Source organism: Peptacetobacter sp. AB845 (assembly GCF_047528295.1).
Lineage (GTDB): Bacteria > Bacillota > Clostridia > Peptostreptococcales > Peptostreptococcaceae > Peptacetobacter.
In genome coordinates this window covers 1-57,671 of record NZ_CP180001.1, presented here as the reverse complement: position 1 = coordinate 57,671, position 57,671 = coordinate 1, and the positions used below count along the sequence as shown (strand labels likewise).

General features: G+C 30.2%; 48 protein-coding genes, 1 tRNA gene, 1 pseudogene and 1 other annotated feature (1 of these 51 running past the window's edge). Of the genes and pseudogenes, 45 read left to right on the top strand and 5 right to left on the bottom strand.

The features are described 5' to 3' along the window. Positions 1-72, top strand: the final stretch of a protein-coding gene (locus tag ACK2WO_RS00250) for a BMP family ABC transporter substrate-binding protein (protein WP_414698038.1). It extends 939 nt beyond the left edge of the window; 72 of the gene's 1,011 nt are visible here — the last part of the coding sequence; its start codon lies off the left edge, out of view; its stop codon occupies positions 70-72. 1,644 nt (positions 73-1,716) lie between these two features. On the opposite strand, the gene ACK2WO_RS00245 is transcribed toward ACK2WO_RS00250, so the two are convergent. Then, complete coding sequence (locus ACK2WO_RS00245; protein WP_414698037.1) at positions 1,717-3,177, bottom strand: aminoacyl-histidine dipeptidase; 1,461 nt, start codon at positions 3,175-3,177, stop codon at positions 1,717-1,719. Positions 3,178-3,477: 300 nt separating this feature from the next. On the opposite strand from ACK2WO_RS00245, the gene ACK2WO_RS00240 reads away from it, so the two are divergent. The 4 genes from ACK2WO_RS00240 to ACK2WO_RS00225 all read left to right on the top strand — a co-directional run bounded on the left by ACK2WO_RS00240 (position 3,478) and on the right by ACK2WO_RS00225 (position 9,551). Beyond that, positions 3,478-5,859 (top strand): endonuclease MutS2, encoded by a 2,382-nt coding sequence (locus tag ACK2WO_RS00240; protein ID WP_414698036.1) that lies wholly within the window; start codon positions 3,478-3,480, stop codon positions 5,857-5,859. Between the two features lie 351 nt (positions 5,860-6,210). Further along, positions 6,211-6,666: a DUF523 domain-containing protein gene (locus ACK2WO_RS00235; RefSeq protein ID WP_201416737.1), complete on the top strand. Its 456-nt coding sequence runs from the start codon at positions 6,211-6,213 to the stop codon at positions 6,664-6,666. A 181-nt stretch (positions 6,667-6,847) separates the two neighbouring features. Then, positions 6,848-8,545, top strand: a complete 1,698-nt coding sequence (gene argS, locus ACK2WO_RS00230; RefSeq protein ID WP_414698035.1) for an arginine--tRNA ligase — start codon at positions 6,848-6,850, stop codon at positions 8,543-8,545. A 79-nt stretch (positions 8,546-8,624) separates the two neighbouring features. Further along, complete coding sequence (locus ACK2WO_RS00225; protein ID WP_414698034.1) at positions 8,625-9,551, top strand: hypothetical protein; 927 nt, start codon at positions 8,625-8,627, stop codon at positions 9,549-9,551. 6 nt (positions 9,552-9,557) lie between these two features. Here the strand turns inward: ACK2WO_RS00225 and ACK2WO_RS00220 are convergent, their stop codons facing one another. Beyond that, positions 9,558-9,761 (bottom strand): hypothetical protein, encoded by a 204-nt coding sequence (locus ACK2WO_RS00220; protein ID WP_178412176.1) that lies wholly within the window; start codon positions 9,759-9,761, stop codon positions 9,558-9,560. A gap of 173 nt (positions 9,762-9,934) precedes the next feature. Here ACK2WO_RS00220 and ACK2WO_RS00215 point away from each other — a divergent pair, with 173 nt between their 5' ends. From ACK2WO_RS00215 to hisJ, 20 genes are all read left to right on the top strand, one after another. After that, on the top strand, positions 9,935-11,689 hold the full coding sequence (locus ACK2WO_RS00215) for a B12-binding domain-containing radical SAM protein (RefSeq protein ID WP_414698033.1): 1,755 nt from the start codon (positions 9,935-9,937) through the stop codon (positions 11,687-11,689). Between the two features lie 35 nt (positions 11,690-11,724). After that, positions 11,725-12,870 carry a tetratricopeptide repeat protein gene (locus ACK2WO_RS00210; RefSeq protein WP_178412174.1) on the top strand — a complete coding sequence of 382 codons (1,146 nt, stop codon included), beginning with the start codon at positions 11,725-11,727 and terminating at the stop codon, positions 12,868-12,870. A 362-nt stretch (positions 12,871-13,232) separates the two neighbouring features. Continuing rightward, positions 13,233-13,907 carry a YczE/YyaS/YitT family protein gene (locus tag ACK2WO_RS00205; RefSeq protein ID WP_414698032.1) on the top strand — a complete coding sequence of 225 codons (675 nt, stop codon included), beginning with the start codon at positions 13,233-13,235 and terminating at the stop codon, positions 13,905-13,907. Between the two features lie 47 nt (positions 13,908-13,954). Beyond that, positions 13,955-14,860 carry a bifunctional enoyl-CoA hydratase/phosphate acetyltransferase gene (locus ACK2WO_RS00200; protein ID WP_414698031.1) on the top strand — a complete coding sequence of 302 codons (906 nt, stop codon included), beginning with the start codon at positions 13,955-13,957 and terminating at the stop codon, positions 14,858-14,860. Positions 14,861-15,019: 159 nt separating this feature from the next. After that, entirely contained in the window at positions 15,020-16,696 is a 1,677-nt protein-coding gene (locus tag ACK2WO_RS00195) for a formate--tetrahydrofolate ligase (RefSeq protein ID WP_414698030.1), read from the top strand. Between the two features lie 105 nt (positions 16,697-16,801). Next, positions 16,802-17,317 (top strand): YcxB family protein, encoded by a 516-nt coding sequence (locus ACK2WO_RS00190; protein ID WP_414698029.1) that lies wholly within the window; start codon positions 16,802-16,804, stop codon positions 17,315-17,317. 15 nt (positions 17,318-17,332) lie between these two features. Beyond that, complete coding sequence (locus ACK2WO_RS00185) at positions 17,333-17,851, top strand: hypothetical protein (protein ID WP_414698028.1); 519 nt, start codon at positions 17,333-17,335, stop codon at positions 17,849-17,851. A 65-nt stretch (positions 17,852-17,916) separates the two neighbouring features. Then, positions 17,917-19,191 carry a transposase gene (locus ACK2WO_RS00180; RefSeq protein WP_414697469.1) on the top strand — a complete coding sequence of 425 codons (1,275 nt, stop codon included), beginning with the start codon at positions 17,917-17,919 and terminating at the stop codon, positions 19,189-19,191. 90 nt (positions 19,192-19,281) lie between these two features. Continuing rightward, positions 19,282-19,509 (top strand): hypothetical protein, encoded by a 228-nt coding sequence (locus tag ACK2WO_RS00175; RefSeq protein WP_414697468.1) that lies wholly within the window; start codon positions 19,282-19,284, stop codon positions 19,507-19,509. Between the two features lie 259 nt (positions 19,510-19,768). Then, positions 19,769-20,506: a hypothetical protein gene (locus tag ACK2WO_RS00170; RefSeq protein ID WP_414698027.1), complete on the top strand. Its 738-nt coding sequence runs from the start codon at positions 19,769-19,771 to the stop codon at positions 20,504-20,506. A 3-nt stretch (positions 20,507-20,509) separates the two neighbouring features. Next, the gene (ilvN, locus tag ACK2WO_RS00165) at positions 20,510-21,001 is read left to right on the top strand and encodes an acetolactate synthase small subunit (RefSeq protein ID WP_118548610.1); all 492 of its coding nucleotides are present in this window, start codon (positions 20,510-20,512) and stop codon (positions 20,999-21,001) included. A gap of 74 nt (positions 21,002-21,075) precedes the next feature. Next, positions 21,076-22,092: a ketol-acid reductoisomerase gene (gene ilvC / locus ACK2WO_RS00160; RefSeq protein WP_178411643.1), complete on the top strand. Its 1,017-nt coding sequence runs from the start codon at positions 21,076-21,078 to the stop codon at positions 22,090-22,092. A gap of 133 nt (positions 22,093-22,225) precedes the next feature. Further along, entirely contained in the window at positions 22,226-23,890 is a 1,665-nt protein-coding gene (gene ilvD, locus ACK2WO_RS00155; RefSeq protein WP_414698026.1) for a dihydroxy-acid dehydratase, read from the top strand. Between the two features lie 19 nt (positions 23,891-23,909). Beyond that, positions 23,910-25,592, top strand: coding sequence for a biosynthetic-type acetolactate synthase large subunit (ilvB, locus tag ACK2WO_RS00150; RefSeq protein ID WP_414698025.1), 1,683 nt, complete (start codon positions 23,910-23,912; stop codon positions 25,590-25,592). Between the two features lie 185 nt (positions 25,593-25,777). Further along, positions 25,778-26,476, top strand: a complete 699-nt coding sequence (locus ACK2WO_RS00145) for a VTT domain-containing protein (protein ID WP_178412397.1) — start codon at positions 25,778-25,780, stop codon at positions 26,474-26,476. Positions 26,477-26,673: 197 nt separating this feature from the next. Further along, complete coding sequence (locus ACK2WO_RS00140) at positions 26,674-27,306, top strand: cyclodeaminase/cyclohydrolase family protein (protein WP_414698024.1); 633 nt, start codon at positions 26,674-26,676, stop codon at positions 27,304-27,306. Position 27,307: 1 nt separating this feature from the next. Then, on the top strand, positions 27,308-28,168 hold the full coding sequence (locus ACK2WO_RS00135) for a bifunctional 5,10-methylenetetrahydrofolate dehydrogenase/5,10-methenyltetrahydrofolate cyclohydrolase (RefSeq protein WP_414698023.1): 861 nt from the start codon (positions 27,308-27,310) through the stop codon (positions 28,166-28,168). Positions 28,169-28,370: 202 nt separating this feature from the next. Further along, positions 28,371-29,045, top strand: coding sequence for a methylenetetrahydrofolate reductase C-terminal domain-containing protein (locus ACK2WO_RS00130; protein WP_414698022.1), 675 nt, complete (start codon positions 28,371-28,373; stop codon positions 29,043-29,045). Continuing rightward, positions 29,045-29,932 (top strand): methylenetetrahydrofolate reductase, encoded by an 888-nt coding sequence (locus ACK2WO_RS00125; RefSeq protein WP_414698021.1) that lies wholly within the window; start codon positions 29,045-29,047, stop codon positions 29,930-29,932. The genes ACK2WO_RS00130 and ACK2WO_RS00125 overlap by 1 nt, the downstream gene beginning before the upstream one ends. 27 nt (positions 29,933-29,959) lie before the next feature. Further along, positions 29,960-30,760, top strand: coding sequence for a histidinol-phosphatase HisJ (gene hisJ, locus ACK2WO_RS00120; protein WP_414698020.1), 801 nt, complete (start codon positions 29,960-29,962; stop codon positions 30,758-30,760). An 84-nt stretch (positions 30,761-30,844) separates the two neighbouring features. On the opposite strand, the gene ACK2WO_RS00115 is transcribed toward hisJ, so the two are convergent. Next, entirely contained in the window at positions 30,845-32,086 is a 1,242-nt protein-coding gene (locus ACK2WO_RS00115) for an amidohydrolase family protein (RefSeq protein WP_178412391.1), read from the bottom strand. A 186-nt stretch (positions 32,087-32,272) separates the two neighbouring features. Between ACK2WO_RS00115 and ACK2WO_RS00110 the strand changes: the two genes are divergently transcribed. The 7 genes from ACK2WO_RS00110 (at position 32,273) to ACK2WO_RS00080 (ending at position 39,956) form a co-directional block, all read left to right on the top strand. Beyond that, positions 32,273-32,366, top strand: a tRNA-Ser gene (locus tag ACK2WO_RS00110). A 188-nt stretch (positions 32,367-32,554) separates the two neighbouring features. Continuing rightward, positions 32,555-34,138: a ClC family H(+)/Cl(-) exchange transporter gene (locus tag ACK2WO_RS00105; RefSeq protein WP_414698019.1), complete on the top strand. Its 1,584-nt coding sequence runs from the start codon at positions 32,555-32,557 to the stop codon at positions 34,136-34,138. Between the two features lie 146 nt (positions 34,139-34,284). Further along, complete coding sequence (locus ACK2WO_RS00100; RefSeq protein ID WP_414698017.1) at positions 34,285-36,177, top strand: ATP-dependent helicase; 1,893 nt, start codon at positions 34,285-34,287, stop codon at positions 36,175-36,177. Positions 36,178-36,248: 71 nt separating this feature from the next. Then, positions 36,249-36,460: a binding site (T-box leader), on the top strand. A gap of 273 nt (positions 36,461-36,733) precedes the next feature. Beyond that, positions 36,734-37,573 (top strand): transporter substrate-binding domain-containing protein, encoded by an 840-nt coding sequence (locus ACK2WO_RS00095; RefSeq protein WP_414698016.1) that lies wholly within the window; start codon positions 36,734-36,736, stop codon positions 37,571-37,573. A gap of 81 nt (positions 37,574-37,654) precedes the next feature. After that, positions 37,655-38,476: a transporter substrate-binding domain-containing protein gene (locus tag ACK2WO_RS00090; RefSeq protein ID WP_414698015.1), complete on the top strand. Its 822-nt coding sequence runs from the start codon at positions 37,655-37,657 to the stop codon at positions 38,474-38,476. A 57-nt stretch (positions 38,477-38,533) separates the two neighbouring features. Then, complete coding sequence (locus ACK2WO_RS00085) at positions 38,534-39,205, top strand: amino acid ABC transporter permease (protein ID WP_178411521.1); 672 nt, start codon at positions 38,534-38,536, stop codon at positions 39,203-39,205. Positions 39,206-39,230: 25 nt separating this feature from the next. Next, positions 39,231-39,956, top strand: coding sequence for an amino acid ABC transporter ATP-binding protein (locus ACK2WO_RS00080; RefSeq protein WP_006440707.1), 726 nt, complete (start codon positions 39,231-39,233; stop codon positions 39,954-39,956). 261 nt (positions 39,957-40,217) lie between these two features. Here ACK2WO_RS00080 and ACK2WO_RS00075 read toward each other — a convergent pair whose 3' ends face one another. Further along, on the bottom strand, positions 40,218-41,384 hold the full coding sequence (locus ACK2WO_RS00075; RefSeq protein WP_414698014.1) for a tyrosine-type recombinase/integrase: 1,167 nt from the start codon (positions 41,382-41,384) through the stop codon (positions 40,218-40,220). Beyond that, entirely contained in the window at positions 41,377-42,195 is an 819-nt protein-coding gene (locus ACK2WO_RS00070; protein WP_414698013.1) for a helix-turn-helix domain-containing protein, read from the bottom strand. Before ACK2WO_RS00070 ends, ACK2WO_RS00075 begins: the two co-directional genes overlap by 8 nt. Positions 42,196-42,377: 182 nt before the next feature. Here ACK2WO_RS00070 and ACK2WO_RS00065 point away from each other — a divergent pair, with 182 nt between their 5' ends. The 13 genes and pseudogenes from ACK2WO_RS00065 to ACK2WO_RS00005 form a co-directional block, all read left to right on the top strand. Further along, on the top strand, positions 42,378-42,572 hold the full coding sequence (locus tag ACK2WO_RS00065) for a helix-turn-helix domain-containing protein (protein WP_414698012.1): 195 nt from the start codon (positions 42,378-42,380) through the stop codon (positions 42,570-42,572). Between the two features lie 4 nt (positions 42,573-42,576). Next, the gene (locus ACK2WO_RS00060) at positions 42,577-42,876 is read left to right on the top strand and encodes a helix-turn-helix transcriptional regulator (RefSeq protein ID WP_414698011.1); all 300 of its coding nucleotides are present in this window, start codon (positions 42,577-42,579) and stop codon (positions 42,874-42,876) included. A gap of 12 nt (positions 42,877-42,888) precedes the next feature. Further along, on the top strand, positions 42,889-43,902 hold the full coding sequence (locus tag ACK2WO_RS00055) for a hypothetical protein (RefSeq protein WP_414698010.1): 1,014 nt from the start codon (positions 42,889-42,891) through the stop codon (positions 43,900-43,902). Between the two features lie 202 nt (positions 43,903-44,104). Continuing rightward, the gene (locus tag ACK2WO_RS00050) at positions 44,105-45,406 is read left to right on the top strand and encodes a replicative DNA helicase (protein WP_414698009.1); all 1,302 of its coding nucleotides are present in this window, start codon (positions 44,105-44,107) and stop codon (positions 45,404-45,406) included. Positions 45,407-45,418: 12 nt separating this feature from the next. Continuing rightward, positions 45,419-45,718, top strand: coding sequence for a hypothetical protein (locus ACK2WO_RS00045; protein WP_414698008.1), 300 nt, complete (start codon positions 45,419-45,421; stop codon positions 45,716-45,718). A 123-nt stretch (positions 45,719-45,841) separates the two neighbouring features. Beyond that, positions 45,842-46,186, top strand: coding sequence for a hypothetical protein (locus ACK2WO_RS00040; RefSeq protein WP_414698007.1), 345 nt, complete (start codon positions 45,842-45,844; stop codon positions 46,184-46,186). A gap of 33 nt (positions 46,187-46,219) precedes the next feature. Continuing rightward, entirely contained in the window at positions 46,220-46,579 is a 360-nt protein-coding gene (locus ACK2WO_RS00035; protein ID WP_414698006.1) for a hypothetical protein, read from the top strand. Beyond that, the gene (locus tag ACK2WO_RS00030; protein ID WP_414698005.1) at positions 46,572-46,829 is read left to right on the top strand and encodes a hypothetical protein; all 258 of its coding nucleotides are present in this window, start codon (positions 46,572-46,574) and stop codon (positions 46,827-46,829) included. The genes ACK2WO_RS00035 and ACK2WO_RS00030 overlap by 8 nt, the downstream gene beginning before the upstream one ends. Positions 46,830-48,701: 1,872 nt before the next feature. After that, on the top strand, positions 48,702-49,151 hold the full coding sequence (locus ACK2WO_RS00025) for a hypothetical protein (RefSeq protein ID WP_414698004.1): 450 nt from the start codon (positions 48,702-48,704) through the stop codon (positions 49,149-49,151). A 1,278-nt stretch (positions 49,152-50,429) separates the two neighbouring features. Continuing rightward, on the top strand, positions 50,430-51,584 hold the full coding sequence (locus ACK2WO_RS00020) for a cysteine desulfurase family protein (protein ID WP_414698003.1): 1,155 nt from the start codon (positions 50,430-50,432) through the stop codon (positions 51,582-51,584). Between the two features lie 90 nt (positions 51,585-51,674). Then, the gene (gene thiI, locus ACK2WO_RS00015) at positions 51,675-52,850 is read left to right on the top strand and encodes a tRNA uracil 4-sulfurtransferase ThiI (RefSeq protein WP_414698002.1); all 1,176 of its coding nucleotides are present in this window, start codon (positions 51,675-51,677) and stop codon (positions 52,848-52,850) included. A gap of 344 nt (positions 52,851-53,194) precedes the next feature. Continuing rightward, a complete protein-coding gene (locus ACK2WO_RS00010) occupies positions 53,195-55,111 on the top strand; it encodes a DNA methyltransferase (protein WP_414698001.1) in 1,917 nt (638 codons plus the stop codon). 64 nt (positions 55,112-55,175) lie between these two features. Next, positions 55,176-55,748, top strand: a pseudogene (locus tag ACK2WO_RS00005) (DEAD/DEAH box helicase family protein); the annotation flags it as partial. Positions 55,749-57,671: the final 1,923 nt, after the last annotated feature.

Here is a 57,671-nt window from a genome sequence, read left to right as displayed (position 1 = left end):
AATACAGTTCCACCAGATGTACTTAGCTCTTTGAGTAAAGCATTAAAAGAAGAATATTCTTCTGGAAAATAGAAAAATTAAAAAATTTATACTGAAAGTTGTATTAAATGATAAAAAAATAACTTTAAAAAAGTATATATAAAAACTTTTATGTATAAAAAGGCAAGGTGTTTTATAAAAATATCTTGCCTTTTTTGTATATATGTGATAATAAAGTTTAAAAAGAAAGAATTAAAAAAAGATTCTGAAAAATAATTGACAACTTGCAAAATGGATAGTATAATCTAATTAAAGAAAAAGATAAAGACACTTTTTCAAAACAAAAGCAAATCTAATCCACAGATTAAGCTAATAAAACAATTTGGATAGAATCCAAAAATAAGAAAAAAGAAAGTGGTGAGTCCAATGAAAATGTAAGGGATATATATCAGTAAATTGAATTATAAGATACTTAAATATTAAAAAGATAAAAGTATATGAAATAAAAATAAAGAGAATCAATATACAGATATATATAAATCAGAATAAACAAAATCTATTCTCTAAACGTTAAAGCAATTAAACTTCATCCAGCAAAGTAGTAACAGAAATAAACCTCCGAGAAAAGTAGTTCAAAGTTACATTAATCGCATTATAATCTAATATAAAAATATAAACTAAAATAATTTGCAAAAGGTTGATGAAAGCTAAATATTAATTAAAATAATAATAAATAAAAAATTTATAAAGGGCAGGAAATAAAATGGTAAAGAAAAACGGTGATACATTATAGACACCATCTCTAGAAGGTCAAAGAAAGTTGACGAAGATGGTGTCTATAATTTTTTTGTCTTTTATACTAATATAACTATAGTATTATTTCAGAGCTGGATATATGCTAAACTTATTTACATGATCTATCTCTATTTGAAATAATCTATAGCTGAAAAGAGTATTATTTTTAATCTTATAAGTAAAAGTTAAATTCAAAAAATATTCTGAAAAATAGTTGACAACTTGCAAAATGGATAGTATAATTTAATTAAAGAAAAAGAAAAAACACTTTTTCATATAAATAAAGAATAAAAATTATCTTACTTAAGCTAAAGTAGCTAATATAAAAAGAAAGTGGTGAGTCCAATGAAAAGTTAAAAATTTAATAAAGATTGTATGATAGTTTAAAATAGCCATTACAAACAAAACCTCCAAGATAGTAAGTAAATTTACAGAGCAGTACAAAGTAGTTAAAACTAAAGGGTAAAGCAAGTGAATCTTAAATAGAGATTCGTTATAAACTAACAAATGTTATAAAGTATAACAGATTGATAAAATAGATAAAATCATCTAAGCAGAGATATAAATTAAACGATTTTATTAGATGATAAATAAAATAATATTACAATTAAAATTAATATAGATTGTGGAAAAGGAAAGGTAAAAATATGATAATAAAGAAAAACGGTGATATATTATAGACACCATCTCAGAAGTTAAATCAACTGAAAGAGATGGTGTCTATTTTTTATTTTTTGAGCAATTACATAATAAGATTAAAGCTATTAAAATATAAAGATGAAAAGCTATATATAATGCATATAAAATCTTATAAAAATAAAGTCCATATAAAAATATATAAAATAGTTAAATAAAAAAGAGATTGTATCATCAATAAATTGAAGAGACAATCCCTTTTAAGCTATTATTTATTCAGTTTTAAATTTGTATGTACCGTCAATTTTAGTACTGGTTCATAGATTCTAATACATCTAGAACGAATTCGTAGCAGTTTTTAGTTGATGGTATGCTTAAATGTTCTTTTTCAGAGTGAACATCGAACATATCTGGTCCTATAGATATAGCTTCTACACCTTCCATTTTGTCAAGAAGAAGACCACATTCAAGTCCTGCATGTATAGCTATTATAGCTGGAGTTTTACCAGTTATTTTAACCCAAGAATCTGTACATATTTTTTCTATAGTAGAGTGAGGTATTACTTCCCAAGCTGGGTATCCTGCTATTATTTCGAATTTGCATCCTAAATCAGCAGCTAATAATTCAGCTCTTTTAGCTAATTCTTCTTTTATAGTTTCTTTAGCACTTCTTATAGAGAAAGTAACTTTAACCTGATCTCCTGCGTTTTCAACTATAGCCATGTTTGTTGAACTTTCTGGAAGAGAAGTATCAAGAGTACCATCTTCGTTAACTGTGTAAGAATTTACACCGTGTGGTAATAATGTTAATAATGTTAATAATTTTGTTTTGAATTCATCAGTATAAACTTTTTCAACTGAAGCATCTTCAAATAATAAGTTCATGTGAGGTTCAGAAACTGCGAATTCAGCTCTCATTTTGTTGAATAATTCTTCTAATTCAGCTTTAGCAGCATCAACATCAGAAACTAATATAACTGCTTCTGCATGGTTTGGTATAGCATTGTGCATAGTACCACCAGTTAAGTCAGCTAAATCATATTCAACTGAAAGCATATTTAACATTCTTACAACTAATTTAGTTGCATTAGCTCTCTGTAACTGTATTTCCTGTCCTGAATGTCCACCAAGTAAATCAGTAACAGCGAATTTTAAAGCTTTTTTGCAGCTGCAAGCATCTTTGAATTCTCTGTCTAATGTTATAAGTGGAGTTTTACCACCAGCACATCCTATAGTGAAGCATCCTTCTTCTTCAGAGTCTATGTTTAGAAGGTATTTACCTTTTAATAAAGAAGTATCTAGAGCATAAGCACCAGTCATTCCGCTTTCCTCATTAACTGTGAAAACAGCTTCTAATGCTGGGTGTTTTAAATCATCAGATTCTAATATAGCTAAAGACATAGCAACTGCTATACCGTTGTCAGCACCTAGAGTAGTGTTGTTAGCGTATATCATATCGTCAACTATTCTCATTTCTATTGGATCAGTATCGAAGTTGTGGTTAGATCCTTTTCCTCTAACTGGAACCATGTCCATGTGTCCCTGAAGTATAACACCTGGGCAGTTTTCATATCCTGGAGTAGCTGGTTTTCTTATTATGATGTTACCAGATTTATCCTGGATAGTTTCTAATCCTAATTTTTCACCGAATTCTTTTAACCAGTTACTAACTGCTTCTTCATGATAAGAAGCTCTTGGTATCTGGTTCATTGCTTCAAAGTTAGCAAAAACTTTTTTTGGTTCTAAGTGTCCTAATACATTTGACATTTGTAAAGTCCTCCTGAATAAAATAATAATAAATAAAATTGCTTTTGTATTATACAAACTTTATATGTTTATGTATAATATTAAATAGCTACACTAACAGTATAATACAAAATAGAAAAAAAAACATTGAAAAACGTCAAAATTTATATCAAAATCTGAAAATTTTTTAAAAAAGAAAAAACGATTTTCTTAATATGTCTGTAAATTCAACGTTTCGTAAGAAATTATAAAATAAATTAAATTTAAACCATAAAAATTTTAAATTAATAAATTTAAAAAAATTTGAAAAGAGGGGATAGTATGGATAATAAATCATTCAAAGTTCTTGAGTTTGATAAGATAATAGATATTTTAAAAACCAAAGCATCATCTTCTTTAGGACTTAATAAGATTGAAAAGTTAGAACCAAGTTCTGATTTTGAAGAAGTAAAGTATAGATTACAGGAAACTACAGAAGCTCAATCTATTTTAATCAAGAGAGGGCATGTAAGTCTTGGAGGAATACATGATGTTTTAGATAAGGTAAAGAGAGCAGAAATAGGAGCATCTCTTGATCCAGGAAGTTTACTTATGGTTGCAGACACTTTAAGAGCAGCCAGAGTACTTGCGAATAGTTTATCTGGAGATGGAGAAGAAGAGGATTTCAACTACCCAATAATCCAGTCTTTAGCTACATCTCTCTATATACATAGAGAAATAGAAGATGCGGTATACAATGCTATAATAAGTGAATTAGAAATAGCAGACAGTGCATCATCTACACTAAGAGACATAAGAAGAAAAATCGTTCAAAAAAATCAGTCTATAAGATCTAAATTAAATTCAATAATATCTTCAGCTACATATCAGAAGTATTTACAAGACAGTATTATTTCTATGAGAGGGGATAGATTTGTTGTACCAGTAAAGGCAGAATATAGATCTGTTGTATCTGGTATAGTACATGACCAATCTTCTTCAGGAGCCACATTATTTATCGAACCTATGAGTATAGTTGAAATGAATAATGAACTTAGAAAATTAAAGTTAGATGAACAAGAAGAAATAGAGAGAATTTTAGCTGAGTTATCAAAAATGATAGGAGAAATAGCTAGAGAAATAATCTCAAACCAGGAGATATTAGAAAAAATAGACTTTATATTTGCAAAAGGAAAATTATCTCTTGAGATGAAAGGTATAGACCCTAAGCTAAATAAAGATAAAAACTTTGTAATAAAAAATGGACGTCATCCGCTATTAGATCCTAAAAAAGTTGTAGCAAATACAATATATTTAGGCGATGAATTCCATACATTAGTTATAACAGGGCCAAATACAGGTGGTAAGACAGTAACTATTAAAACTGTCGGTCTATTTGCACTTATGACTCAGAGTGGTCTACATATACCAGCAGATTTTGGAAGTAGTATGTGTGTATACGATAATATATTTGCAGATATAGGTGATGAACAGAGTATAGAGCAGAGTTTATCTACATTCTCGTCTCATATGACTAGAATAGTATCTATATTAGATAAGGTTACAGAAGATTCGCTAGTTATATTTGACGAACTTGGAGCAGGAACAGACCCAGTAGAAGGTGCAGCACTAGCTATTGCAATACTTGAAGATGTTAAAATGGCTGGAGCAAAATGCATAGCTACAACTCACTACAGTGAACTTAAAAACTATGCACTTACTAAAAAAGGTGTTGAAAATGCTGCTGTTGAGTTTGATGTAGAGACACTTAGCCCAACATACAAACTTCTTATAGGAGTACCTGGAAAATCAAATGCATTTGAAATATCAAGAAAGCTAGGACTTAGAGATTATATAATAGATAGAGCAAAAGAATTTATAAATACAGAAAATATAGAGCTTGAAGACCTTCTTCAGAATGTTGAAAAGAATAGAATAAAGGCAGAAGAAGATAGGGCAGAAGCTGAAAAATTAAAAACTGAAATACAGATGATAAGAGATGCAGAAGCTGAAAAGCTAGAAAAATTAACTAATCAGAGAGAAAAGATGATAGAAAAAGCTAGAAGTGAAGCATTCTCTATAACAAGACAGGCAAAAGAAGAAGTAGATGAAATAATAAAACGTCTTAAAGAATTAGAACAGGAAAGAGCTTCAAAAGAAAAGAGTAGACAGATTGAACAGCTTAGAAAAGAATTGACGGATTCAATGGGAAGTTTACAGCCTACTGTTAAGAGTATGATAGTTCCAAAAGTAGCATCAAAAGAAATTAAAAATTTAAAGGCTGGGGAAGATGTAAGAGTAATAACACTTAACCAGGAGGGTACAGTTGTTTCAGCAGATGATAAAAAGAAAGAGGCAGTTGTCCAAATTGGTATAATGAAAATGACACTTCCATATAAGTCGCTTCAGAAAATTAAGAATCAGCAACACACTACAGTTACTAAGAAAACTAGAAATGTAATAAAAGCAAAATCAGGAAGAGTTAAAGGAGAAGTAGATTTAAGAGGAATGAATCTTGAAGAAGCAACTCTTGAACTTGAAAAATATCTTGATGATGCTACAGTTGCAGGTTTAGAGCAGGTAACAGTAATACATGGTGTTGGTACAGGGGTACTAAAGACAGGACTTCAGGATGTTCTTAAAAAGAATAAGCATGTTAAGAAAAAAAGACAAGGTGGATACGGTGAAGGTGGCGTAGGTGTCACAATCGTAACATTAAAATAATATATTTAAAGAAAAAGGTGAGGTTCATCAAACGCGCCAGGCTTCGACGATTTTCTATACCTCGAACGTTGTTCGAGGATAATGTAAAAATCGTCTGTAGATTGTTGCTGTTTGATTGAACATCACCTTTTTTCTATATAATAAAATTATTTTAATGTTATTAAATTGTACCTTATAACTATATGAAATAGCTTTTAATGATTAAATAAAGAGAATATTTATTAATAAAGTTTACTTTTAAAAGGGTTTGTTAGGAAAATATTTTAGGACAAGGGCGTGCATATAAAGGTATAATTAGTATATGAGAAAGATATTTTTTATTAAGCTTAATATAGATTTGGAGGATGTTTTATGATAGTTGTATCAGCTTGTTTAGTTGGAGAAAATTGTAAGTACAGTGGTGGAAATAATAGAAATGAGGCTGTTTTAAGTTATTTAGAGGGAAAGGAATACATAACTATTTGCCCAGAGTGTACAGGAGGTCTTTCTACTCCGAGAGAGCCTGCAGAGATAATAGGTGGAGAAGGAAAAGATGTAATAGATGGAAATTGTAAGGTTATATCTAGAGTAGGAGTAGATGTTACAAAAGAGTATATGAAGGGTGCAGAGGTTAGCTTAGAAGAGGCAAAAAAATACGATGTAGAGTTGGCGATATTGAAGGAGGGAAGTCCTTCTTGTGGTGTTAATAAAATACACAATGGAGAATTTAAAGGAATAAAAAAAGAAGGAAAAGGAGTAACTGCAGCTCTATTTGAAATGAACGGAATAAAAGCGATTAGTGAGAAGGACTTAGAAGCTCAAAAGTAAATAAATAGAAAAAGAAAAAATGAATGATTAAATTCTCTAAACACCTTGAAAAATAGTTGAAATTGTTTTAACATAGAGAGATAAGTGTAAGTATGTAAAATCGGGAAATTATGATTTTTGTACGGAAAAATATAAAGAAAATTAATAATATATAAAGAAAATATTTGAGGAGGAAGAAATAATGGATTTTAAATTTGAAGTCGCTTCTGCTCTAAAAGAACAGATAGAAGACCTTACTTTAGAAGAAATACAGAGCTTTATAGAAATACCACCTAATAAAGAAATGGGAGATTATGCATTCCCTTGCTTTAAATTAGCTAAAATATTTAGAAAAGCTCCAAATATGATAGCAGAAGATATAGCTGGTAAAATAGAACCAAATGGGTCTATATCAAAAGTTGTTCAGCTAGGAGGATATGTAAACTTCTTCGTTGATAAATCAAAATTAGCTGAAACAGTTATAAATAAAGTTCTTACTGAAAAAGAAAACTACGGTAAAAGTGAATTAGGAAAAGGAAAAACTGTTGTAGTTGACTTCTCTTCTCCTAATATAGCAAAACCATTCCATATAGGGCATATAAGAACTACTGTTATAGGTAATGCACTATACAAAATATACAATTCTCAGGGATACAATATGGTTAGAATAAACCACCTTGGAGACTACGGAACACAGTTTGGTAAATTAATAGTAGCGTTCAAATTATGGGGAGATAAAGAAACAGTAGAAAGCAACCCAATACCAGAATTATTAAAATTATACGTAAGATTCCACGATGAAGCCGAAGTACATCCAGAAATGGAAGATGAAGCTAGAGCATGGTTTACAAAACTTGAAAATGGTGATGAAGAAGCTAAAGCTTTATGGCAGTGGTTCAGAGATGAAAGTTTAAAAGAATTCTCAAGAGTTTATGATCTTTTAGACATAGAATTCGATTCATACGCAGGAGAAAGTTTCTATTCAGATAAAATGGATAGAGTAATAGATTTAATAAAAGAAAAAGGATTACTAGAAGAATCTGAAGGAACAAATATAGTAAATCTTGATGAATATAATTTAACTCCAGCTCTTATAACTAAAAAAGACGGTTCAACATTATATATGACAAGAGATTTAGCAGCTGCTATATACAGAAAAGAAAATTATGATTTCGACAAATGTTTATATGTAGTTGGTTCTCAGCAGGCACTTCACTTCCAGCAGCTATTCAAAGTATTAGAACTTATGGGATACGAATGGTCTAAAGACCTTGTTCACGTTCCATTTGGGATGGTTGCACTTGAAAGTGGGACAATGTCTACTAGAAAAGGTAGAGTAGTATTCCTTGAAGATGTTTTAAAACAGGCAATAGAAAAAACTAAAGATATAATACTTACTAAAAATCCTAACGCTGAAAATGTTGATGAAATAGCTAAACAGGTAGGTGTAGGAGCTGTTGTATTCCAGGAATTATCAAATAGTAGAATAAAAGACTATACATTCTCTTGGGATAAAACACTTAGCTTTGATGGAGAAACTGGACCTTATGTTCAGTACACTCATGCTAGATGTTGTGCAGTATTAAGAAAAGCTGGTGAAGAAGTTACTTCTGATATAGATTACAGCTTACTTTCAGATGAAGGAAGTTCAGAAGTTCTAAAAGTTATAGAATCATTCAACAAATGCATACTTGCATCAATGAAGAAAAATGAGCCTCATATAGTAACAAGATTTGTACTGGATCTTGCTCAGGCATTCAACAAATTCTATCATGACAACCCAATACTTGTAGACGATGCAGAATTAAGAAAAGCAAGACTTGCTCTTGTTGAAGCTACAAGACAGTCAATAGAAAATGGTCTTGCATTATTAGGAATGCATGCACCACACAAAATGTAGTTTTTAGATTTAAAGTAGTTTAGAGTAAAGAGAGAGGTTTATTTTTATAAGCCTCTTTTTTTAAATTAGAGGTGAAATTATGGAAAATCAAATTGATAATATTATCAAAAATGCGTATATAAGTGCGTTTGACACAGATAGTGATATAATAAAAATGCTGATGATAGTAAATACAAAATGTTTGATAGATGATTTTAAGCAAAGATATTTATATATAGACAATAATAGACTTAGGGATGAGCTTAGATACTATAAATTTTATGGAGCGGAGTACAATAAAGAAAATCTTTTAAATATTTTTCTACCAGTCATACTTGGAAATAATGACGGTGAAAAATGTGATAGAGAGCTTATTGAGCTTGTAAAAAAATATGTAATGTATTTTAAGATTGATAAAAAATATAGTGAATATTTAATAGCTGCACTTATTTATAGTGAATTAGTGCACCTTTTAATAAAAAATCCAATTGTTGAATATGAAGAGATAATGGATTCTATAAAAGAAAGATTAATTTCACTAAATATAGATATGGAAAAATCGGAAGTTGTAAAGTTCCAGATGTATAGAATATCTCTTATAAAAATGATAGATGAGTACAAGGATGGAAAAAGAGATTCGAGTGATGATATATGCTCTGGATTATTGGATGCTATTTTTGATATATATGTAGAGGATAGGGATGAAAGTACAGATATAAATTCAATAAAAAAAGTCCTATTCTCACTATTAGGTCAAAGTGCTTCAACAGAAATAGAGAATATAGACTTTGTAAATTCCATGGCAGATTATACTGTAAAACTTAAAAAGTATAAAATTAATAAAAAAGAGTATAATGCTAAGGCAAATCCTCTAGAGATTATTGCATTAAATGAAGGTGATTCGATTCAAGACCCTATATTAAACAAACTTACAGTAAAATCAAAAAGTATAAATGGAAATTTATTAAAAATAAATGTAGTATCTAAATCAGGAGAGTATTGCTTTAGATTTTTAAAAAAATCATAATAAAAGTTACTCTGATAAAGATTCTATATAAGAAAGAAATTCAGACTCAGTTGTTTCAGTAAGGAAACAAAGTTCTTTTACAAGATTATTTCTAAGGTCGCCGAATACATTTAGTTTAGTATTTTCGTGAGTGTATTCAAGTGCTTTTATTATTAGAAGAAGGTCTTGAACAGATAAATCATTAAGTGAAACTTTTTCAAACTTTTCCATGTTAGCTATCCTTTCTGTCAAAATAGACGATTATAATATATTACCTACAATTATTATAATAATAAAATAAAGCGTAAAATACAAGGAAAGATGAGAATATTGCAGTATTAAAGTAAATTAGATAAAAATATTGCACAAATAAAATAAAAAATAATTTTTTGGAGGGTGATTTTTTGAAGATATTGCTTACAACCCTTAACTCTAAATTTATACACACAAATTTAGCGATAAGATATTTAAAAGAATTTGCAAAAGATGTGCAAGAAACAGAAATAAGAGAATATACGATAAATAACCAAGCTGATTATATTTTAAAAGATATATACAAAGGTGGGCACGATGCTGTGTTCTTCTCAGTGTATATCTGGAATGTTGTAGATATAATGAGCCTTTGTGAGAATTTAAAAAAAGTTATGCCGAATCTTATAATAGGTCTAGGTGGACCAGAAGTTAGTTATGATAGCGAAAACTTAATGAAAGAGCATAACTTTATAGATTATATCCTTTATGGAGAAGGTGAGGTTACATTTAGAGATGTGTGCCTAATGCTAAATGATAAAATGAATGCAGCTGATATAAAAGGTCTTGTTTGGAGAGATGGAGAAAAAGTTGTAGTAAATGAAGAAAGACCTTATCTACAGGACTTAGACTTAATACCTAGTCCATACGATAATATGGATCCTAAAGAATACGAAAATAGAATAGTTTACTATGAATCTTCGAGAGGATGTCCATTTAACTGTCAGTACTGCTTATCGTCAGCAATTAAAGGTCTTAGATACTTTAGTTTAGATAGAGTTAAAAAAGATTTAAAAAATCTTATAGATGCTAGAGTTGCCCAGATAAAGTTTATAGATAGAACATTTAATGCTAAGAAAAAAACCGCTATGGATATAATGAAATTCCTTATGGAAAATGATAACGGATTTACGACGTATCATTTTGAGGTAACGGCTCATTTAATTGACGATGAGATGTTGGAATTTTTAAAAGACTGTAAGCCAGGTTTATTCCAATTTGAAATAGGTGTTCAGTCTACAGACCAAAATGTACTTGAGGCATGTGGAAGAAAAGACGATTTTGTAAAATTATCTAAAGTTGTAAAACAGATAGAATCTTATAAAAATATACATCAGCACTTAGATTTAATAGCAGGATTACCTTATGAAGGCTATAAAGGGTTTGAGAAATCATTTAATGATGTATATAACTTAGGAATAGAGCAGCTACAGCTAGGATTCTTAAAGATGATTAAGGGAACAGGAATAAGAAAAATGGCTGATATGCATGGGTTTGAGTATAAATCATATCCACCTTACGAGGTTTTATCTAATAAATATATTTCTTATGGAGAAATATTAAAATTAAAAGATATTGAGGAGATGGTTGAAAGATACTACAACTCAGGAAACTTTAGAATGTCTATGGAATTTATTGTAAAGAGATATTACAGAGAGTCTCCATTTAAATTCTATGAAGAATTTGCCGAGTATCATGACTCAAATGGATATTTTGATGCTGGACAGGGAAAAAATCAGAACTACAAAATTTTATTAGATTTTTATGAAGAAAAAATAGGTGAGGATATAGAATTATTTAGAGATATTTTAAAATACGATTATGTATCTCTTGGAAAAACTAGCAATGTGCCAGATTTCTTTGTTAGAAATTATCCTGAGGACTTTAAAAATAGATGCCATGTATTCCTTCAGGATGACGAAAATGTTAAGAAGTATATTCCAAAGCACTTCGATACACCAGCAAAAATGATAATAAAATATGTTCAATTTGAGCCATTTAGATATGATGTAGAGGCATTAAAAGAAAATATTATGATAAATCCTGAAAAGATTGACAATATAGTGATGTTCGATTATGATATTTCAAAGATATTTGAAAAATCTCTATCGTATAGAGTGGAAATTTAGTTGAATATACAAATAAAAAGGAAAGGTGAATAAATATGAAATATAAAATAGAAAAATACCTTCTTAAAAAAACAGATGAGCTTGCTTTTATAACTCTTAAAGCAGACGGGGATTTCAAAATAAAAGGATACGATATTCCTGCAGAAGGACTTGATGTTCCAATAAAAAATGAGGTTCTTGTTAAAGGGATAAAGGATAAAACTGCACAGGAAAGTTTAAACTCTATGTCTATAGCAGATGCAATGATTTATATAATGGGTATAGATTCTACATTCAAATACAATGAAGAATATGATAAATTTATAGAAGCACTTGCTAAAGGATTAGACTTAGATTTAAAAGCATATATGGGATATATGTCTAATAAATACTTTGAAATAGGTGAGTACACTGATTCATTAATATACATGAAATCACTAGTAAATAAATACCCAGAAGATGTAAATGGGCTATATCATTATGCTATAATCTGTCAGCAGATAGCAGAACAGTACAAAAAAGATGAAGATGCAAAAGCAGTAAATGACTTTTTACTTGATGCACTTGATAAATTAGAAAGAGTAATAAATATAGATCCAAACTTTGGTCTAGCTTATTATCAGTTAGGATACCACTACTATAATCAGGACCAGTATATAAAATCTAAATTAACTTGGGAAGAAGCTTTAAAATTAGAATTAGATGACGATATAGTAGCTGAAATTCAGGATAACTTAGGTAAGATGGACTACAAAGTTCAGTATGAAGAAGGATACACTTTAGTTCTTTCAGGAAAATGTGAAGAAGGATTAGAAAAACTTCTTCCATTAGAAGATGAGTTCCCAGATTGGTGGAATTTATTATTCATGATAGCACTAGGATATAAAGGTATGGCTGATATTGAAAATGCTCAGAAATACTTTGAAAAAATACTAGTATTAAGACCAACTCAGGTTGATACTCTTGTTGAAATGGGACTTTTAGAAGCTCAGAAATACAACCTTGAAGGAGCTATAGAGTACTTTGAAAAGGCTGCTAAACTTAGAAAAGAAGATCCTGAGATATTATGTAACTTAGGTATGGCATATTTCAACAATGGAAATATGGACGATGCAGCTTATTACATAGAAAGAGCTTATGAACTTGATCCAATGGATGAGGTTACAAATGCTTGTTTAAGAGAATTAAATAAATATAGATAAAAAATTAATATTAAAAACAAAAAATAATAACTATTTTCGCCTCCAGGCTTCGATGGATGACTGAAATCCTTGAAAAATCAAGGAATTGTCATCCATCTGCAGATTGTCGTGCGATAAATAGTTATTATTTTTTTGTTTACATTATTAAACTCATCTATATTTATTGTTAATTCTCTTAAGCAAGCATTTTGTACGAGAAAAATAATAAGAGGCGTAGGAAATATCTATAAATTTTGAAAATGTTTAATCATTTTTGAGTTTTATAAATAAATCATCGTATATTTTTTCTTGTAATTTACTTATTTACGAAAAAGTTATAAACTTATATTAATAGAATTTTTTTTAGGGAGAGGGTAGTTATTTTGGAAAACGGTGGTAAAAAGGAAAAGATAAGTTTGTTTAGGTTTATTAGGCTGTTTGCTGGATTTTTTATTGGTGCGACAGGTACGGTGTTTATGATTAATGCAAATATAGGGGTTGCACCTTGGGATGTTTTACATATAGGTATTTCTCAAAAGTTAGGAATTACTATAGGTCAGGCATCTATAATAGTATCTTTAATGGTTATAATTTTAGACCAGATTTCTGGAGAGTATATCGGCTGGGGAACAGTTTTAAACATGATATTTTTTGGATTGTTTATAGATTTAATAATGTACTTGGATTTTGTTCCTCATACTAATGGATTTTTAATGAGCGTGTTTATGGTAATAATGGGACTTATACTACTTTCTATATGTATGTGGTGGTATATAGGAGCTGCAATGGGATCAGGGCCTAGAGATGGAATGATGCTTTTATTCCATAGAAGAACTGGAAAACCAATTGGATTTATAAGAAGTTGTATAGAGGTAATAGTGCTTATTATAGGTTATTTCTTAGGAGGTCCAGTAGGTATTGGAACTATTATAAGTGCATTTGGAATGGGTGTTGTTATGCGGATTGTATTTAAAATAGTTAAATTTGATGCTAAAGAAGTAAAACATAAATATATAGAATTTTTAATATCTAAGGATAAAAGAGAAAACATAGGATAAAATATTTTAATAATATTTATCATAAAAAATGCATTTGGAGGTGTAGTATGATAAAAAAATTAGACGATATTTTTAATGAGCTAAAATCGTGTAATGAAAAAGCAGTTCTTTCTGTAGCAGCTGCACATGATGAAGAAGTTTTATTAGCTGTTAAAGATGCCTGTGAGATGAATATAATAAAAGCAATTCTTATAGGTGAAGAGGATAAAATTAGAAAAATAGCTAATGAAATCAAATTCGATTTAACTGATGTAGAAGTTATAAATGAATGCGATTTAAAGCTATGTGCTGAAAAAGCAGTAAAGCTAGTATCATCAGGAAAAGCAGATTATGTTATGAAGGGACTATTAGATACGTCAATAATTTTAAAAGAGGTATTAAATAAAGAATATGGACTTAGAACTGATAGTTTGCTAAGTCATGTTATGATTTATGAAGTGCCTTCTTATCATAAGCTTTTAATACTTACTGATGGTGGAATGAATATAAATCCAGATGTATCTCAGAAAAAGAAAATAGTAGATAATGCTATAAAAGCTGCAAAATCACTAGGAATAGATACTGTAAAAGTTGCTTGCCTAGCAGCTAAAGAAAAGGTAAATCCTAAGATGCAGGCAACATTAGATGCAGACGAACTAAAAACTATGTGTAAAGATGGAATGTTCGGAAAAGGTGCTATTGTGGAAGGGCCGATAGCATTTGATTTAGCTGTGTCAGAGGAAGCTTGTAAAATAAAGGGATATGAAAGTGAAGTAGGCGGAGATGCTGATATTTTACTTGTTCCAAATATAGAAACAGGAAATGGAATAGGAAAGGTACTTACATATATGGCAAATGCTAAATCTGCAGGTATAATTATGGGTGCAAAGGCTCCAGTTGTACTTGTTTCAAGAGCTGACACACATGAGTCAAAATTATACTCTATAGCTTATGGAGCAATAGCAGCAAAATAGAACAACAATAAATGGGAGAATGATTTTAAATATAATAACAAGAATGATTTTGAAAAAATACTTGAAATTATTCGTGTTTTTGAATATAATCTAAATATAGGAAACGTAAAAAAATATTTTTATCTATAAAATCAAAATTATTAGTTGGAGGGAATTAACATGGGATTCAAATCTGATATCGAAATAGCACAGGAAGCTAAACCTTTAGACATAAGAGAGGTTGCTAAAAAAGTTGGTCTTTCAGAAGACGATATAGAACTTTACGGAAAATATAAAGCTAAAGTTGACTACAACTTATTAAAAAGAGATACAGGGAAAAAAGCTAAATTAATACTTGCAACAGCAATAAACCCTACTCCAGCAGGAGAAGGTAAAACAACTACAACAATAGGTGTTGCAGATGCATTTTCAAGATTAGGAAAAAATGCATTAGTTGCTCTTAGAGAACCATCACTAGGACCAGTTTTCGGTATAAAAGGTGGAGCTGCAGGTGGAGGATATGCACAGGTAGTTCCAATGGAAGATATAAACCTTCATTTCACAGGTGACTTCCACGCAATAGGAGCAGCAAACAACTTATTAGCTGCAATGCTTGACAACCACATACATCAGGGAAATGCTCTTAACATAGATACAAGAAGCATAACTTGGAGAAGATGTGTCGACATGAACGACAGACAGCTTAGAAATGTTGTAGACGGATTAGGAAGAAGAGTAGACGGTGTAACAAGAGAGGATGGATTCGATATAACAGTTGCTTCAGAAGTAATGGCTGCGTTCTGTTTAGCAAATGATATAGCTGACTTAAAAGAAAGATTAGGTGACATAATAGTTGCTTACAACTACGATGGACAGCCTGTAACAGCTAGAGAATTAAAAGCTAATGGAGCTATGGCTGCATTATTAAAAGACGCATTAAAACCAAACTTAGTTCAGACATTAGAAGGAACACCAGCATTTGTACACGGTGGACCATTCGCTAATATAGCTCACGGATGTAACTCTGTTATAGCTACAAAAATGGCTATGCATTTCTCAGATTACGTATTAACTGAAGCTGGATTTGGTGCTGACCTAGGTGCTGAAAAATTCATAGATATAAAATGTAGAATGGCTGACTTAAAACCAGATGCTGTTATAATAGTTGCTACAATAAGAGCATTAAAATACAACGGTGGTGTAGCTAAAGATCAGTTAAATGAAGAAAACTTAGAAGCTCTTGAAAAAGGTCTTCCAAACTTATTAAAACACGTAGAAAACATAACTAAAGTATTCGGATTACCAGCAGTTGTTGCTATAAACAGATTCCCAATGGATACAGAAGCTGAGCTTAAATTAGTTGAAGATAAATGTAAAGAATTAGGTGTAAATGTTGCATTATCTGAAGTTTGGGCAAAAGGTGGAGAAGGTGGAATCGAAGTAGCTAAAGAAGTACTAAGATTAATAGATGAAGAAGAAAATAACTTCCAGTACTGCTACGATGAAGACCTATCAATAAAAGAAAAAATAAATGCAATAGCAACTAAAATATATGGAGCTGATGGTGTAGACTTCACTAAGGAAGCTGAAAAAGAAATAGCTAAATTTGAAAGATTAGGATTCAACAAATTACCAATATGTATGGCAAAAACTCAGTACTCATTAACTGATGACCAGACTAAACTTGGTAGACCAGAAGGATTCAGAATAACAGTTAGAGATTTAACTGTATCAGCAGGTGCAGGATTCATAGTAGCACTTACTGGTGCTATAATGAAGATGCCAGGACTTCCAAAAGTTCCAGCAGCAGAAAGAATAGATGTTGATGAAAACGGAGTAATATCAGGACTATTCTAGTTTAAAATTTGATTTTTAGATTGTTTAATAGATTCCCCGGATTTTTTAAAATTCGGGGATTTTTTGTGTTATAATATACTATACTATGCAAAAAGAGGTGAAAGAATGACAATTAGAACTAGAAATGAAATAAGTGAAAAAGATATGATAGAAGTTATGAAATTTGGTATTCCAAAAATCTATTCTATAATGAGTATAGGGTTTGGAGTGCTAGGTATAGCTATGGGGTTCTATGGGTTAAATAGAGGTAAAACTATAGCAGCTGTAGCATCAATACTTCTTGCAATAGGTATACTTGTCTGGAGATTCTATTATCTACCTAGAAAAATGGGAAAAAGCCAGTATAAAGCAAAATTACAGGCTCAGGGTGGAAAAGACATGGTTCAGAATGTAAACTTTTTCAACAATCATGCAGAAATGATAACTAGCAACTCAAAAATGATAAAACTAAAATATTCAGATATGCAGATGATAAAGGAAACAGAGGACAAGCTTATTATAATTTTTGGCAAAAATGTAATTATGTTAATTAAAAAAGATGGATTTAAAGAAGGAACTTTAGAAGATTTAAAAGACTTACTTATACCAATAGTAAAAGAAAATATTAGTAAAAAAGCGTAGTTGGGGGAAATTAAATTGGCTAAATCAGAAGTAATAAAAGCTAGAAATACTAGCTACATAACAAAAGAGGATTATGTAGAATCTGTAAAACTTTCTACAAATAGAAAAATAAAAACTGTAAGTGTAGCACTTAGTTTAATATTGATAGTGGTAGGTGGTTATGGAGCATTTACAGGAGCTATTGCCTATGGACTAGCATTTGCAATATTTGGACTTGTTATGCTTGTATGGGAATTATTTATATCTTATAGTGTACTTGGTTCAAAAAGTTTTAAAAAAGTTGTAGAAGAAAATGGTACAGATGAGATAAAATTAAAAATAGATTTCTACAAAGACCATTTAGTACTAAATAATCAGAATGGATTAAAATCTGAATTAAAGTATAGAAAGATTAAAAAAATGGGAAGAGGAAAGAATGTAGTTGTTTTAGTTTTTAATAAAGATTATGCAGTTACATTTAAAAAAGACGGATTTACATATGGAGATTTTGATACTGTAGAAGATTTAATTTATACAGCAAGAGGAATGAAATAGAGGCAATAAGCCTCTATTTTTTTATTCCTAAGGAAATTATAATAATTTAAAATTGTGGAAAACTTATGTACAATAGTAATATGAATGTATTGAAGAAACAAAAAGATGAAAAAATCATTAAGAAAATATTAAAAAATCACTTTGAAGAATTCAAACTAAAATATTGGAATAAAGTTAGAAGAGAAATGAGAGATCAGATAGAAAATACTGTAATAAAGGCTTTAAATTGTGGAAATATAGAGAACGGATATATAAAACACAAATGTATAGACTGTGGAGAAGAGTATATCCAAGGGTTCACTTGTAAAAGTAAGTTTTGTACAAAGTGTGGAAGAAAATATTCTATGGAATGGGCAGAAAAACAGGTAGAAAATATGCTTGATGTTTCTCATAGACATGCAGTTTTCACAATTCCGGAGGAGTTGAGAGTTTATTTCTACAGAAAGCGAGAGCTTTTAAAAGATTTACAAGATGCTACATATGAGGTATTAGATAGTTTTCATAAAAATAAAACAAAGGGAAATTATGAATTAGGGGTAATTGCTGTAGTACACACCTTTGGTGGAGATTTAAAATGGAATCCTCATATACACGCCTTATACACCGAAGGTGGAATAGATAGAAATAATAAGTGGTTCAAAAAATTAGATTTCATACCATATACATATATGAAAAAGGTATGGCGAAAGTTGGTACTAGATATAATAAAAAACAATTTTAGCGATAGAAAAACTAAAAATTTGATAAATAAGCTATATAAGAAAGAATTCTATGTAAATGCAGAAAGACGTTTAACTAATATAAAACAGGCAACTCAATATATAGGTAGATATTTGGCTAGACCAGCTATCGCTGAATATAGAATAATTAATTACGATGGAAAAAATGTAACTTACTGGTATGAAAACAAAAAACCTAAGGAAAAAAGAGAAATAACTGTAAATGTATTAGAATTTATAGGTAAAATAACCCAACATATTCACCCGAAGGGTTTTAGAGTTGCAAGAAGATACGGTCTATATTCAAGAATAAAAAATAAATTAAGCATAGAAATATTGAAGTTATATAACTTTATGAGACACAGAAATATATCTAAGCTGATAAAAAAGAAGAATACAGTAAAGAAAAATTTTAAAGATAGATTGATAGAATCATTTGGAGTAAATCCTTATATTTGTAAAAATTGTGGAAAAGACATGATTCTATGGGAAATATGGCATTATAAATATGGATTAATATATAATGCACTAGATAAATCAAATTATAAAAGAATAATCTACGAAGAAATTATAGAAAAAGAAATTTCTTTGAATACAACAACACAAATAGAATTATTTTAAAAGTCTATTAATAAATAGGCTAGCTTTGCTATACTCAAATATAAATAATAGTGTATAATTAGTGTAATTAAAATTATTAGGAGAAATAGTATGTTAAAAGAATTAGAAGAAATGAGTAAAGGACAAAAGTTATATAATTATGAATGTAAGTCTTGTGGATTTGAAAAAGGAGTACCAGAATTTATAGTAGAAGAATTAAGACAAGATGCATTCTTTTCATCAGGAGCGATAGCTTCGCTAAATGAAAAAAATATGCCAGAATTAATTTGTCCTAATTGTGGAGCTAAATTTGAATACAAAAAAACTGACGACCGTTAGGTGTCAGTAAAGGTACTGTCACAAGAACACCTTTTAAAGGTGTTCTGTGGCAGTATTTTTTTATATTTTAATAATTTTTCCATAAATGGAAAAATATTTTTTTATCAGAAAATTTAAATTTTACAGAAAAAAGTGTTGACTAAATTTTCGGAAAAAGATATTATATAAAGCAAGAAAAAAATGCGCCATTAAAAAAAGGTTAGATATAAAATTATAAAAATAAGTATACATTATACTAAGAAAAAGGGAGGTAAAGGAAATGAAACAGCGCAAGTACAACATAATAGACATAATAAAAATAGAAAACCGTACTTGTGCGGATCATGAAATTTCAGGACTAATTATTGAGGATAATCTCATACCAAAGGAATCAATAATTAACATTGTCATACAGGAAAGAGCTTGTATAATAATAAGAATTTTTGATTCAATAATAATTTCAGGTATAGCTATAATTTACATATGTAATTCAATAGCAATACGTCAGAAAGAGATAGTTTTCAATAAAAGTAAATATGAAATTAAAAAAGCAGTAGAGAAGATTAATCTTGTGAAAACTCTATCAAACAAAAATGATGGTGTGGTAATCAATGATGATTTACCATATAGTTTTGCGAGTAAAAAAATCGATTATGCAATAGATGTATATGAGGTGCTTAATGATACATTGGGAGAGGATAAAAACAGTAAACTGATAAAAAATCTGAACTCGATGTTTATAGAAAATGCACTTGATATTTATATAAATCATACTGAATGGATGTATAGGAAATTGATGTACAGAAATTTAAAAAAAGTAGATGGAATTATTGTGGATGATTTTATTCACGTAATTACAGATAATGAGAAGTTGCTTCTACTGAATTGGCATGTATTAAATATGCTGATAGAGTGGAAGCAACTTTATTTTTTTATAAAAAAGTGGGATATACTGTATATTTTAAGATGTATACAGTATTTAAATTCAATATTCAGAATATTAAAGAAAGAAGGGTAGGATATGAGAAAACTAGTTTTATCTATACTGGCAAGGGATGATGCAGGTGTTCTTACAAGAATCAGTGGATTATTTGCACGAAGAGGATATAGTATTCTTAGCATATCGGCGGGGATAGCTGAAAATAAAGGTTTATCAAGACTTACTGTTGTTGCTCAAGGTGAGCCACAAACTCTTGAACAGATAAAAAAACAAGTAAAAAAACTAGAGGATATTTTAGAAGTAGATATTCTTGAACCTGAAAAATCTGTTTTAAGAGAACTTGTTATGATAAAGATAAAAGCAGATTGTACTAAAAGAGAGGCAGTATCTGCTGTAGCTAAAATATTTAGAGCAAAAGTGGTAGATGTATCAAAAGACTCTATGGTTGTAGAAGCTACTGGTGATAGCGTTAAAATAGATGGATTTATAGAACTTCTCAAAGAATTCGAAATTATGGAAATAGTGAGAACAGGTTTATCGGCAATCAAAAGAGGATGCGAATACCGGAATTAAAATCAATAAATAAAAATAAAATAAATAAAAATAAATAAATAAAAAACAATAAATGATAAAAAGGAGATAGGAAAATGGCAAAAATATATTATATGGAAGAATGTAATCAGAAATTATTAGAAGGAAAAACAGTAGCAATAATAGGGTATGGTTCACAAGGACATGCACATGCATTAAATCTTAGAGACAGCGGTGTAAATGTAATAGTAGGACTTTATGAAGGATCTAAATCTTGGAAAAAAGCTGAAGAACAGGGATTTGAAGTATACACTTCTGCTGAAGCAGCTAAAAAAGCAGATATAGTTATGATACTTATAAATGATGAATTACAGGCAAAACTTTATAAAAATGAAATAGAACCAAATCTTGAAAAAGGAAACATGCTTATGTTTGCTCATGGATTCAATATACATTTTGGACAGGTAGTTCCACCAGAAGGTGTAGATGTAACAATGATAGCACCAAAGGCACCAGGTCATACGGTAAGAAGTGAATATTGTGCAGGCAAAGGAACTCCTTGTCTTGTAGCTGTAGAACAGGATGCTACCGGAAATGCAAAAGAATTAGCACTTGCTTACGGAGCTGCAATAGGTGGAGCAAAAGCAGGTCTTCTTGAAACAACATTTAAAACAGAAACAGAAACAGACTTATTTGGAGAACAGGCTGTATTATGTGGTGGTGTATGTGCACTAATGCAGGCGGGATACGACACTTTAGTAGAAGCAGGATATGATCCTGAAAATGCATACTTCGAATGTGTACACGAAATGAAATTAATAGTTGACCTTATATACCAGTCAGGATTTGAGGGAATGAGATATTCAATATCTAATACAGCTGAGTATGGAGATTATGTAACTGGTCCTAAAATAATAACAGATGAAACAAAAGCTTCTATGAAAAAAATATTAAAAGATATACAGGATGGAAGTTTTGCAAGAGAATTCCTTCTTGAAATGTCAGAAGCTGGTGGACAGGCTCATTTCAAAGCAATGAGAAAACTTGCGGCAGAACATGGTTCTGAAAAAGTAGGTAAAGAAATAAGAAAATTATACAGTTGGTCAGATGAAGATAAATTAATAAACAACTAATTAATATATATTATTCAGGCAGACTAAAATGTATGTCTGCCTGAATAATAAAAATAATAAGTATCTTTTATAGGGGCAAAAGCAATGATTAAAAATCATTAGCCTTATAGATGTAAGAATATAGGAGGAAAATATGAAAAGTAATAATGTGAAAAAAGGAGTGGAAAGAGCTCCTCATAGATCTCTTTTCAACGCACTTGGTATGACTGAGGAGGAACTTAATAGACCGATAATAGGTGTAGTTAATTCATATAATGAAATAGTTCCAGGACACATGAATCTTGATAAAATAGCCGAGGCTGTTAAAAAAGGTATATATATGGCAGGTGGAACACCGGTTGAAGTTCCTGCAATAGCGGTATGTGACGGAATAGCTATGAATCACACAGGAATGAGATATTCACTTGTTACAAGAGAACTAGTATGTGATAGTACTGAGTGTCTTGCAAGAGCACATCAATTTGACGGACTTGTAATGATTCCAAACTGTGATAAAAATGTTCCTGGACTTCTTATGGCAGCAGCAAGACTAGATATACCGACAATATTTGTAAGTGGGGGTCCAATGCTTGCAGGAAGAAAACTTGATGGAAAGAAAACTTGTCTATCAACACTTTTTGAGGCTGTAGGTGAGTACAATGCAGGAAAAATGAGCATGGATAAATTAAAAGAATTTGAAGAAAAAGCTTGTCCTACATGTGGCTCTTGTTCTGGTATGTATACTGCAAACTCAATGAATTGCTTAACAGAAGCTCTTGGAATGGGACTTAAAGGAAATGGAACAATACCAGCAGTTTATAGTGAAAGAATAAGACTTGCAAAACATGCTGGTATGAAAATAATGGAGCTTGTTGAAAAAGATATAAAACCTTCAGATATAATGACAGAAAGTGCGTTTAGAAATGCAATGGCTGTTGATATGGCACTTGGATGTTCTACAAACTCAATGCTTCATCTTCCGGCAATAGCGTACGAAGCAGGGGTTAATCTTAATCTTGAAATAGCTAATGAAATAAGTCGGAAAACTCCTAATCTTTGTCATCTTGCCCCTGCTGGAGATACTTTTATGGAGGATCTTAATGAAGCTGGTGGAGTATATGCGGTAATGAATGAGCTTGATAAGCTAGGAATATTAGATAAGGAATGTATGACAGTTACAGGATTTAATGTTGGAGAAAATATAAAAGAATGCGAAAATCTTGATACGAGTGTAATAAGACCAGTTGAAAATCCATACAGTAAAACAGGAGGAATAGCTGTATTAAAAGGAAATCTTGCTCCTGATAGTTGTGTTGTGAAAAAATCAGCAGTGGCGCCAGAAATGATGAAACATAAAGGACCTGCAAAAGTATTTGACGGTGAAGAAAGTGCGATAGAAGCAATCAGAGCAGGAAAAATCAAATCTGGAGATGTAGTTGTAATAAGATATGAAGGTCCAAAAGGTGGACCAGGAATGAGAGAAATGCTTTCTCCAACATCAGAAATAGCTGGCATGGGACTTGATAAAGATGTAGCTCTTATAACTGACGGAAGATTTTCTGGAGCTACAAGAGGTGCATCTATAGGGCATGTATCACCAGAGGCAGCACTTGGTGGGACAATAGCATTTGTAAAAGACGGAGATATGATAGATATAGATATAGAAAATAATAGTATAGAGCTTCTTGTTTCAGATGAGGAACTTGAAGAAAGAAGAAATGGATTTGTACCAAAAACTCAGAATGTGAGCGGTTATCTAAAAAAATACGCTTCAATGGTTACTTCGGCAAATACTGGTGCAGTCCTTAAAGTAAAATAAAAGAGGATGGTGAAAATATATGAGGCTTAAAGGAGCAGATATGGTAATGGAATGCCTTTTAGAACAGGGAGTTGAGACAGTATTTGGTTATCCTGGAGGGGCAATACTTGAAATATACGATAGTTTATATAAATATAAGGATAAAATACAGTCAATACTTACATCTCATGAACAAGGGGCATCTCATGCAGCAGATGGATATGCTAAATCTACTGGAAAAGTAGGCGTTTGTATGGCAACAAGTGGACCTGGTGCTACAAATCTTGTAACAGGAATTGCAACTGCATTTATGGATTCAATTCCTATTGTTGCAATAACTGTAAATGTTGGACTTTCATTTCTTGGAAAAGATAGTTTTCAAGAAATAGATATTACAGGAATTACAATGCCAATAACAAAGCATAACTTCATAGTAAAAAAAATTGAAGACCTTGCTCCTGCAATAAGAAAAGCCTTTAAAATAGCTAGAGAGGGAAGACCTGGGCCTGTAGTTATAGATATAACTAAAGATGTAACAGCGGGATATGGAGAATACGAAAAAGAAGAGATAGATACAAATTCAAATAATTTACTATTATATAATGAAGAAAACTATCAAGAAAATCTTGAAGAGGCAGTTAAACTTATAGAAGAAAGTAAAAAGCCATTTATATTTGTAGGTGGAGGTATTAAAGCTTCTAATGCATCTAATGAGTTAAAAATATTTGCAGAAAAGATAGATGCGCCTGTTGCTGATTCGCTTATGGGAAAAGGTGCTTTTGATGGAAAAAGCAAAAGATATACAGGTATGCTAGGGATGCATGGAACAAAAGCTAGTAACCTTGGAGTAGCAGAATGTGACCTTCTAATAGCTATAGGAACTAGATTTAGTGATAGGGTAATTGGAAATTCAGCGGGATTTGCATCTAAAGCAAAAATAATACATATAGATATAGATGAAGCGGAAATAAATAAAAATATACTTGTAGATCTTGGAATAACAGGAGATGCAAAATATATACTTGAAAAGCTAAATCTTATGTTAAAAAAACAAGAACGTAAAGAATGGATGGAAGAAATAGAAAATCTTAAAGATAAATATCCAATGAAATATAATAAAAATGTGCTTACAGGCCCATATGTAATAGAAAAAATAGAAGAGTGCTTTGATGATAATACAATAATATGTACAGAAGTTGGGCAAAATCAGATGTGGGCTGCACAGTACTTCCATTATAAAAATCCAAGACAGTTTGTAAGTAGTGGCGGACTTGGAACAATGGGATATGGTTTAGGTGCAGCTATAGGAGCAAAATATGGAAATCCAAAATCAAGAGTTATAAATATAGCAGGAGATGGATGCTTTAGAATGAACATGAATGAGCTTGCAACAGCTTCAAGATACAATGTTCCGATGATACAGGTTATACTTAATAATAAGGTTCTTGGTATGGTTAGACAGTGGCAGACATTTTTCTATGAGGGAAGATATTCGGATACAGTTCTTGATGATCGGGTTGATTTTTGTAAGGTTGCAGAAGGACTTGGATGTAAAGCAGTAAGAGTTACAAGAATGGACGAATTAGAAAAAGCACTTTTAGAAGCAGATTCATATAATGGACCTTTTGTTATTGAATGTATGATACAAGAAGATGACAAGGTATTTCCTATGGTTGCCCCTGGAAAAAGTCTTAATGATACTTTTGATCAAGATGATTTATAAAAGTAATTAACTTTATTTCATTCTACAATTAATTTGAAAATTAATCTAAAAACATATATCATAGATAATATAAATATTACTTATATATATCATAGACAAAATGTATAAACCAAAATACAATTACTATAGTATTATTAAAGGTATAGAGCAAGATTAAAAAATTTATATGTAGAAGGGAATATATAATGACTAAAGAAAATAAGAAAAAATTAATCACAAGAGTAGGTGCGGTATTATTAGTATTTGCTATCTATTTCTTTGTAACACCTGTAAAAACATTTGTAAATCAGATGGTATTTTACTTATCTAGTTTAGATTTGGAATCAATAAAACAATACATACTATCGTTTGGAATTTGGGCTCCAATAATTTCATTCCTACTTATGCTACTTCAGTCAGTAGCGGCACCACTTCCTGCATTTTTAATAACATTTGCCAATGCAGCCTTATTTGGTTGGGTATGGGGTGCAATCCTATCTTGGTCAAGTGCTATGGCAGGGGCAGCGCTATGTTTCTTTATAGCTAAGTTTTTAGGTAGAGATGTTGTTGAAAAACTTACAAGTAAAATGGCTATAAGCAGTATAGACGAATTCTTTGATAAATATGGTAAATACACTATATTAGTTTGTAGATTACTTCCATTTATGTCATTTGATATAGTTAGTTATGCAGCAGGTCTTACATCAATGAAATTTATGCCTTTCTTTATAGCGACAGGTATAGGACAGCTACCAGCTACAATAGTTTACTCTTATGTTGGTGGAATGCTTACTGGTGGAGCAAAATTATTTGTAACAGGATTAATGATATTATTTGCACTTACAGTTGCAATATATATGTTCAAGAAGATATACAACGATAAAAAGAATAAAGCTAAGGCTTAATGGTTAAAGAAAATATTATGAAAATAACACCGAGTTATAGATTTTAGCTCGGTGTTTTACTTTTTTGAAAAAAATAGTACTAAAATGAAAAGATTATAAATTTATATAAAAAATATTTAAGTATAGTGTTTAAATTGATATAATAGAATACAAGATTAAAAAGTTAGAAAATTAAAAAAGAGAAGAGGTGCTGATTATTGAATATAGTAGATAAAAGTTGTGTAGAATTCATCGAAGTTCTTTCTTCAAGAGAGCCAGTTCCTGGTGGAGGTGGTGCTGCTGCTTTTGTCGGAGCGATAGGTGTGGCACTTGGAAATATGGTGGCTAATCTTACAATAGGTAAGAAAAAATACGCAGAATATGAAGATGAGATTAAAGAATTATTAAGAGAAGCTAAGGAAATAGAAGCAGAACTATTATCTATGGTTGATAGAGATGCAGAGTGCTTTATGCCTTTATCTCAAACTTATGGGCTACCAACATCGACAGAAGAAGAAAGAGAATATAAAACAAAAAGAATGGAAGTAGTATTAAAGCAAGCTTGCGAAATACCATATAAAGCAGCTAAAGTTTGCTTTAGGGCTATAAAAATACATGAGGATATAGTGGATAAATCGTCAAAAATAGTTATAAGTGATATAGGAGTAGGTGTTCAGTGTTTAAGAGCATGCCTACTTGGCTCAAAACTTAATGTAAAGATTAACACAAAATCTATGAAAGATAGAGAGTATGCCGACAAGATTTCTAAAGAGGTAAATGAAATAGTAGAAGATGGAATAGCTATATGCGATCAAGTCTTTGAAAGAGTAATAGAAATTATGGAGGAATAATATGGATACAAAGATAATAAAAGGTAAGCCAGTTGCAGATAGAATAACAGAAAATTTAATAGAAGAAACAAAAAAGCTAAAAGAACTAGATATAGTACCAAAGCTTGCAATAGTTAGAATTGGAGAAAATCCTGATGATATGTCCTATGAAAGAGGAGCTATGAATAGATGTGCTAAAATAGGTATAGATGTTCAAAATATAGTATTGCAAGGAGATGTATCAGAAGGGGAATATATAGAAGTTATAAAAAACTTAAATGATGATAAAAATATAAATGGAATTTTATGCTTGAGACCTCTTCCTAAAAATATAAATGAAAATAAAGTTAAGTCTATAATAGATGCAAAAAAGGATGTGGACTGTTTTAATCCTATAAATTCAGCAAAACTATTTGAAGGAGAAAAAGATGGTTATGCACCATGTACTCCAGAAGCAGTTATGAAAATTTTAAATCATTATGAAGTTGATTTATCTGGAAAAAAAGTTGTAGTCTTAGGAAGATCTTTAATAGTAGGAAAGCCTGTATCTATTATGCTTATGGGAGAAAATGCAACAGTTACAATATGCCATTCAAAAACAGAAAATTTAGCTGAAGAAGCTAAAAATGCCGATGTACTTGTAGCTGCAATAGGTAGAGCTAAAATGGTGGATAAGTCATACATAAAAAAAGGTGCTACGGTTATAGATGTAGGTATAAATGTAGATGAAAGTGGAAATCTTTGTGGAGATGTGGATACCGAATCTGCTATAGGAATTGCCAAAATGATTACTCCTGTTCCAGCTGGAGTTGGATCTGTTACTACATCTGTACTTGCTGAGCATGTTATAAAAGCATGTAAGATACAAAACAATATAAATTAAAGCAATATATAATAACCTGTGTATAATTACTCAGGTTATTTTTTTTATATTAAATATTATTTTTTTATGTCCTTTGTTTAATAAAAATACTACACAAAATAAAATTTAACTATTAAAATATATATATTGACTGAAATTTTAAAAAATAAAATAAAGTTAAAAACTATAAAAAGAAAAAATATTATAAAAAGGAGTTGAGGATATGATTATTTCTGGAAATAAGCCATTTGATGAGATAAAAGAATTTATAAAAGAAGATAAGACTGTTTTTATAATTGGTTGTGGAAAATGTGCGACAGTCTGCAAAAGTGGTGGAGAAGAACAGGTTCAGGCTATGAAAGAGCTTTTAGAAAAAGAAGGAAAGATTATAACCGGAACAACAATACTAGATCCAGCATGCACACTTTCTAAAACTAAAAAAGATTTAGAAAAATTTATGGAAATTATCAAAAATACCGATTCAATTCTTTCTATGGCTTGTGGAGATGGAACACAGACAATAGCCAAAGTTTTAGAAGAAAAACCTGTATATCCAGCAAATGATACTTTATTTATAGGTGAAGTACAGATGTTAGGAAGATATGAGGAGGCGTGTAGGGCTTGTGGAGATTGCCAGTTAGCTTGGACTGGAGGAATTTGCCCAGTAACATCTTGTTCAAAAGGATTGTTAAATGGAGCATGTGGCGGTGCTGACAAGGATGGAAGATGTGAGGTAAATCCTGAATATAGCTGTGCATGGGTAAAGATTTATAAAAGACTAGAAAGATTAAATCAGCTTGAAAATTTATTAAAAGTTAGAGATGAAAGAGACTACTCTAAATTAAATAGAAAAAGAGATATTACTATGAAAGAATTAAATGATAGGAGGAAGCGATAATGAGCAGATTGAGAGATGTTTTAGAAAGTGATAAATTTGCTATAACTTGTGAAATTGCTCCTCCAAAAGGAACAGATATTTCTCACATAATGGAGTGTGTAGAAATATTGAAGGGAAAAGTCGATGCAGTTAATGTTACTGATTTTCAATCAGCTGTGGTTAGGTCTACATCACTTGTAATTTGCAAGATTTTAAAAGATAATGGAATAGAGCCAGTTCTTCAAATGACAGGGAGAGATAGAAATAGAATAGCAATTCAGGGTGAACTTCTATCTGCTGGTATACTTGGTATAGAAAATTTATTTGCTATAACAGGAGACCACACTAGCAAAGGAGACCATCCGCAAGCTAAAAATGTATTCGATTTAGACAGTATAAATATTTTAAAAGCAGCAGAATATATATCTTTTGGAAGAGATATGAACCATAATGAATTAAAAGGACATCCTAAGTTTTATATGGGTGCTGCAGTATCTCCAGGATTTGTACCTATTGAGATTCAAATTATAAAAATGATTAAAAAAATAGCTGCTGGAGCAAAATTTTTCCAGACTCAGGCCGTTTTTGATATAGAGACAGTTAGAGAATTTAGGGATAGAACTAAAAACTTTGAATGCAAGGTTCTAATAGGAGTTATTCCTCTTAAATCACCAGGAATGGCTAGATTTCTAAATAAAAATATACCTGGAGTGGATGTTCCAGAACATATAATAGAAAGAATGGAAAAAGTCGGCAAGGAAAATTATAGAGAAGAAGGAATGAAAATAGCTGCAGAATTTATAAAACAATTAAAAGAAGAAAATTTATGTGATGGTGTTCATATAATGTCTGTCGGTGCAGAAAAAAATATACCTAAAATTATAGAAATGGCAGGAATAGAGAGATAATTTAAATAAAAAATTGAGGTGAAATCTATGAGAGATTGCCATATACATTCACATTATTGCCCACATGGGACAAAAGATTCTTTTGAAGAATACGTAGAAATAGCTTTAAAAAATGGATATGATGAAATAAGTTTTACAGAGCATTTTCCGTTACCGGATGGATTTGAAGATCCATCACCTAAAAAAGATAGTGCGCCCACAGATGAAGAGTTTGAGAGTTATTTAAAAGAGGCAAAATATATTCAACAAAAGTATAATGATAAAATAAAAATAAATGTTGGTACAGAGGTTGATTATATAGAAGGTTTTGAATATGAAATAAAGAAAAAGCTTGAAAAATATGGAGATAAGCTAGATGATGCAATATTATCTGTTCATATGATAAAAGCTGATTATGGATATTCTTGTGTAGATTATAGTGAGGAAGAGTTTAAAAAATTATTGAATTCTTTTTGGGGAATAGATAAATTATATAGAAAATATTATGAAACTGTGAAAATGGCGATTGAGTCAGATTTAGGAGTGTATAAGCCAAAGAGATTTGGACACTTAAATCTAATTAGGAAGTATTGTAAAATATTTGAATACGATTATAGCGAGCAAAAAATATTAGTTGAAATAATGGAGTTATTAAAAGAAAAAGAGTTTGAGCTGGATTTTAATGTATCTGGAGTTAGAAAAGAGAATTGTGGAGAGGTTTATATTTCAGGATATTTAAAGGAGTTAGTTGATGAATATGGAATAAATACAGTGCTTGGATCTGATTCTCATACAGCAAAAACTATAGTAACAAAAGAGAAATATATGGAATTAATGAAAGAAAAGTAAACTAAATGATATAAAAATTAATAAAAATAGGCTGTCAAATTTTATTGACAGCCATTTTTATATATCTATTAATTTATAAATAATTTACATGAACATTTTGTTAGTTCCAACAAATCTAACACCATCTTCAAATACTTTTTTACCACCAAGAGCTACAAATTTAACATTATTTATGCAAGTTATATCTTCACTTAAATTTCCTTCTACAACTAGTAAATCCGCATCAAGACCTTCTTTTACAAGACCTCTTAATTCAGAAACACCTAAAACTTTTGCTGGGTTTTCTGTTGCAGTCTGTATAGCCTGAACAGGAGTTATACCGTATTCAACCATGTACTGAAGTTCTCTATTTAAAGGAAGTAGTGGAGAACCATACATTACCATATCTGTTCCAGCTAATACTGTAACACCTGTATCGTAAAGTTTTTTGAAGTTATCTCTATATGCTTTATAAGCTGGTTCAAAGTATTCATAGTTTGCTAATTCTTTCTGCATAACTATATCATTTGCAGGAGAATCTTTATATTTTTCTAAAGTTTCTTTGCAAACTTCATATAAATAAGTATATGCCATTATAGTTGGAGTCCAAGCCTGACCATTTTTAGCCATCTGTTCTGCCTGTTCTAATGTTAAGAAAGTACCATGTTCTATAGTATCAAATCCAGCATCTATACACATCTGAATTCCAGGATGAGTTCCTGCATGAACACCGCATTTTATTCCTCTTCTATGGCATTCGTCTACTGCTGCATCTAATTCTTCTTGAGTGAATTCTGGTATATGGCTTCTATGAGTAGTTAGAACTTTAACCCATTCTGCGCCATCTCTAACCTGTCTTCTTATTTCTTTTCTTATTTCCCAAGGTCCATCAACCTGAGCTATATCATCATCATATCCATGTCCACCAGTCATACACATACCATTGTCGACATGAGTTATACGAGGAAGTACTAAATAACCTTTTTCAGCAGCTAATTTCATAGTTGAGCATAATTTTCTAGCAGAAGTCATATCTCTTACAGAAGTTATACCTCTTTCAAATGCAGACTGTGCATGCTGTACAGCAAACATAGTAATTAACTGATCATTGTAATTAAAAGTATCTGGTTGAGAGAAATAATAACCTAAATGGACATGCATATCACAAAGTCCTGGTAGTAGAGTAGCATTTCCAAAGTCTTTAACTTCTTCATTAGGGAAGTTAGCTATTAAATCTTCTTTTGTAGAAATTTTTTTAATTTTTCCTTGTTCATCAGTTAAAACAGCTTTATCCTCTAGCACTGTCTTACCATCACCTGTGATTAAATATTTTGTGCAGATAATCATATTATAATTCCCCCTTAAAATTTTAAAAATTGTTACAATTTTATTATACTCCTTAAAAAAAGACAATTCAATTATAGAATGTTAATAAATTATTAATATATTTTTTATAATGGTATCGAATATTTATTATTATATTTAAATGTATTGACTAATATACTTTATTAAGGTAGAATATAAAGAGTATTCGGAGAAGTACTCAAGAGGCTATAAGAGGAGCCCCTGCTAAGGGTTTAGGCTGGGTAACACCGGTGCGAGGGTTCGAATCCCTCCTTCTCCGCCAGTATTAAGACCTTTTTAAAAGGTCTTTTTTTTATGCAAATATATGTAATGAAAATAGTTGGAATAGTGGCAAAATCTTTTTTTAAGAAAATTTATGATATACTAATAGAGTATGTAAATTTCAAGTAAAGTAATAATCAAAAGTAAAATTTGAATAAATTTTTTAATAATAATACAAGAGGTGAATTTATGGACGGGAAAAGATTTAGAATTTCTGATATATTTCAAAGGACAAGGAATATAAAAAATAGACTTATTTTAGATTCGTTAGCTGTTGGAATAATAACAGGTATTGTTATAGTTGTTTACAGAATACTTGCATCAAAACTGGCTGTATTCTTTAATTATCTTTATAGCTATGCAGACCGTAACATTTTAATGATTCCAGCTGTATTTATACTACTAGCTGCATCAGCGTTTATAGTTGCGGAATTTGTAAAAAAAGAACCTATGATTTCAGGGAGTGGAATTCCACAATTAGAGGGAATACTTTCGAGAAAATTGAGTATAAACCGGATGAAGGTATTATTTTATAAATTTGTAGGTGGAATAATCTGTCTTGGTGCTGGTCTTTCTGTAGGGAGAGAAGGCCCTTCTGTTCAGATGGGTGGTTGTATAGGTGAAGAATTCTCTAAAAAAGGAAAGAAACCAGATTATGAAGAAGTATATTTAACTACTTGTGGAGCAAGTGCAGGTCTTTCTGCCGCATTTAATGCACCTATGTCTGGTGTTATGTTTGCACTTGAGGAGGCTCATAAAAACTTCTCACCAATGATTTTATTATCTGCTATGATTGCATCACTTACAGCCGATTGTGTTGCAAAACAGTTCTTTGGTATAATACCATCTTTAAAGTTTAATCAGTTAAATATAATGCCGATAAAATACTACTGGGTACTTATAATATTAGGTATAGCTGTTGGAATTAGCGGTGTTATATTCAATAGTGGAATACTAAAAACTCAGAAAATGTTTAAAGAAAGTAAATTAAATAGATATGTAAAAATAATGATACCGTTCTTTATAACCGGAATTATAGGAATGATTTCTCCAATACTTATAGGTGGTGGACATGAGCTTATAATGGAGCTTCAGAGCACAGATTTCATGCTTATAACACTTATGATATTTTTAGTGGTTAAATTTATATTTACATTTATTTGTTTTGGCTCAGGGGTTCCTGGGGGGATATTCTTCCCACTTTTAGTTCTTGGTGCACTTGTTGGAAATATAGTAGGACTTGTATCAATAAGATATCTTGGAATTCCTAGTATATATATAATGAATTTTGTTGTGCTTGCTATGGCAGGACATTTTGCGGCAATAGTAAAAGCACCTATAACAGGAATAATACTAATATCAGAAATGACAGGATCGCTTGCTCATTTATTACCTCTAGCAATAGTCAGCGTAGTTGCACAGCTTACATCTGATGTGTTAAAAGGAGAACCTATATATGAAAGCTTACTTGATAGGCTTCTTGCAAGAGAACACAGTGCAAATGAATATAAGGGGACTTCAAAACAGAAAACTCTTCTTGAAGTTTCGATTGACATGGACTGTATGGCTGACGGTAAAAAAATAAAAGATATAAAATGGCCGGAAACATCTTTAATCGTTGCTGTAAATAGAGGAGAGAAGGAAATAATCCCAAAAGGAGATTTAACTCTAATTCATGGAGATTTGATAACAGTTATGACATCTCAGGACAATTCTCCTTATGTCTTAGAAGAACTTAAAAGTATATCTACTCTAACAGTTGTAAATGAATAATTATTAAAATTAGAATAGATAAAAACAGATAAAAAGGGTAATAATTGTAATAGATAAGAATTAAAAGTAATATATACAATTAAAAAAATTGAAATGTAGTGCATAAAATTGAAATTAAAATTTTTTAGAAAGTAGGGCTTAAAAATATGAATTTAGATAGCTTGAATCAAAATCAATTAAAAGCTGTAGAGCATATCGAAGGACCGTGCATGGTTCTTGCAGGTCCTGGTTCTGGAAAGACGAGGGTTATAACCTATAGAATTGCGAATATGGTGCTTGAAAAAAATGTACCTGCAGCTAGAATTTTAGCTATAAGTTTTACAAAAGCATCATCTATGGAAATGAAAAATAGGATAAGAGCTATATCTGATGATATTAGATTATCTAAGGTAACTTGCGGAACTTTCCATTCAGTATTTTTTAAAATCCTGAGATATTTTGAGAACCTACAGCTTAAAAGTATTGTAGATGATAAAGAAAAGAGATATGCTATAAAAAATATAGTAAAAAATTTAAAAATAGAAAATACAGATGACGATGATACAATTACTCAGATAATGACCGAGATTTCATATATAAAGAATGAACTTATGAATCCAGCAGAGTATCAATCTGATGTGCTTACAAAGGATGATTTTACAAGGGTTTATTCTATGTATGAGGCATACAAAGAAAATGCAAGAAAAATAGACTTTGACGATATGCTTATAAGAACTTATTATATGCTAAAAGAGTATCCTCAAAGGCTTGAATTTGTAAGAAATGTTTATAAATATATACTAATAGATGAGTTTCAGGATATAAATAGAGTTCAATTTGAGATTATAAGAATGATAGCAAATCCACTAAACAATATATTTGCTGTTGGAGATGAGGATCAGAGTATTTACGGATTTAGAGGGGCTAGACCGGACTTTTTACTTGAATTTGAAAAGTATTTTAAAGGAACAGAAAAGATATTTTTAGATGTAAATTATCGCTCTAAAAAAGAGATAATAGATATATCAAATAATCTTATAAAAAATAATTTAAATAGGTTTGAAAAGACTATAAAATGTGCATCTGGAGGAGGTGCTTCTGTTAGATATATAGAGCCTTATGATCCAGAGGAAGAAGCAACATTTATAGCAAAAGAAATTCAGAAAAAAGTACAAGAAAATGACGATGAATACAGTGAATACGCTGTTATATATAGGACAAATATTCAATCGAGAGCACTTGTAGATGTTTTTATGAATATGAGAATTCCGTTTAGTGTAAAGGATTCTGTTGTAACAATATACAGCCATTGGGCAATTTGTGATATTATATCGTATTTGAAATTGGCTTTAGATCCAAATAGAGCTTTAGATTGGGAGAGAATAATAAATAGACCTCTTAGATACATTCCTAAGGTGGCTATATCAAAGGCAAAGGCCTCTAAAAACTTCTTAGGATGTCTTATGTCTGATTGTGATTTAAAAAAGATACAGCTTAGGACCTTAGAAGAACTAGATATAGATATGGGATATATTAAAACATTGCGGCCAAAATACGCCATATCATACATAAGGTCTACTTTAGATTACGATAGATATATACTAGATTATTGCCAAAATAGAAAAATAAAACCTGCTGGAATAATTGAAATAATGAATGAGTTTGAAAGTTCTGCAGCTAATTTTAAAACTATAAAAGAATTTTTAGAACATATTGAGTTGATAAAGAAGAAGGCAGAAGAAAATACTTTAAATTCTCAGCAGGATGGGGTTGTGTTTACAACAATGCACAGTGCAAAAGGCCTTGAATTTGAAAATGTATATGTAATTGGAGCAAGTGAAGGAATTTCTCCACATGAAAAAACATACGATACAGATGATGAAGAAAAGAAATTTTCTCAGATTGAAGAAGAAAGAAGACTTATGTATGTTGCTGTGACTAGGGCAAAGAATAATGTTTGTATAAGCTCACCACAAAATAGATATTCAAAAAAAATACGGGTTTCTAGATTTGTAAAAGAGATGGAAGATACAAATAAAAGAGTAAAAATAAAGAAGTAAAAAAATTTTCAAAAAATTGTTGACAAAAGGAAATAGTAAAAGTATAATAATAATCAACAACTGAAAGACAAATAAATCCAGTGATGAAGAGAGTAGCCTATAATGGATTTCCAGCGAGTCGGAGTTTGGTGTGAGTCCGATAATGAAGTATAGAGTGAAGAGAACTTTTGAGGATGGTTCCAGAAATAGTAGTATGGAATCAGGTCGCCCGCCTTAAGGGTTTGAGAGGGTAGGTAGAAATACTTATCAATAAGAGTGGTAACGCGGTTAATTCGTCTCTTAGTCTTCGGACTAAGAGATTTTTTTATTTCCAAAATTCGAAAGGCTGAAATATAAAAGAATTTACTAATTACTATCAAGTATTTAAAACCTATCAATAAGAGTGGTAACGCGGTTGATTCGTCTCTTAGCTAAGTAAAATTAGCTAAGGGACTTTTTTATTACTCAAAACTGGACAGTTGTATCTGAACTACCAATTCAGATTGGCGACAAAATACCAAAAAACTAAAAAAACTAAAAAACAAAAGGAAAAAATTAAAAAAAGGAGTGGTTTCATATGAAAATGAAAAAATTAATCAGCTTAGGAATGGCAATGGTATTATCTTTAGGCTTAGTAGCCTGTGGTGGAGGAGAAGATAAAGAAGCTTCAACTTCATCGACGTCAGACAAATTAGAACAAGTAAAAGAAAGTGGAAAATTAGTTGTAGGTATATACCCAGACTACCCACCATTTGAGTTCCACTCAACAGCTAGTGGCTCAGATCAAATAGCAGGAGTTGACAAAGATCTAGGAGAAGCAATAGCTAAAGAATTAGGTGTAGAGGCAGAATTCAAAGAAATAACATTTGATGGACTTATAGGAGCATTAAAAGCAGATAAAATTGATATCATACTTTCAGGAATGTCTCCAACACCAGAACGTGATAAAAGTGTAGACTTTACAGATTTATACTACACTGGTAAAAACATAGTAGCAGTTAAAGAAGGAGAAGAAGATAAAATAAAATCAGTAGATGAATTAAAAAATCTTAAAATAGCAGTTCAGAAAGGTTCAATACAGGAAGCATATGTAACAAAACTTGGCTGTACTTCTATAAAATCTCTTGAAGCTATACCAGATGTAATGACAGAACTTAAAAATGGAAATGTAGATGCAGTAGTAGTAAACGATACAGTTGGTATATTAAACATGCAGGAAATGGGTGGACTTGTTCAGGCTAACTTAGAACTTCCAGCAGGAGATTCTGAAGAAGGTATGGCAGCAGCTGTAAAACAGGATGAGAACAACAAAGCTTTCTTAGAAGCAATAAACAAAGCAGTAAGTAACTTCAAAACTAATGAGTTTGAAAAATCATTAAAAGAAAATACAGATTTAGCAACACAGGAAAACAAATAGTAACATATAAAAGCTGATTTTAAATAATGACTAAAATAAAAAATAATAAAAAAATTTATAACGTGAAGGAGAGTAATTATTATGAAAATGAAAAAATTAGTAAGTTTAGGAATGGCAATGGTATTATCTTTAGGTTTAGTAGCTTGTGGCGGAGGAGAAAAAGAATCTTCTGAAGCAGCAGATAAACTAGATGCAGTAAAAGAAAGTGGTAAATTAGTAGTAGCTATGTCAGCTGACTATCCACCATTTGAATTCCATTCAACAAAAGACGGAGCAGATAAAGTTGCAGGTGTTGATGTTGATTTAGCAAATGCAGTAGCAAAAGAAATAGGTGTAGATGTAGAAGTAAAAGAAATGACATTTGATGGATTAGTTGGAGCTTTAAAAGCAGACAAAGTTGATATGGTTATATCAGGAATGTCACCATCTCCAGAAAGAAAAGAAAATGTTGACTTCTCAGATGTATACTACACTGGTACAAACGTACTTATAGTAAGAAAAGGTGAAGAAAATAAAATAACTTCTGAAGATCAGGTTAAATCAATGAAAGTTGCAGCTCAGAAAGGTTCTATACAGGAAACATACGCTAATAAAATAGGATGTACTGGATTAAAATCTCTTGAATCAGTGCCAGATTTAATGATGGAACTTAAAAACGGAAATGTAGATGCAGTAATAGTTAATGATACAGTTGGTTTAATAAATGTAAATCAGATAGATGGTATAGCATTATCTAGCTTCAACTTACCAGAAGGTGACGCAGAAGAAAGCATGGCTATAGCAGTTAAAAAAGGAAACAACACAGCATACTTAGAAGCAATAAATAAAGCAGTAAAAGATTTCGTAGCTAACGATTTACAGAAATCATTAGAAGATAATTCAGCTTTAGCTGCTCAGGAATAATAAAGAAATACGATAAAGAATAAGAATTCTTTTGTAAGGGGATAGGAGAGATATAACATGAGTTTTGATTTTGTAGGACCATATTTACCAACCTTTATAAAATCAACATTAACAACTATAGAAATATCATTTATAGCATTATTCTTTGGTTTTATAATAGGGCTTATACTTTGCTTAGCTAAAATGTCAAAAAATGGCATATTCAAAGCATTATCAACAATATATATAGAAGTAATTCGTGATACACCACTTTTAGTACAGTTATCAATCATATATTACGGACTTCCACAGGTTGGAATTAATTTCCCAAGTTTATTTGGAATCCCAAGTGACTTTATAGCAGGTGCTTTTGCATTATCTATAAACTCTGGTGCATATGTAGCAGAGATAATGAGATCTGGAATACAGTCAGTAGATAAAGGTCAGATGGAAGCAAGTAGATCATTAGGGCTTAGCTACTGGGCAACTATGAGACACGTAATAGTTCCTCAGGCAGTTAAAAATATACTTCCATCATTAGCAAATGAATTTGTTTCATTAGTAAAAGAATCAGCAATACTATCATTCATAGGAGTAATCGACATAATGTTTACTGCTAATACAGTTAAAAATGCTACATACGATAGTTTTGGCCCATATCTTTTCGCAGCGGCAATCTACTTCGTATTAACATTTACTCTATCAAAACTAGTTGGTCTTCTTGAAAAGAAGATGGCTGCATCAAATTAATTATAGATAAAGGAAAGTGAGAATTATGATTACGATAAAAGATTTACATAAATCTTTTGGTGACCACGAGGTACTAAAAGGTATAGATTTAGAAATTGAAAAAGGTGAAATACTAGTTATAATAGGTCCATCAGGATCAGGTAAAAGTACAATATTAAGATGTATGAACCTTTTAGAAACTCCTACATCAGGGGATATAATATTCGAAGGAAAAAGCTTAGTAGATAAAAATACAAATATAGATGAAGTAAGACAGAACATAGGGATGGTGTTCCAGCACTTCAATCTTTTCCCACACAAAACAATACTAGAAAATGTAACTCTAGCTCCTATAACTCTTAAAAAAATGAGCAAAGAAGAAGCTGAAAAGAAAGCAGAAGTTCTACTAAAAAGAGTAGGGCTTTACGATAAGAAGGATACTTATCCAGCACAGTTATCAGGTGGTCAGAAACAGAGAATTGCTATAGCAAGAGCACTTGCTATGGAGCCTGATATGATGCTATTTGACGAACCTACATCAGCACTTGACCCAGAAATGGTTAAAGAAGTTCTTGAAGTTATAAAAGAACTAGCACAGGATGGTATGACTATGGCAATAGTAACTCACGAAATGGGATTCGCTAAAGAAGTAGCAGATAGAGTTATATTTGTAGATGAAGGAAAAATAATAGAAGATAATACTCCAGAAGAAGTATTCAACAATCCAACACATGAAAGAACAAAAGAGTTCTTTGCAAAAGTATTATCTTAAGGATTGCTTAATTACTCTCTTGAGTTAATTATATAAAATCAGCCTAGAAGGATAGCATTTAAAGATGTTATCCTTCTTTTTTTTAATTATAGGCATGAAAAAAGAAGCTCGGGGTAGTCTACACACTATAGAAACCCCGAAGTTATAAAATTATAAAACGTTGAAATTTCAATAAACATAATTAAAATAAATGTTTCAAAAAGTATAAAAACAGATACGTTTTGAAAATAATTGAGTTACAATTGAGTTACAAGGTAGAAGCTAGAATATGCTTTCAAGTTCATTAATAGCTTCTACTTTTTTATTTTCCATAACTTGAGTATATATATTCAATGTGATTTCAATATCAGAATGACCAAGCAAGGTTTGAACCGTTTTTGGTGGTACACCTTTTTCAAATAATCTAGTCGCAAATGTTTTTCTTAGACCGTGAAATTTTATATGTTCATCTTTTGGTATATTCATTTTATTTTGTATGCGATGAAATGCCCCACCAATAGAATTGGGATTAAGATAATACCCTTTCTTATCACAGAAAATCAAATCATATTCGTTGAAATTAGGTATTTCTCTTTTGATTGCGTCTTGCTGCACTTTATGTTCTAATAGCCTATTAAATATATAGCTAACTATTGGAACAGTACGAAAGCCGTTTGAAGTTTTAGGTGTTTGTTCTATTGTTTCATAGTGTCTTTTCCCGTCCTTATCGAATAGAGCCACACGTTCAACGGTTCTATTAACTGTTAATGTATGATTATCAAAGTCTATATCCGACCATTTTAACCCCGATATTTCGCCAATACGTAACCCCGTACAAAGAGCAGTTAAAAATAATAATTCTAGTTTATGACCCTTTACAGTTTCGGCGAATTGTTTTTGCTGATCCACAGAAAAGACTTCAATTTTTTTATCTTTTGTGTCGGTCGGTATCTCAACCAACTTACAATAATTTTTCTCTATGTAGTTATTTTTTTCGGCACTATCAAGACACGTTTTTAATTTACTGTTAATTTGTTTGATAGTTGCAATAGGTGTTCCGTTATCTAATAATTTGTTATAATAGGCTTGTATATTATTCAATTTTAGCTTGTATAACGGGATATTAGCGATTTCAGAGCCTTCAATATGTGTTCTATAAACGGACTCATAACGGGCGAATGTAGTCGGCTTAATATCTCTTTTTTTAATATTCCATATCCAATAGTTGAACCAGGTCGCAACTGTATATTCGTTTATAGCAGCTGCACCAATAGGATTTAAAAGCTTGTAATTATCCATTTTTTCTTTGACTTCTTTTTTGGTTTTTCCATAAAATGATTTTCTTTTCGCTTTTCCTTTTTCATCAATTCCAATAGTCAATTGTCCTCTGTAGCAATTACGAGAGCTATAAAAGGTAATAGAGCCCTCACCGTTGGCGCGTTTACTCATCAGAGCCACCCTCTTTATTTTCTGTTATTATTTTATTTAATAGTATTTTATATTCTTCTTCGTAAATATCTTCTTTATCTTCGTATCCTCCCGTTCTAATATCACGCATATTTTTATTAATACAGTCAAAAAAGTTAGATAATGGTATCAAAAATTCGTTTATATATTCATCTATTGTTAATGCATAACCACTATTATTTTCGTTTTCTTTTATAACAAAATAAGGTTTTGTTTCTTTTTCTTCTAAAAAATTTAGATTTTTTAATTCTATATTATATTTTAAGTTATTTTTGGATAGATTATATCCATTCAATAAATCATCTATTTCAAAAACTCTCATTTTTCTTTCTACTATGCAATAAGGAAGAAGAATTTTTTTAAATACATCATCGCCAAAAGTATTAATTTTTTCGGCTAGTTTTTCAATATCATCTTTTTTTGAAAAAACTTCTTTACTTCGTTCGTTCAAATTATGAGCTTTGATGAACATCATAATGGATATTGTTTCTTTAAAGTTTGGATTTATTTCTAAAAAGTTAGTTACCTTAATCCAATTATTTTTAGTTGGATTTGTTTTTCCATTTTCATAGTTATATATTGTGTTTTCTGATATACCTGTTTCCTTTGCTAATTCTTTTTGTGTTAAATCTTTCTTTAATCTTAAATTTTTTATTATAAAACCCTCAGAACCTATTTCTAAATTTTTTATTAATTTTTTCTTTTCTAATGCTTCGTAATCAAATAAATTTAATAAGTAATTTTTATTAGTTTCTTCAATTTCTTTTTTTGTCATTATTTTTTCTTTGCTCATTTTAAACCCCTTTCATTGATTTTTCTTTATTATAACTCAGTAAAAAAAATAAAACCACAATTATTTTTATGATAAGTCGCTTGACGAATACCATAATTGTGGTTTAGAATATATTCACAATAATTATTATGATAAATAAATTAAATCATAATAAAAATTATGATAAAAGAGGTGATAAAGAAATGTCTTTAAAATTAGAACGAATAAAAAGAAATCTAACACAAATGAAATTAAAAGAAATTTCCGGGGTTTCTGCGGTTACTATTGGAAAAATAGAAAGAGGAGAAATTGAAAATGTAACTCTATCAACTTATAAAAAACTAGCCCAGGCGCTAGAGATACCCGTTGAAGAATTAATAAAAGAAAGTGAGGTATAAAACAATGACACACGAAAAAGAGCTATTACAGACTATTGACGGCGCTTTTCAGAATTATAAAGAAGCTGAGCAGAAAGAGTTAGAAAAGCAGCAAGGCTATAAAATATTACAGCAGCCCAAATTAGATAAAAGCGAATTAATAACAATAAAGCAGCTAGAACAAGAAAGTGTATTTTCACGGTACACAATAAGAAAGTTTTGTAAAGAACCCGATTTCCCTTGTATTCATATTGGGTGTCGTACTTATATATTAAAGTCTAAGGTGTGGGATTGGATAAATAATCATATAGGGGCGCAGTTTTAGGCGGTGGTTTTTATGCCAGGATATAAAGAAAAGCAGCCTTTTTATAAAACTAATAGCGAGATTTTAAAATTAGACCCTATAACTGATAAGGATTTAATTATTTTCAATCACTACATTTCAAGAAAAGAGAATTTTCAAAGATTAAGCGGAGAGTTGCCAAAAGGATTATTTAGAATTTCCTATACTAGCATTATAAAAGATTTAGGTTTTTCTAGGTGGAAGGCTCAAAATATTATGAAGTATTTTGAAAGTAAAAATATAATTGAATGCATTGAAAAATCAACAAAAAAAGGTATCGAATCTTTATATGCTTATACGTCAGTCTATTACGATGAAACATCAGAAAATGACAATACTAATTGCAATACCAATAACAATACTAATGACAATACTAATTTATATAGTATTTCCAATGGTTTGGAAGGTGTTGACAATACTAATTGCAATACTAATAACAGTACTAATCACAATACATCTAAAAAAGAATTATTAAAAAGAGATATTAAAAAGAATAGTACTATGTCAGACTTTAAAAAGTCAGACGTGCCCCCAGGGGCTTTTAAAAGTGATAATAAAAAGACTACTAGCAGCAAGAGGAAGAAACCAAAGAAGGTATTTGAAGAAAGTTCTATTGAGTATCAATTATCAAAAGAATTATATCAGTATGTACTAGAAGCAAAACCAAAGACAAAAGAACCCGACCTTCAAAAGTGGAGTAAAGATTTTGATTTAATCTTGAGAAAAGACGAAAGAAGTTTGGAGGATCTAAAAAATGTTATTGATTGGATATTCAACGGAGATAGTAACAGTTCTAACTTTTGGAAAAAGAATATAGCAAGCCCCGGAGCCCTAAGGGGAACAACTAAAAACGGCGCTGACAAGTTCGCCGAAATATATAGTCAAATGGAAAATGATAATAGCTATACACTAAAACAAGCTAATAAAAGTTATTTAGAAGATACCGACGTTGATTTATCGATTGAGGATATTATAAAAATAAATCTAGGGGAAACGAATAATCAATAAATAGCAAAAATATTTAAAATTTGATACCTAGAATATACGTTCTATATACTTAATGATAATTTACACTACTAACAAACAAAAAAGCCTTAAAATCGATTTAAACGGCTTTAGGGCTTTTGATAAAAATCTTGCTGCACGAAAGGAGAATATAAAAATGGATAATTTAAAAAATAAAACGGCTGAACAAGATATAATCGGGCTAATGTTATTAGAACCCGAAACACAACAAGCCCTTGATATAATGCCAGTATCACTATTTACAGATACCGAACAAATAATAATACAAGGGTTCAAAGCTGCACATAAACAAATAGAAAACGTAACAATCGCGGAATTAATGGAAGAATTGAAGAAACCTTCGTACAACCTCAATATAACTACTCTTTCAGAATTAACTAAATTTGTTACAGAGTGCACGTTATCAAAATATAATTTAAACAAAACTATCAAGGTATTAGAAGAATTGGAGAAAAAAAGAAAATGTGTTAGTTACTTAGTTGATAGTGTGGAAAAAATTCAAAACGGGGCGGAGTTAGAAAGCCCGATAATTGAATTGAATGACAAGTTAGAAAGGCTAATAGAGTGCAAAAACGACGGAATAAACGATATTAACAGACTTATTGAAAAGTCTATGAATAGGTTAGAAAATACTGATATTCAAACCAAATTTGGTTATAGTCTACTTGATAAAAATATAGGTGGTGTAAAGCCTGGGGATTATACAATAATCGGCGCTAAGTCGGGAGTAGGTAAAACAACATTAGCCCTAAATATAGCCTTGAATGTACTAGAGCAAGGAAAGAAAGTATTAATAATATCAAGGGAAATGACCGACGTTGATGTATTCGACAGGTTCGCCACAATGGTTTCAAAAATACCGTCAATGAAGTTTAGAAACAAGGATTTTACGGCTGATGATTGGAAAAAGTTTGTAAATGCTAGTGGATACCTGGGAGAGTATGAAGGGAAATTATTAATAGATAATGACAGTACCAAAATATCGGATATTATTAAGTTAGTTAGAAAGTATAAGCCCGATTTAGTAGTAATTGACTACTTGCAGCTTTTGAGTGCTGAGGACGGCTCAAAGCTAGAAAATGCTGAAAGAATAATCGCTAATATATCGCGAAATATACGAACTATGACACTAAAATATAATTGCCACGTTATGGCGCTTGTACAGTTAAATAATAGCTTTAAAGGGATACCACACGGCGAAAATGTAATCAGACAGTCGGCGACAGTGTACCAGGACGCGACCGCGGTTATATACTTGCACGATCTACAAGATAAAGAAGAATTAAAATTTGTATATAGTAGTGTTGGCGGTGTAGATGATAAAGCAATTGAAAATATCATAAAAAATAATAAAAGCAAAAAATCAACTAGTGTATATGCGTTTAAATTGGATAAAAACAGAAACGGCGCTACGGGTATCGAGCCTATAACATTTATCCGCCCTCAATTCAAAATGTATGATAACGACGGGCTAAAAAGATTATAAAGGGGTGATAATTTGAGTACAGAAAGAAAGATTAAATTAATAATACCCGAGCTTATAAAATGGCTTGAGAGCGGTTCGAATGTGGTAGTTGATACCTTTAAAAGTTACCAATTAAGAAACACATTTGACTTGTTTATAATAGCTATAAATGATATTAGAGAGCTTGAGATAATAGGGAAAAATGGTATAAGCTGCAGTTTGAAAATTTTAGATATAAAGGATATTTGGGTTATAGGTGATATATGCCAAATAAGACTAAAAAACGATAAAAAAGCGAATATATTTATAACAAAAATGCCAATAGCAGCATAAAAAAAGAGCCAGGAAAAACCCGACTCAATTATAAAAAAATATGGGTGTGATATACACCATTCAAACAACTACAAGTATATTACACCCTATATATAAAATCAAATTTTTTAAGAGGTGGAGAAAATGACAACTATTGAAGAAAAAGCGAAAGAATACTATGACGGGCTTATAAACAACGAATTAATAAAGATACCTAACCCAAAGAATTTTAAATTAACTGAAATGCTTTATGACTTAAATTTACTTTTGATGAAAGAGTACTATGAAACTTTTGAATGTGAGGATAAGAAAGAAGTTGAAAGAATTTTAAGGGACGCATTATTACAAGGCGATTACCATAGAAACGCAAATATATATCTTATAAAGGGGCTTTATGAAGTGGCTGAATACTATTTTATACAAGGTTTCAAAGCTAATATGGATATACAGGAGCAGCTGAAGTTAAAAGAATGTGCAAAAGACGAATAAAAAATGATTAAATTTATATAGAGGTGTAGAAAAATGAATGAAAACAATATACTTGAAATATTTTATAAACTGTTAGATGAAAATAGATTTGACGATATAAACCAATTTAAGACAGTTGAAAAGGTGCATAATTACGTTGATATGCTGCATAAAAGATATAAAAGAATAGATGAAATATTAGAACTATCAAACGAACAGAGCCAGGAAGAATGTTTATTAAAATTGAAAAATCAATGGCAGCAAGTCGACACATTAAGAAAATCAATTGACGGCGCTTTTTTCGATATACAAGAATATTATTTTATGCAAGGGTTCAAAGCTAGTATGGAGTTACGGGAACAATTAAAAAGACTATTAGATAATAAAGAAAGTGAGTGTGTAAAAGATGAATAAAAAAGACCCATTTGAAATGGACGTTTCGGCACTAGATGAAATGTTCAAAGACTTTGACGAGGCTTTAAAAAGTGATGATTTTTCAATTCCCGATATACCGGGGCTTGATATGGATCTAAATATGCCAGGCTTAGAAATGGATTTAGATATTCCGGATATGGACGATATACCAGGGCTTGAAATGGATTTAGATATTCCGGGGCTTGATTTAGATATGGATTTTGATTTAGATATTGATTTAGATTTTTAATAAATTATTAAAGAAAAATGTAATGTATTAAAAGGGAGTAGCAAAACGCGACTTCCTTTTTTTATGTGTTGGTTGTACAAAAAAGTTCAACCAAAGAGCAGAAGCCAAAATTGGCTTTTGGGTGTAAATTTTTTTTACGGGCTATTACTTAAAAAAGAGCGACAGTTATAACTTTATTCCAAAAGTGGAAAAAAGTTATAAACAAGTGTCGTATTTTGCGACGTTAGATATTTTTAGCTTATCGTGAAACACGACAAGCCTTGAAATTTAGCTATTATAACGAAATGTTAAAATTAAAAGTACCGAAAAGGTAGTTTATATTTAGCTTGTACCTTTTTGGTAAAAGCTTGAAATATAGGGATTGTGGCGAATTACCACAATTAGAAAAATATATGGACTGCATCGAAATAGTGCAACCCTTGAAATATAAAGATTCCGGCAAAACACCCGAAGCCTTGAGATATATGGGTTGTGATGAAATAACATAGAGATGAAATCCCAATTCAGGACTCCATCGACACAAGCTAACAAAAAGAAGTATCCGGACTTTTCGGACTCCCTAAAAAAGGGAATGATTGACCACAAAATTGTGGCGAACGTAAAGTTTCGTTAGCTAAAAAAAGAGTATGCTGACTTTTTTGACACCCTAAAAAAGAGCAACCGAAAAAACGACCTAAAAAATATTAAAGGTATAAACACAAGATGAAGTATTTTCAAGGGCTTAGAATGGCAAATACAAAGCCGTATTAGTGGAGTTTTCCCGAAGTTTTTCTATAAAAATAGAGTTTTTCGGAGTTTTTCTATAAAAGAGTTTTTCCTTAAAAAATTATATAAAAAGATAGCCCCGGGGAAATTTTCGGCAAGGTGCGATTTTTCGACCGGACGACCGACCGAGAAAAGCGACCACCCCAACGGCAAAAAGGGAAAAAGTATTTAAAGAATTTTCGCCAGGTGCGTTTTTGCATTCGGTCGCTTGACCGATAAAACAGAGCCACCAGGGGCAAAAGTACAAACATACCTAAAAGCGAACCTAATTTATCAAGTGTTTCCAATGCTCAAAGAGAAAAAGCGAACCTAATAACAATACTAATTTATATAGTGTTTCCAATACTTTAGAGAGTATAAACAATACTAATTTTGAAATATATATCATTTCTGAGGGGGTGTCCCCAAATTTGGGGAATGAAATATTAGAAGGGCACAAAAAAGTGCTCTACTAGTTGCGAATGTGTAACTAGTGTAAAAATTGCACTTATTAGAATCTGACAGCCAAAATCTTGACCGTCAAGCTAATGTGTAACTAGTGTAAAAATTGCACCCGTGTAGAATTTTCACCGGTTCAAATTTTGAACGGGTAAAAAGTGCGCAAATGAAGTATATAAAAGTATATAGAATATTATAGAAGCGAATACGGGCTATTTTAAGTATATAAAGTGTATTATAGATAATGATTAATAAAATAAAAGGATATACAAATATATATTAATTTATATTTAACTATGTGATTTTATCAAATTTTAATCTTTTAAAGTGAGGGGTGAAAGCCAGTATTTCCAACGTATTCAAAAAAACTGCGTGTTTTATGGATTATGCGCAGTTTTTACAGTTGGACAAAAAAGTACGACAGGAACCCGGAGCGATACCAAAATTGGGAACGAAAAGTTTCGTCGCGAAAATAAACGCATAAGAGTAGAACGAAAAGTTTCGTTTTGCTGACCACAAAATTGTGGTGAATAAAATAATGGGGATTGAATGGGCTTTGAATTGTCTTTTCAATAAAATAGTGGATTATATCATATATTCACGCGGTATAATGTTATAATATAAAAAAGTGATATAATATTTTGATATTCTATTCTTGGGGGTGTAAGAATGGACGATATAAAAAACGAATTAAAAAAATATAATAGTCTAAAAGCTAAATTAAGGCTTTTATATAATGAATTAGAAGCCGTCAAAAGTGAAGGCTCAAATATAAAGGCTTGTTATATTAGGGAAAGAGTTCAAGATTCGTATATAAGCGACTCTACAAGTGAAGGAGCGATACATAACATTGATAAAGAAAAGGCTTTAGAAGGTAAAATAACAAGATTAAAGCTAAGAATAAAACGTGTTGAGGATTTACTTGAAATAGTACCCGAATTAGAAAGGGAATTAATCAAGTGTAGATATTTTCAAAAGATGAGTTGGACGGCTATATGTATGCGTTTTGGATATTGTGAAAGACACCTACAGAAAAAGTTGAATATAGCATTAGAGGATCTAAATGAAGTATACCAGGATATAACGCGAATACACAATGAATTGACTATTGAAATATAATATCAAGCTGCAGCATAACAATTTTATATACCGGAGCTTGTGATATATTAGTCGCTAATATGTTAATAATTGCTAAGGTTTGAAATATTGGAGATGATAGGACGTTTCAAGCTATCATAATATAAAACCTAACAAAACCTAACATATTTTTATATATAGGTGAAAAAGTCGCGGAATATATCAATGCTAAACGTGATATAATGAGTATAGACAATTTTTCTTTTGTATTAGATTTTTGTTAAGAAGGCAAAGAATTAATTTCTTAGAGGGGTTCGCCCCTCTTTTTTTATACGCATTTTTAGAAGGGGCTATGTAGTAATGATACCCTTTTATATGGGCTATGTAGTAATGACCCCATAATTATATATTTAGCGAATAGCAGCAAGAACCCAATAACAAAATGTTATCGAGTTTAAAAGTCGGCTAAACCGATTTTAGAAGTTACTTCAAGTAACACCCGAAAAAGCTAACAATTGCTAACGTTTAAATTCGGATAATATTGAGCTACAAAAGAGTTACATTTTGAATTGAGTTACAATTGAGTTACAAAGTACAAAAAATAAGAAAACACCGACCTTGAAAGTCAGTGTTTCCAATGTATCTACAAAATAGTAGATATGAAAAAAGAAGCTCGGGGTAAGCTTCTTTTTCCTTGTGTGAAAACTTCCGTAATCTTCACACTAAATTCAATAAACATAAAATATATCCCTTTGAAAGGGTACTGGGAATAGATATATTAACTAACTGGGGTTACCAGGGGGATAACCTTAATTAAATTTTAACAAAAAATCATTAAAAAATCAATGAATATTTATTATAAAGTTTAATAAATATAAATTTGTCAATTAGGCAGGAAAAAATTTAATATTGTATTTATCTATATACTATAAAAAGCAAATAGTATATTCTTATAATAATGTATACAATATTAACGTTTTCTTGCATTAAATATGAATTCTATGTTAAAATGTTGAAATTTAAACATATTTTTAATCATAGAAAAGAAAGGGTTAATTCTATAAAAGAAAAATTATCTATAATAATCTATTATTAGAGATAATAAAAAATGATAAAAAATACAGATAAAATAGTTAAAAATTTAACTTTAATAAAAATGAATTTAATAAGAAGAAATATTCGCCTTTTTATCAGTATTTATGTTATAAAATTTATATATATAGTAATAAAAATAAGAATCATGTACTTTAAAATTCAAAAATATGCTATAATTAAATGATATATGTTTAAATACTTTTTAAGCTAGGAAAGGTGTTATTAATGGGAATATATTTAGATAATAGTGCGACAACAAAGCCATATCAAGAAGTAGTTGATAGTATGGTTAAAGCACTTACAGAGGACTATGAAAACCCATCTGCAGCACACAGAATGGGTATGAAAATAGAAAAAAATATAAAAGAAATAAGAAGAAATATAGCTAAGACTATAGGAGCTAAAGAGAAGGAGATTGTATTTACTTCTGGAGGTACAGAGTGCAACAACATGATTATCAGAAGTTGTGCAAATCTTAATAAACAGCGTGGAAACCATATAATATCTACTTCTATAGAACATCCATCTGTTTTAAATACTTTAGAGGATTTAGAAAAGGATGGGTTTGAAGTTACATATCTTCCTGTAAATTCTGAAGGAAAGATAAGTGTAGAGGATTTAGAAAAAAGTCTTAGAGAAGATACTATTTTAGTGAGTGTTATGTTTGTAAATAATGAGGTAGGAAGTATTCAACCGATAAAAGAAATAGGTAATCTTCTAAAAAATAGAAAGAATAAAGTATTTTTCCATGTAGATGCAGTTCAAGGATATGGTAAAGTAGATTTTAGACCGTCTAGATACAATATAGACTTTATGAGTGTTAGTGCCCATAAAATACATGGACCAAAAGGAATTGGATTTATGTATATAAAGGATGGAAATAATTTCAAACCGCTTATGACTGGTGGAGGTCAGGAAAGTAATTTAAGATCAGGAACTGAAAATGTTCCGGGAATATACGGTATGGGAGCTGCAATATCTAAGTTATTTTCAGATTTAAATGGCTCTATAGAAAAAATGGATTCATTAAAAAATCTTTTAAAAGAAGAAATATCAAAAAATATAGATGGAATAAAGATAAATTCTCCAGAAGATGGGGTTTGTCATATATTAAATGTATCTTTTGAAGATGTAAGGGGAGAAGTACTTTTACATTATCTTGAACAGAAAGAAGTATATGTATCTACAGGTTCTGCTTGCTCATCAAAGAAAAAGGGTAGCCATGTATTAAATGCTATGGGACTTACTCCAAATCAGATTGAAGGAGCTATAAGATTTAGTTTATCTGATATGAACACAGAGGAAGAAGTAGTTAAGGCTGTAGAGATATTAAAAGACTCTGTGGAAGATTTGAGAAAGATAATAAGAATAAGAAGATAGTTTTAGATATTTTAGAAAAATATTGAGAATAATAAAATTTAGAGAAGATAATAAAAAATTAAAAGAAAATAATTGAAAAGAGGTGCCGATTTGTACAATATATTAATAGTTAAATACGGGGAAATAGGAGTAAAAGGAAAAAATAGATACCTTTTCGAAAATAAGCTTATAAAAAATATAAAAAATATGCTTAAACCACTAGGTGAATACAATGTTTACAAAGAATACGGAAGAATATATGTTGATGTAAACGACGACGATTATGAAGAAGTAATGGAAGAAGTTAGAAAAGTATTTGGTATAGTTGGAGTTTGTCCAGGGATAAAAGCTGAAAAAGACTACGATGTACTAAAAGCTACAGCATTAAAATTAATAGAACAGAAGATAGAAGAAGGTGCTAAGACTTTCAAAGTTGAATCAAGAAGAGGAGATAAATCTCTTCCACTTACATCTCAGGAAATGAGTATAGACATAGGTGGATATATACTTTCTAATGTTAAGGATAGAATAAAAGTTGATGTTAGAAATCCAGAAGTTAAGGTTAGATGTGAATACAGAGAGTTAAATACAATGGTTTATACAGACTCTGTACCAGGTTACGGTGGACTGCCAATGGGAACTGCAGGTAAGGCTATGTCTCTTCTTTCAGGAGGTATAGACAGTCCAGTAGCTACTTGGATGGTTGCTAAGAGAGGTATGGATATAGAATGTATCCACTTCCACACATATCCATTCACTAGTGAAAGATCTAGAGAAAAGGTATTAGATTTAGCGAGAACTCTTTCAAGATACTGTGGACCAATAAAAGTACATTGCTGTAATATACTTGAAATAGAAAAAGAAATAACTGAAAAATTAAATAGAGAAGAAACTACTATACATTCAAGAAGATTTATGATGATGATAACTCAGAGATTAGCAGAGCAGAGAAATTGTCAGGCTATAGTTACAGGTGAAAGTATAGGACAGGTTGCATCTCAGACTATATACGGATTAACTTGTACTAATGCAGTTTGTAGTTTACCAGTATTTAGACCACTTATAGCTATGGATAAATCAGATATAATTGATATAGCTCAGGAAATAGGTACTTATGATATCTCTATAGTTCCAGAAGAGGATTGCTGTAGTGTATTTGCTCCTAAGAAACCTATAACTAAACCTAAGTTAGAAAGAATAGAAAAATCAGAAGAGAAACTAGATATAGAAGCACTTATAGAAGGTGCTATGGCAACTATTGAAACAATAGTTTGCGAAGTAGAATAATAGAGACATCAGTAAAATAAAGAAAATCAAAAGACTTATTTTTTAATATATGTGTGTATTACAGCAATAAGTCTTTTGATTTATAAAAAAATTATGTAAATATATTAGAAAAAAGGGGTTGAAATAGTTATGTTTATGACTGAAAATATTCAGACAGACAGACAGACAGACAGACAGACAGACAGACAGACAGACAGACAGACAGACAGACAGACAGACATAATTTAAGTATATATATAAGTAAAAATAAAAAAATGAATAGTGTTAAAAAAATAGATATAAAAATATTTTTATAAAAAATATTTTTATATCTATTTTTTTTTGAAAAATTGAGGAGGAAAATAATGGAGAATAATATTTTTAAAGAAGTTGAAAATACTTTAAAAAAAGATACTAAATATGTATCAGAAGATGGTAAAATCTTAAAAGCAAAAGTTTATAGTGATGTAATGACAATGAATAAAAGTCTTTTATCACTTCTAATGTCTAATGAAAATATAAAAGAAATTTTCTTTGAAAATGTAGATGGGCTACTTATTTTTGATAAACAAAAATTTGCTTGGTTTATAGAATCTAAAGAATTTTTACCTGATTCTTATACTGCTTATACAAATAAAATTGGTTTAACTAAAGATGGAAGTTTTATATCTAAATCTAATGATGTAGTATTAGATTTTCCATATAAAGATTGTGTACTTGAAGGTGGGCAGGATAAAGATGATCAAAAGAGAACAGAAATTTTTTACAATGAAATAATTGCAGGTGATGAAATACGCAGAATGTTAGCACCAAAGGTATTTACTAATTCTAAAAGATATACAAAAGATGGTGTAGAGAAAAATATTACCTTTAACGAAGATGATAACTTAATTATAAAAGGAAATAATCTAATAGCTTTATCAAGTTTACTTAGAAGATATGAAGGAAAAGTCAAATGTATATATATAGATCCACCATATTATTTTTGTAATAATAAACCATCTGATAGTTTTAAATACAATTCTAATTTCAAATTATCAACTTGGTTGACTTTTATGAAAGATAGATTACTTATTGCAAAAAGATTATTGAAAAATAATGGTGTCATTTTTTGTCATATGAATGAAGATGGTATGCATTGGACTAAGATACTAATGGAAGAAATTTTTAGTTCAGAAAACTTTGTAGAAACATTTATTTGGAAGAATACAGATAATCCAAATTCTTTATCGAAAAAGAGCAGATCTTCTGTTGAATATATTATTTGTTTTGAAAAAAATAAAATTCCTTCTGCTGAATATATAGGTAGAGAAACAGAAAATGGAGATGCACCATTACTTAATACTGGTAATAATATTCATTCATTAACTTTTCCTTCAGGAGTAATTAGATTTAATATTCCTGATGGAAAATATAAAGCTAGTAAACTAGATAAAGTTGAAATAGCTAATGATTTTGAAGTGAAAGATGGTAAGAATATTCAAGAAGTAAAATTGATAGGAGAATTTAAATGGGGACAAAAAATGCTTAATGAAGAAATAGAGAAAGGAACGTATTTTTTAGTTAAAACGAATAAGTTTTCTGTACGTTTCCAACGCCCTAATGGAACAATAATGGCACCGGAAAAATTTATTGATGATCAATATCTATCAAAGGCGATTGGAGTAGGTACTAATGAAGATGCAAATTCACATCTTAAAAAATTAAATTTGGATTTTACTTATTCAAAACCAGAAAGTGTAATAGCATTTCTTATTAGAGCTGTTACAAAAGAAAATGATATAGTCTTAGATTTTTTTATGGGTTCAGGAACAACTTGTGCAGTAGCTCACAAAATGGGAAGAAGATATATAGGAATAGAACAAATGAACTATATAGAAAATATTACAGTTGAGAGAATGAAAAAGGTTATAGAAGGAGAACAAGGTGGAATTTCTAAAGAAGTTGATTGGAAAGGTGGAGGTTCTTTTGTTTACTGTGAACTTATGGAAAATGCTAATATTTTAATTGAAAAAATTCAAAAAGCAGATGAAAAAAATATATCGGATATAAAATCTGAAATATACTCAGATGATAGAATAGTACCATATATTACAACAGAAGAACTTGAAAAAGCAGAGAATGAGTTTAAAGAATTAAATTTAGAAGAAAAGAAAAAAAGTCTTATTCAATTAGTTGATAAAAATAAACTTTATGTAAATTACTCAGATATAGAAGATAAAGAGTTTAATGTTAGTGAAGAAGATAAATCTTTTACAAATTCGTTCTATAAGGAGATTTAGCTATGAGTGAACATTTTTTATATGAAAAAATAGATATTTTGAAAGAAAATATTGATATTCGGATATCCCTAAAATTATTGAAAATGGATTATCTAAAAATATAGTTCTAAGAGAATATCAAAAAGATGCTTTTAACAACTTTCAAATTTACTTTGAAAATGAAAAATTAAGAAAAAATAAGCAAGTACACACACTTTTTCATATGGCAACAGGAAGTGGTAAAACTGTTATTATGGCAGGACTTATTCTTTATCTATATACTAAAGGATATAGAAAATTTTTATTCTTTGTAAATCAAAAAAATATTGTTGAAAAAACTATTGAAAACTTTACAAATCCTACATCTAGCAAATATTTATTTAATGATATTATAGAATATCTAGGAAATAAAATTAATATAAAAAAAGTTGATAATTTTATCGGAAATTCATTTGATGAAGATATAGAAATAGTATTTACAACAACTCAAAAGCTTCATGATGATTTATCTGAGGTAAAGGAAAACTCTATAACAATTAAAGAATTTGAAGATAATAAAATAGTATTTATCTCTGATGAAAGTCATCATATAAATACTTTAACTAAAAAACTAAATAAAGATGAAGATAAGGCTATTAAGAGCTGGGAATATTCAGTAGTAAGAGCACTTACAAGTAATAAAGATAGTATAATGTTAGAGTTTACTGCAACTTGTGATTTAAAAGATAAAAATGTAAAAGATAAATATCTAGATAAAATAGTATTTAACTATCCATTAGTTTCTTTCAGAGAAAGTGGTTATACAAAAGATTTCCAAAACTTTGCAACAGATACAGATTTATGGACTAGGACTTTAATGGCACTTGTTATGAGTGAGTATAGAAGATTTTTATTTTCGGATTTAAAACTAAATATAAAACCTGTAGTAATGTTAAAATCTCAGAAAATAGTAGAATCTGAAAAATTTTATGAAGAATTCTTTAAAAAAGTAAAAAATGTAACAAGTTATGAAATATCTAATTTAGAGAATGTTGGAATAGACGTGTTAACTAAAGCCATATTATACTTTAAAGAGAAAGATGATACATTAGAACTTCTTGAACATTCAATTAAAAATTCATTTACAGAAGAAACTTCAATTATTATGAATGGATCATCAGATAATAATAAAGAAAATCAGTTATTAGTAAATTCATTAGAAGATTTAGATAACCCAATCAGAATAATTTTTGCAGTAGATATGCTAAATGAAGGTTGGGACGTTTTAAATTTATTTGATATCGTAAGATTATATGATACAAGACAAGCAAGTGGTAAAGCAGGTAAGATAGGAAAATATACAATTAGTGAAGCTCAGTTAATCGGAAGGGGAGCTAGATATTGTCCTTTCGTTATTAATAACGAAGATGAAATTAAATTCAAAAGAAAATATGATATGGATATAGATAATAAAAATCGAATACTTGAAACTATGTATTTCCATAGTAAAAATGATTCAAGATACATTTCAGAATTGAAAAAAGCTTTAATAGAAACAGGACTTCAAGCAGAAGAACCAAAAGTTTTAGAATATCAGTTAAAAGAAGAATTTAAAGATACAGACTTCTATAAAAAAGCCATAGTATTCTCCAATAAAAGAGAAGTAGATAAAAGAGAGGAAGTTGAAGGAATAATTCCTAGTATGAGAAACAAAATATATCATTACAAGACGATATCAGGTAAAGGTAAAATAGTAAATTTAATTGGAGAAGATACAAAAGATGAATTAAAAGAAAACATTAAGACTTTAAAATTTAAAGAAATACCCTTAAATATACTACTTGGAGCAGTAGAGTGTTTTGATGAATTAAGATTTAATGTTTTAAAAGTTAAATATCCATCTCTTTCTTCTACAAAAGAGTTTTTAATATCTGATAATTATATTGGTAACACAAGGCTTGAAATAACGTATACAGAGGATACATTAAGTACTAAAGATTTATTTTTAGCAACTAAACATGCACTTACAAAGGTTTCTAGCCATATTACATCAATAAAACCTAAGTATAAAGGCAGTAAAGAATTTACTCCTAAAATGCTTAAAGATGTATTAAGAGATAAGAAAATACAATTATCTGCTATAGATCAAAATGGTGGAAAAGGAGATTCTCAAAACAATTGTATAAATACAGATTATAAGTTGGACTTAGAAAATGAAGAATGGTATGTATTTAATGATAACTACGGAACAAGTGAAGAAAAGTTATTCTTAAAACACTTTAAATCTGTTATAGAACCAAAATTGATTGAAAAAGACTTAGAATATTACATTATAAGAAATGAAAGAGTTCCTGAACTTGCTATATATTCATTTGATGATGGGGAAAGGTTTGAACCTGACTTCCTATTATTTTTAAGAAAAAAAGGCTTTGATAAAACTTTAAATCTTCAAGGTTATATAGAACCAAAAGGTTCTCATTTATTAGACCAGGATTCTTGGAAAGAAAGTTTCCTAAAAGAAATAAAAAACTCTTATAATATAAAAGGTTTTTTAGCAGATAACCATAAAATTCTTGGTTTGCCATTTTTTAATAAAGAAAAT

Bases quoted from the DNA above. Each gene is read 5' to 3' on its own strand.
- ACK2WO_RS00245 (WP_414698037.1), bottom strand. From the start codon at position 3,177: ATGTCAAATGTATTAGGACACTTAGAACCAAAAAAAGTTTTTGCTAAC.
- ACK2WO_RS00240 (WP_414698036.1), top strand. From the start codon at position 3,478: ATGGATAATAAATCATTCAAAGTTCTTGAGTTTGATAAGATAATAGAT.
- ACK2WO_RS00235 (WP_201416737.1), top strand. From the start codon at position 6,211: ATGATAGTTGTATCAGCTTGTTTAGTTGGAGAAAATTGTAAGTACAGT.
- argS (WP_414698035.1), top strand. From the start codon at position 6,848: ATGGATTTTAAATTTGAAGTCGCTTCTGCTCTAAAAGAACAGATAGAA.
- ACK2WO_RS00225 (WP_414698034.1), top strand. From the start codon at position 8,625: ATGGAAAATCAAATTGATAATATTATCAAAAATGCGTATATAAGTGCG.
- ACK2WO_RS00220 (WP_178412176.1), bottom strand. From the start codon at position 9,761: ATGGAAAAGTTTGAAAAAGTTTCACTTAATGATTTATCTGTTCAAGAC.
- ACK2WO_RS00210 (WP_178412174.1), top strand. From the start codon at position 11,725: ATGAAATATAAAATAGAAAAATACCTTCTTAAAAAAACAGATGAGCTT.
- ACK2WO_RS00200 (WP_414698031.1), top strand. From the start codon at position 13,955: ATGATAAAAAAATTAGACGATATTTTTAATGAGCTAAAATCGTGTAAT.
- ACK2WO_RS00195 (WP_414698030.1), top strand. From the start codon at position 15,020: ATGGGATTCAAATCTGATATCGAAATAGCACAGGAAGCTAAACCTTTA.
- ACK2WO_RS00190 (WP_414698029.1), top strand. From the start codon at position 16,802: ATGACAATTAGAACTAGAAATGAAATAAGTGAAAAAGATATGATAGAA.
- ACK2WO_RS00180 (WP_414697469.1), top strand. From the start codon at position 17,917: ATGTACAATAGTAATATGAATGTATTGAAGAAACAAAAAGATGAAAAA.
- ACK2WO_RS00175 (WP_414697468.1), top strand. From the start codon at position 19,282: ATGTTAAAAGAATTAGAAGAAATGAGTAAAGGACAAAAGTTATATAAT.
- ACK2WO_RS00170 (WP_414698027.1), top strand. From the start codon at position 19,769: ATGAAACAGCGCAAGTACAACATAATAGACATAATAAAAATAGAAAAC.
- ilvN (WP_118548610.1), top strand. From the start codon at position 20,510: ATGAGAAAACTAGTTTTATCTATACTGGCAAGGGATGATGCAGGTGTT.
- ilvC (WP_178411643.1), top strand. From the start codon at position 21,076: ATGGCAAAAATATATTATATGGAAGAATGTAATCAGAAATTATTAGAA.
- ilvD (WP_414698026.1), top strand. From the start codon at position 22,226: ATGAAAAGTAATAATGTGAAAAAAGGAGTGGAAAGAGCTCCTCATAGA.
- ilvB (WP_414698025.1), top strand. From the start codon at position 23,910: ATGAGGCTTAAAGGAGCAGATATGGTAATGGAATGCCTTTTAGAACAG.
- ACK2WO_RS00145 (WP_178412397.1), top strand. From the start codon at position 25,778: ATGACTAAAGAAAATAAGAAAAAATTAATCACAAGAGTAGGTGCGGTA.
- ACK2WO_RS00135 (WP_414698023.1), top strand. From the start codon at position 27,308: ATGGATACAAAGATAATAAAAGGTAAGCCAGTTGCAGATAGAATAACA.
- ACK2WO_RS00130 (WP_414698022.1), top strand. From the start codon at position 28,371: ATGATTATTTCTGGAAATAAGCCATTTGATGAGATAAAAGAATTTATA.
- ACK2WO_RS00125 (WP_414698021.1), top strand. From the start codon at position 29,045: ATGAGCAGATTGAGAGATGTTTTAGAAAGTGATAAATTTGCTATAACT.
- hisJ (WP_414698020.1), top strand. From the start codon at position 29,960: ATGAGAGATTGCCATATACATTCACATTATTGCCCACATGGGACAAAA.
- ACK2WO_RS00115 (WP_178412391.1), bottom strand. From the start codon at position 32,086: ATGATTATCTGCACAAAATATTTAATCACAGGTGATGGTAAGACAGTG.
- ACK2WO_RS00105 (WP_414698019.1), top strand. From the start codon at position 32,555: ATGGACGGGAAAAGATTTAGAATTTCTGATATATTTCAAAGGACAAGG.
- ACK2WO_RS00100 (WP_414698017.1), top strand. From the start codon at position 34,285: ATGAATTTAGATAGCTTGAATCAAAATCAATTAAAAGCTGTAGAGCAT.
- ACK2WO_RS00095 (WP_414698016.1), top strand. From the start codon at position 36,734: ATGAAAATGAAAAAATTAATCAGCTTAGGAATGGCAATGGTATTATCT.
- ACK2WO_RS00090 (WP_414698015.1), top strand. From the start codon at position 37,655: ATGAAAATGAAAAAATTAGTAAGTTTAGGAATGGCAATGGTATTATCT.
- ACK2WO_RS00085 (WP_178411521.1), top strand. From the start codon at position 38,534: ATGAGTTTTGATTTTGTAGGACCATATTTACCAACCTTTATAAAATCA.
- ACK2WO_RS00080 (WP_006440707.1), top strand. From the start codon at position 39,231: ATGATTACGATAAAAGATTTACATAAATCTTTTGGTGACCACGAGGTA.
- ACK2WO_RS00075 (WP_414698014.1), bottom strand. From the start codon at position 41,384: ATGAGTAAACGCGCCAACGGTGAGGGCTCTATTACCTTTTATAGCTCT.
- ACK2WO_RS00070 (WP_414698013.1), bottom strand. From the start codon at position 42,195: ATGAGCAAAGAAAAAATAATGACAAAAAAAGAAATTGAAGAAACTAAT.
- ACK2WO_RS00065 (WP_414698012.1), top strand. From the start codon at position 42,378: ATGTCTTTAAAATTAGAACGAATAAAAAGAAATCTAACACAAATGAAA.
- ACK2WO_RS00060 (WP_414698011.1), top strand. From the start codon at position 42,577: ATGACACACGAAAAAGAGCTATTACAGACTATTGACGGCGCTTTTCAG.
- ACK2WO_RS00055 (WP_414698010.1), top strand. From the start codon at position 42,889: ATGCCAGGATATAAAGAAAAGCAGCCTTTTTATAAAACTAATAGCGAG.
- ACK2WO_RS00050 (WP_414698009.1), top strand. From the start codon at position 44,105: ATGTTATTAGAACCCGAAACACAACAAGCCCTTGATATAATGCCAGTA.
- ACK2WO_RS00040 (WP_414698007.1), top strand. From the start codon at position 45,842: ATGACAACTATTGAAGAAAAAGCGAAAGAATACTATGACGGGCTTATA.
- ACK2WO_RS00035 (WP_414698006.1), top strand. From the start codon at position 46,220: ATGAATGAAAACAATATACTTGAAATATTTTATAAACTGTTAGATGAA.
- ACK2WO_RS00030 (WP_414698005.1), top strand. From the start codon at position 46,572: ATGAATAAAAAAGACCCATTTGAAATGGACGTTTCGGCACTAGATGAA.
- ACK2WO_RS00025 (WP_414698004.1), top strand. From the start codon at position 48,702: ATGGACGATATAAAAAACGAATTAAAAAAATATAATAGTCTAAAAGCT.
- ACK2WO_RS00020 (WP_414698003.1), top strand. From the start codon at position 50,430: ATGGGAATATATTTAGATAATAGTGCGACAACAAAGCCATATCAAGAA.
- ACK2WO_RS00010 (WP_414698001.1), top strand. From the start codon at position 53,195: ATGGAGAATAATATTTTTAAAGAAGTTGAAAATACTTTAAAAAAAGAT.